At 69.8% G+C, this 55,020-nt stretch carries 52 protein-coding genes and 2 pseudogenes (1 of these 54 running past the window's edge); 31 read left to right on the top strand and 23 right to left on the bottom strand.

What is annotated here, in order from left to right; genetic code table 11:
• Positions 1-138 precede the first annotated feature (138 nt).
• Together M8R19_RS31910 and M8R19_RS31905 are read right to left on the bottom strand one after the other, a co-directional pair.
• On the bottom strand, positions 139-1,131 hold the full coding sequence (locus tag M8R19_RS31910) for an asparaginase (RefSeq protein WP_249920002.1): 993 nt from the start codon (positions 1,129-1,131) through the stop codon (positions 139-141).
• 60 nt (positions 1,132-1,191) lie between these two features.
• Positions 1,192-2,634: an alanine/glycine:cation symporter family protein gene (locus tag M8R19_RS31905; RefSeq protein WP_009620340.1), complete on the bottom strand. Its 1,443-nt coding sequence runs from the start codon at positions 2,632-2,634 to the stop codon at positions 1,192-1,194.
• A gap of 181 nt (positions 2,635-2,815) precedes the next feature.
• Here M8R19_RS31905 and M8R19_RS31900 point away from each other — a divergent pair, with 181 nt between their 5' ends.
• The 13 genes from M8R19_RS31900 to M8R19_RS31840 all read left to right on the top strand — a co-directional run bounded on the left by M8R19_RS31900 (position 2,816) and on the right by M8R19_RS31840 (position 15,211).
• Entirely contained in the window at positions 2,816-3,631 is an 816-nt protein-coding gene (locus M8R19_RS31900) for a helix-turn-helix domain-containing protein (RefSeq protein ID WP_069865235.1), read from the top strand.
• Positions 3,632-3,819: 188 nt separating this feature from the next.
• Positions 3,820-4,695: a MurR/RpiR family transcriptional regulator gene (locus tag M8R19_RS31895; RefSeq protein WP_249920001.1), complete on the top strand. Its 876-nt coding sequence runs from the start codon at positions 3,820-3,822 to the stop codon at positions 4,693-4,695.
• 76 nt (positions 4,696-4,771) lie between these two features.
• Entirely contained in the window at positions 4,772-5,035 is a 264-nt protein-coding gene (locus M8R19_RS31890) for a hypothetical protein (RefSeq protein ID WP_074982346.1), read from the top strand.
• Positions 5,028-6,554 carry a sodium:solute symporter family protein gene (locus tag M8R19_RS31885; RefSeq protein ID WP_116424407.1) on the top strand — a complete coding sequence of 509 codons (1,527 nt, stop codon included), beginning with the start codon at positions 5,028-5,030 and terminating at the stop codon, positions 6,552-6,554. The genes M8R19_RS31890 and M8R19_RS31885 overlap by 8 nt, the downstream gene beginning before the upstream one ends.
• A complete protein-coding gene (locus M8R19_RS31880; protein ID WP_249920000.1) occupies positions 6,536-7,240 on the top strand; it encodes a creatininase family protein in 705 nt (234 codons plus the stop codon). The genes M8R19_RS31885 and M8R19_RS31880 overlap by 19 nt, the downstream gene beginning before the upstream one ends.
• Positions 7,237-8,442, top strand: a complete 1,206-nt coding sequence (gene iadA / locus M8R19_RS31875; protein ID WP_116424406.1) for a beta-aspartyl-peptidase — start codon at positions 7,237-7,239, stop codon at positions 8,440-8,442. Before M8R19_RS31880 ends, iadA begins: the two co-directional genes overlap by 4 nt.
• Positions 8,443-8,919: 477 nt before the next feature.
• On the top strand, positions 8,920-9,597 hold the full coding sequence (locus M8R19_RS31870) for a thermostable hemolysin (protein ID WP_249919999.1): 678 nt from the start codon (positions 8,920-8,922) through the stop codon (positions 9,595-9,597).
• Positions 9,587-11,053, top strand: coding sequence for an AMP-binding protein (locus M8R19_RS31865; RefSeq protein ID WP_249919998.1), 1,467 nt, complete (start codon positions 9,587-9,589; stop codon positions 11,051-11,053). Before M8R19_RS31870 ends, M8R19_RS31865 begins: the two co-directional genes overlap by 11 nt.
• An 11-nt stretch (positions 11,054-11,064) precedes the next feature.
• Positions 11,065-11,751, top strand: a complete 687-nt coding sequence (locus M8R19_RS31860; protein ID WP_069866763.1) for an iron-containing redox enzyme family protein — start codon at positions 11,065-11,067, stop codon at positions 11,749-11,751.
• A complete protein-coding gene (locus tag M8R19_RS31855) occupies positions 11,738-12,544 on the top strand; it encodes an SDR family oxidoreductase (RefSeq protein WP_249919997.1) in 807 nt (268 codons plus the stop codon). Before M8R19_RS31860 ends, M8R19_RS31855 begins: the two co-directional genes overlap by 14 nt.
• Positions 12,541-13,182, top strand: coding sequence for a tetratricopeptide repeat protein (locus M8R19_RS31850; protein WP_116424402.1), 642 nt, complete (start codon positions 12,541-12,543; stop codon positions 13,180-13,182). Before M8R19_RS31855 ends, M8R19_RS31850 begins: the two co-directional genes overlap by 4 nt.
• Before the next feature lie 2 nt (positions 13,183-13,184).
• The gene (locus M8R19_RS31845; RefSeq protein ID WP_116424401.1) at positions 13,185-13,847 is read left to right on the top strand and encodes a response regulator; all 663 of its coding nucleotides are present in this window, start codon (positions 13,185-13,187) and stop codon (positions 13,845-13,847) included.
• A complete protein-coding gene (locus tag M8R19_RS31840; RefSeq protein WP_064583330.1) occupies positions 13,844-15,211 on the top strand; it encodes a sensor histidine kinase in 1,368 nt (455 codons plus the stop codon). The genes M8R19_RS31845 and M8R19_RS31840 overlap by 4 nt, the downstream gene beginning before the upstream one ends.
• Positions 15,212-15,226: 15 nt before the next feature.
• On the opposite strand, the gene M8R19_RS31835 is transcribed toward M8R19_RS31840, so the two are convergent.
• From M8R19_RS31835 to otsB, 3 genes are read right to left on the bottom strand one after another with little or no spacing between them, the layout of a single operon-like run.
• Positions 15,227-16,639 carry an alpha,alpha-trehalose-phosphate synthase (UDP-forming) gene (locus M8R19_RS31835; protein ID WP_074982369.1) on the bottom strand — a complete coding sequence of 471 codons (1,413 nt, stop codon included), beginning with the start codon at positions 16,637-16,639 and terminating at the stop codon, positions 15,227-15,229.
• Positions 16,624-18,417 (bottom strand): glycoside hydrolase family 15 protein, encoded by a 1,794-nt coding sequence (locus M8R19_RS31830; protein ID WP_249919996.1) that lies wholly within the window; start codon positions 18,415-18,417, stop codon positions 16,624-16,626. The genes M8R19_RS31835 and M8R19_RS31830 overlap by 16 nt, the downstream gene beginning before the upstream one ends.
• Positions 18,414-19,235, bottom strand: a complete 822-nt coding sequence (gene otsB, locus M8R19_RS31825; protein ID WP_249919995.1) for a trehalose-phosphatase — start codon at positions 19,233-19,235, stop codon at positions 18,414-18,416. Before otsB ends, M8R19_RS31830 begins: the two co-directional genes overlap by 4 nt.
• 340 nt (positions 19,236-19,575) lie before the next feature.
• Here otsB and M8R19_RS31820 point away from each other — a divergent pair.
• Positions 19,576-19,830 (top strand): annotated as a pseudogene (locus tag M8R19_RS31820) (helix-turn-helix domain-containing protein); the annotation flags it as partial.
• 35 nt (positions 19,831-19,865) lie between these two features.
• Here M8R19_RS31820 and M8R19_RS31815 read toward each other — a convergent pair.
• On the bottom strand, positions 19,866-21,392 hold the full coding sequence (locus tag M8R19_RS31815) for a DHA2 family efflux MFS transporter permease subunit (RefSeq protein WP_009620317.1): 1,527 nt from the start codon (positions 21,390-21,392) through the stop codon (positions 19,866-19,868).
• Between the two features lie 185 nt (positions 21,393-21,577).
• Between M8R19_RS31815 and M8R19_RS31810 the strand changes: the two genes are divergently transcribed.
• Positions 21,578-22,045 (top strand): MarR family winged helix-turn-helix transcriptional regulator, encoded by a 468-nt coding sequence (locus M8R19_RS31810; protein WP_064583332.1) that lies wholly within the window; start codon positions 21,578-21,580, stop codon positions 22,043-22,045.
• Here the strand turns inward: M8R19_RS31810 and M8R19_RS31805 are convergent, their stop codons facing one another.
• Both M8R19_RS31805 and M8R19_RS31800 read right to left on the bottom strand, forming a co-directional pair.
• Positions 22,046-23,797, bottom strand: coding sequence for a GGDEF domain-containing protein (locus M8R19_RS31805; RefSeq protein ID WP_074982379.1), 1,752 nt, complete (start codon positions 23,795-23,797; stop codon positions 22,046-22,048). It abuts the gene before it with no gap.
• The gene (locus M8R19_RS31800) at positions 23,797-24,834 is read right to left on the bottom strand and encodes an extracellular solute-binding protein (protein ID WP_249919994.1); all 1,038 of its coding nucleotides are present in this window, start codon (positions 24,832-24,834) and stop codon (positions 23,797-23,799) included. Before M8R19_RS31800 ends, M8R19_RS31805 begins: the two co-directional genes overlap by 1 nt.
• Positions 24,835-26,076: 1,242 nt before the next feature.
• Here M8R19_RS31800 and M8R19_RS31795 point away from each other — a divergent pair.
• From M8R19_RS31795 to M8R19_RS31785, 3 genes are all read left to right on the top strand, one after another.
• A complete protein-coding gene (locus M8R19_RS31795) occupies positions 26,077-26,481 on the top strand; it encodes a DUF2946 domain-containing protein (RefSeq protein WP_009620314.1) in 405 nt (134 codons plus the stop codon).
• Positions 26,482-26,578: 97 nt separating this feature from the next.
• Positions 26,579-28,891 (top strand): TonB-dependent receptor, encoded by a 2,313-nt coding sequence (locus M8R19_RS31790; RefSeq protein WP_249919993.1) that lies wholly within the window; start codon positions 26,579-26,581, stop codon positions 28,889-28,891.
• An 8-nt stretch (positions 28,892-28,899) separates the two neighbouring features.
• The gene (locus M8R19_RS31785) at positions 28,900-30,285 is read left to right on the top strand and encodes a PepSY-associated TM helix domain-containing protein (RefSeq protein ID WP_249919992.1); all 1,386 of its coding nucleotides are present in this window, start codon (positions 28,900-28,902) and stop codon (positions 30,283-30,285) included.
• On the opposite strand, the gene M8R19_RS31780 is transcribed toward M8R19_RS31785, so the two are convergent.
• A complete protein-coding gene (locus M8R19_RS31780) occupies positions 30,261-31,382 on the bottom strand; it encodes an ATP-NAD kinase family protein (protein ID WP_249919991.1) in 1,122 nt (373 codons plus the stop codon). The genes M8R19_RS31785 and M8R19_RS31780 overlap by 25 nt on opposite strands.
• Before the next feature lie 187 nt (positions 31,383-31,569).
• On the opposite strand from M8R19_RS31780, the gene M8R19_RS31775 reads away from it, so the two are divergent.
• The gene (locus M8R19_RS31775; protein ID WP_009620307.1) at positions 31,570-31,752 is read left to right on the top strand and encodes a PA1571 family protein; all 183 of its coding nucleotides are present in this window, start codon (positions 31,570-31,572) and stop codon (positions 31,750-31,752) included.
• Positions 31,753-31,791: 39 nt separating this feature from the next.
• Here M8R19_RS31775 and pdxB read toward each other — a convergent pair whose 3' ends face one another.
• Entirely contained in the window at positions 31,792-32,940 is a 1,149-nt protein-coding gene (pdxB, locus tag M8R19_RS31770; RefSeq protein WP_249919990.1) for a 4-phosphoerythronate dehydrogenase PdxB, read from the bottom strand.
• 158 nt (positions 32,941-33,098) lie between these two features.
• Between pdxB and M8R19_RS31765 the strand changes: the two genes are divergently transcribed.
• Positions 33,099-34,499 carry an MATE family efflux transporter gene (locus M8R19_RS31765; RefSeq protein WP_249919989.1) on the top strand — a complete coding sequence of 467 codons (1,401 nt, stop codon included), beginning with the start codon at positions 33,099-33,101 and terminating at the stop codon, positions 34,497-34,499.
• A 299-nt stretch (positions 34,500-34,798) separates the two neighbouring features.
• Positions 34,799-35,194, top strand: coding sequence for an OsmC family protein (locus M8R19_RS31760; RefSeq protein ID WP_249919988.1), 396 nt, complete (start codon positions 34,799-34,801; stop codon positions 35,192-35,194).
• A 24-nt stretch (positions 35,195-35,218) separates the two neighbouring features.
• On the opposite strand, the gene M8R19_RS31755 is transcribed toward M8R19_RS31760, so the two are convergent.
• Genes M8R19_RS31755 through M8R19_RS31745 form a run of 3 tightly spaced genes read right to left on the bottom strand, consistent with a single transcriptional unit; the run spans position 35,219 to position 37,097 of the window.
• Entirely contained in the window at positions 35,219-35,476 is a 258-nt protein-coding gene (locus M8R19_RS31755) for a DUF2790 domain-containing protein (protein ID WP_083426802.1), read from the bottom strand.
• A complete protein-coding gene (locus tag M8R19_RS31750) occupies positions 35,473-36,039 on the bottom strand; it encodes a cytochrome b (RefSeq protein ID WP_249919987.1) in 567 nt (188 codons plus the stop codon). The genes M8R19_RS31755 and M8R19_RS31750 overlap by 4 nt, the downstream gene beginning before the upstream one ends.
• A complete protein-coding gene (locus M8R19_RS31745) occupies positions 36,036-37,097 on the bottom strand; it encodes a catalase family peroxidase (RefSeq protein WP_249919986.1) in 1,062 nt (353 codons plus the stop codon). The genes M8R19_RS31750 and M8R19_RS31745 overlap by 4 nt, the downstream gene beginning before the upstream one ends.
• 170 nt (positions 37,098-37,267) lie before the next feature.
• Here M8R19_RS31745 and M8R19_RS31740 point away from each other — a divergent pair, with 170 nt between their 5' ends.
• From M8R19_RS31740 to M8R19_RS31710, 7 genes are all read left to right on the top strand, one after another.
• Positions 37,268-37,777 (top strand): sigma-70 family RNA polymerase sigma factor, encoded by a 510-nt coding sequence (locus tag M8R19_RS31740; RefSeq protein ID WP_058489505.1) that lies wholly within the window; start codon positions 37,268-37,270, stop codon positions 37,775-37,777.
• Positions 37,774-38,523, top strand: a complete 750-nt coding sequence (locus M8R19_RS31735; RefSeq protein ID WP_043317877.1) for an anti-sigma factor family protein — start codon at positions 37,774-37,776, stop codon at positions 38,521-38,523. Before M8R19_RS31740 ends, M8R19_RS31735 begins: the two co-directional genes overlap by 4 nt.
• 288 nt (positions 38,524-38,811) lie before the next feature.
• Positions 38,812-41,415, top strand: coding sequence for a TonB-dependent receptor (locus tag M8R19_RS31730; protein WP_249919985.1), 2,604 nt, complete (start codon positions 38,812-38,814; stop codon positions 41,413-41,415).
• Positions 41,416-41,668: 253 nt separating this feature from the next.
• Positions 41,669-42,268: a biliverdin-producing heme oxygenase gene (locus M8R19_RS31725; protein ID WP_249919984.1), complete on the top strand. Its 600-nt coding sequence runs from the start codon at positions 41,669-41,671 to the stop codon at positions 42,266-42,268.
• A 67-nt stretch (positions 42,269-42,335) separates the two neighbouring features.
• On the top strand, positions 42,336-42,746 hold the full coding sequence (locus M8R19_RS31720; protein ID WP_249919983.1) for a YbaN family protein: 411 nt from the start codon (positions 42,336-42,338) through the stop codon (positions 42,744-42,746).
• 371 nt (positions 42,747-43,117) lie between these two features.
• Positions 43,118-43,480: a YajD family HNH nuclease gene (locus M8R19_RS31715; RefSeq protein ID WP_249919982.1), complete on the top strand. Its 363-nt coding sequence runs from the start codon at positions 43,118-43,120 to the stop codon at positions 43,478-43,480.
• A gap of 89 nt (positions 43,481-43,569) precedes the next feature.
• Positions 43,570-43,911: an FKBP-type peptidyl-prolyl cis-trans isomerase gene (locus tag M8R19_RS31710; protein WP_116424387.1), complete on the top strand. Its 342-nt coding sequence runs from the start codon at positions 43,570-43,572 to the stop codon at positions 43,909-43,911.
• A gap of 12 nt (positions 43,912-43,923) precedes the next feature.
• Here M8R19_RS31710 and thiM read toward each other — a convergent pair whose 3' ends face one another.
• From thiM to M8R19_RS31685, 5 genes are all read right to left on the bottom strand, one after another.
• Positions 43,924-44,787 (bottom strand): hydroxyethylthiazole kinase, encoded by an 864-nt coding sequence (thiM, locus tag M8R19_RS31705; protein WP_249919981.1) that lies wholly within the window; start codon positions 44,785-44,787, stop codon positions 43,924-43,926.
• Positions 44,788-44,848: 61 nt separating this feature from the next.
• A complete protein-coding gene (locus M8R19_RS31700; protein ID WP_249919980.1) occupies positions 44,849-45,868 on the bottom strand; it encodes a hypothetical protein in 1,020 nt (339 codons plus the stop codon).
• A gap of 110 nt (positions 45,869-45,978) precedes the next feature.
• Positions 45,979-46,515, bottom strand: a complete 537-nt coding sequence (locus M8R19_RS31695; protein ID WP_249919979.1) for a cysteine hydrolase family protein — start codon at positions 46,513-46,515, stop codon at positions 45,979-45,981.
• 70 nt (positions 46,516-46,585) lie between these two features.
• The gene (locus tag M8R19_RS31690) at positions 46,586-47,203 is read right to left on the bottom strand and encodes an FMN-binding negative transcriptional regulator (RefSeq protein WP_249919978.1); all 618 of its coding nucleotides are present in this window, start codon (positions 47,201-47,203) and stop codon (positions 46,586-46,588) included.
• A gap of 103 nt (positions 47,204-47,306) precedes the next feature.
• Positions 47,307-47,537 carry a hypothetical protein gene (locus tag M8R19_RS31685; protein WP_249919977.1) on the bottom strand — a complete coding sequence of 77 codons (231 nt, stop codon included), beginning with the start codon at positions 47,535-47,537 and terminating at the stop codon, positions 47,307-47,309.
• 232 nt (positions 47,538-47,769) lie between these two features.
• On the opposite strand from M8R19_RS31685, the pseudogene M8R19_RS31680 reads away from it, so the two are divergent.
• Positions 47,770-47,919, top strand: a pseudogene (locus M8R19_RS31680) (con-10 family general stress protein); the annotation flags it as partial.
• 61 nt (positions 47,920-47,980) lie between these two features.
• Here the strand turns inward: M8R19_RS31680 and M8R19_RS31675 are convergent.
• The 4 genes from M8R19_RS31675 to M8R19_RS31660 all read right to left on the bottom strand — a co-directional run bounded on the left by M8R19_RS31675 (position 47,981) and on the right by M8R19_RS31660 (position 52,494).
• Complete coding sequence (locus tag M8R19_RS31675; RefSeq protein WP_249919976.1) at positions 47,981-48,640, bottom strand: hypothetical protein; 660 nt, start codon at positions 48,638-48,640, stop codon at positions 47,981-47,983.
• A 78-nt stretch (positions 48,641-48,718) separates the two neighbouring features.
• Positions 48,719-49,579, bottom strand: a complete 861-nt coding sequence (locus M8R19_RS31670; protein ID WP_249919975.1) for a LysR family transcriptional regulator — start codon at positions 49,577-49,579, stop codon at positions 48,719-48,721.
• Positions 49,580-49,919: 340 nt separating this feature from the next.
• Positions 49,920-51,077, bottom strand: coding sequence for a cyclopropane fatty acyl phospholipid synthase (gene cfa, locus M8R19_RS31665; protein ID WP_249919974.1), 1,158 nt, complete (start codon positions 51,075-51,077; stop codon positions 49,920-49,922).
• A gap of 37 nt (positions 51,078-51,114) precedes the next feature.
• Positions 51,115-52,494 carry a nitronate monooxygenase gene (locus M8R19_RS31660; RefSeq protein ID WP_249919973.1) on the bottom strand — a complete coding sequence of 460 codons (1,380 nt, stop codon included), beginning with the start codon at positions 52,492-52,494 and terminating at the stop codon, positions 51,115-51,117.
• A 400-nt stretch (positions 52,495-52,894) separates the two neighbouring features.
• Between M8R19_RS31660 and ccoN the strand changes: the two genes are divergently transcribed.
• Complete coding sequence (gene ccoN / locus M8R19_RS31655) at positions 52,895-54,331, top strand: cytochrome-c oxidase, cbb3-type subunit I (protein ID WP_249919972.1); 1,437 nt, start codon at positions 52,895-52,897, stop codon at positions 54,329-54,331.
• Positions 54,332-54,342: 11 nt separating this feature from the next.
• Entirely contained in the window at positions 54,343-54,552 is a 210-nt protein-coding gene (locus M8R19_RS31650) for a hypothetical protein (RefSeq protein WP_009620237.1), read from the top strand.
• A 463-nt stretch (positions 54,553-55,015) separates the two neighbouring features.
• Here M8R19_RS31650 and M8R19_RS31645 read toward each other — a convergent pair whose 3' ends face one another.
• Positions 55,016-55,020, bottom strand: partial view of a nitric-oxide reductase large subunit gene (locus M8R19_RS31645; protein ID WP_249919971.1) — the 3' portion only. It continues 2,269 nt past the right edge of the window; only the last 5 of its 2,274 coding nucleotides appear in the window; the start codon falls outside the window, past its right edge; it ends in the stop codon at positions 55,016-55,018.

Below are 55,020 nucleotides of genomic sequence, written 5' to 3'. Positions count from 1 at the left end.
CTCTGGGTTCCCGCGTTCGCGGGAATGACGGGGGTGAGGATCGGAGCGAGGGATCAGGATTCGCAAGCGAAACCATACATCCCATACGAAAATGCCGTTCCTCCCATGGAGAGAAACGGCATCAGGCCCAGGAAGCACCTATTCGGCCAGCTCCCCACACAGATCCAGGCCAAACCAACGCTCAGCCTCTTCCACGCCCAGCCCCGCACCCAACAGGGCGAACAACTTACCCAAAGCCGCCTCACGGGTCATGCCACCACCAGACACCAAGCCAGTGTCGCGCAGACGACTGCCTGCGGCGTAGGTATCGAACACCACACTACCCGCCGGACACTGGCTGATAGCAGCCAGCAACACACCACGCTTACGGGCCGCGCCCAGCGCAGCAAGCAAAGCTTCATTGTCAGAAGGACCGGTACCACTGCCATAGCACTCCAGCAGCAGCCCCTGCACGCCGCTATTCAGCACAGCCTCCAACTGTTCGGCCTGCAGACCGGGGAACAACGGCTGCACAGCCAGCCTCACCGGCTGACGCGGCTGGCGATAATCCAGGACTGGCGGCACCTGCCCTGCACGCTGGCCATCGCGATGACGCGGCAGCGTGGTAAAGGCGTCGAAGGCTTCGCTATGCAGCTTGGTGGCACGCGCGCCGTGCAGCAGCGCGCCGCCGAAGTAGAGTTGCACACCACTGGCCTGGCCACCTTCCAGCACGTCCAGGGCGCCGCCAAGGTTGGCCCAGGCATCACTGCCGGGCGCACCGGCGGGCAACATGGAGCCGGTCAGCAACACCGGCACATCCAGCCCCAGCAGCACAAACGACAGCGCCGCCGCGGTGTAGGCCAGCGTGTCAGTGCCATGCAGCACCAGCACGCCGTCATGGCCGCCCTGCTCCACCGCGTCGACTATGGCGTCGCGCATGGCCAGCCAGTTCGCCTGCTGCATGTTGGCGCTGTCCAGCAGCGGCTGCATTTCCCGGAAGGCCCAGGCGAAGGTCGGCTGCCGGCCACTGCCGGCCAGCCACTCGCGCATGCGCGCCTCGAAGCCGCTGGCCGGGGCCAGGCCCTCGGGGGTCTGCAGCATGCCGATGGTGCCGCCGGTGTAGAGGACGAAGAGGTTCTTGACTGCGCGCATGGGCTGATCCTGCGTTCTTGTAGTGGCGCGGGCCGACCGCCGGGACGGCCTGCGCGGCCGTCAGCCCTGCGCCTGCGGCAGGCCGGCGGGGATTTCGCGGGCGGCCTCGGCGCGCTGGCTGGCCGGCCAGGCTTCGCGGTCCAGGTCGAGGTCGGCGAACTGGGCGGAGTCGAACACCGGCTGCTGAACGCCGGCGCGACGCTGTGCATCGTAATCGCCCATCACCCGCAGGCCAACCTTGAACAGCAGGGCCAGGGCCAGCAGGTTGACGAAGGCCAGGCAGGTCATGGTGATGTCGGCGAAGGCGAACACAGTGGACAGGTTCTGCACCGAGCCCCAGACGATCAGCGCCAGCACCAGGGCGCGGTAGCCGATCAGCACCAGGCGGTTGCGGCTGAGGAACTGCAGGCTGTTCTCGCCCAGGTAGTAGTTGTAGAGGATGCAGGTGAAGACGAACAGCGACAGCGCGACGCTGACGAACAGCCGGCCCCAGTCACCGACCACCGCGGCCAGGGAGTTCTGCGTGAGGACGATGCCGTCGCCTTCGAAGCCCGGGGTGTAGAAGCCCGAGAGCAGGATCAGCAGCGCGGTGCAGGTGCAGATGACGAAGGTGTCGAGGAACACGCTGAAGGCCTGCACCACGCCCTGGGACGCCGGGTGGCGCACGGCGGCCACGGCGGCGACGTTGGGCGCGCTGCCCAGGCCCGCTTCGTTGGCGAACACGCCACGCTTCACGCCCATGACGATGGCGCTGCCGAGCAGGCCGCCGAACGCGGGATCGAGGCCGAAGGCGCTCTTGAAGATGGTTTCCAGCATGGCCGGGACGTGCTCGATCTGGCTGCCGATCACGTACAGGGTGACGCCGATGTAGGCCAGGGTCTTGACCGGCACCAGCAGGTCGGAGACCGCGGCGATGCGCTTGATGCCGCCGATGAAGACGATGGCCAGCAGCACGGCCAGGGCGATGCCGGTGTGCTGCGGGGCGAAGCCGAAGGCGTTCTGCAGCGAATGGGTCACGGTGTAGGACTGCAGGCCGTTGAAGGCGAAGCCGTAGGTCACCAGCAGCAGCACCGAGAACACCACGGCCATGCCCTTGAGCTTCAGGCCGTGCTGGATGTAGTACGCCGGGCCGCCGCGGTACAGGCCGTCGCCGTCGGCGCGCTTGTAGACCTGGGCCAGGGTGCACTCGAAGAAGCTGCTGGACATGCCCACCAGCGCGGTCACCCACATCCAGAACACCGCGCCCGGGCCGCCGAGGGTCACGGCGATGCCGACGCCGGCGATGTTGCCCGCGCCCACGCGCCCGGCGAGGCTCAGCATCAGCGCCTGGAACGAGCTCAGCTGGCCGGCCTGGCCGCGGATGGATTCCTTGAACACGCCGAACATGTGGCCGAAATGGCGGAACTGGACGAACCGGGAGCGCAGGGTGAAGTAGCTGCCGAGTCCGACGATGAGCACGATGAGAACCTTCCCGGAAAGGAAGTCGTTGAGCGCTTCGAGCATGGGGTGTGACCTCGATTCTTGTTCTTCGGTTGGAAGAGAGGCGCCAGGCGCGCGGGTTGGGCCTGGCGCTGGCGGGCAAGGTTGGCCAAGACGAGGGGACGTGACAATTTCGCATCTTGTTACGTTCTGGCGCGAGTTGATGCTAGGCTTGCGTCACTCGCATCACACCGGAATACCGTCGATGTCCGATCACCTGGGCGAAAACCTCAAGCTCGCCTGCAGCCACTACCGCTCTATCTCCGAGGTCTGCCGCCAATTGCAGATCAACCGCGCGCAGTTCAACAAGTACCTCAGCGGGCAGAGCCGCCCCACCCCGTTCAACCTCAAGCGCATCGGCGACTTCTTCGGCGTCGAGGACTACGAGCTGGGCCTGCCGCCGGAACAGTTCGCCCGCCTGATCGGCGCCCGCGCAAGCCAGGCCGGCGTGCAGGCGAACGACCCGCTGCTGCGCCTGCTGGAACCACTGCGCGAGCAGGGCGGCAACCTGTCGCGCTACTGCGGCTACTATTTCGAATACTCCAACTGCATGTCGGTGCCCGGCAGCATCCTGCTGTCGCTGGTGCACCTGTGGGAGGAGGACGGCAACTTCCTGTTCGAGCGCCAGGAGCGCCAGGAACGCTCCAGCAGCACCGACGTGCAGGCCGAGGACTGGGTGCGCTGTCGCTACCTGGGCGCGGCCTTCCAGCTGCAGGACCGGCTGTTCCTGATCGACTACGAGTCGCTCACCGTCAACGAGATGAGCCAGACCATCCTCATCCCCAGCTTCAAGAGCCGCATCACCCGCCTCAACGGCCTGAAGACCGGCGTCTCCAGCGGCGACCGGCGCACCCCGGCGTGCACCCGGGTGGTCTGGGAATACCTGGGCGCGGAGATCAACCGGATCAACGCCTACCGCCAGGTGAAGCTGTACCGCCCGGACGACCCGCGCATCGACGACGACGTGCGCGAGCGCCTGAGCGTGGGGCCGATCCGCAACGGCCTGTTCGAGATCGAATGACCGCCGCGATCAGGCTCCGGGCGCGGGCCTGATCCAGTCGCACAAGTTCTTCGGAATATTCCCTCCCAACTATTCAGCGAGGCCGATAAGTGCCTGCCTGTAAATTAATTTTCAGGCAACACGAAAAGTAAAAATCGATTTCCAGACAGCAGCGCTTTCCAGGCACAAGCGCAGCGGGGCCCGCCGCCATGTCCGATGAACCTTCCCATTTGCTGCTCGGCGCCATCGCCCGCGCCCGCCCGGGTTATTCCCCGGCCTTCCGCAAGCTGGCCGACTTCGTGCTGAACAACGCGCTGGCGGTCTCCACCATGAACATCGACGAGCTGGCCAGGGCCGCCGGCGTCTCGGTCGCCACCATCAACCGCTTCGCCCACCGTTGCGGCTGCGACGGCTACCCGCCCTTCCGCGCCACGCTGCGCAAGCTCTACGAAAGCGCCTACTCCCCGGTGGAGAAGCTGCGCCTGGGCCTTGCGCGGGACATCGGCGCCGCCGGCATCGTGCGCGAATCCCTCGACAGCGCCGCCGGCAACATCCGCCGCAGCCACGAGCTGCTGCAGGACGAGCAGGTGCGCCGCGCCGTCGAGCTGCTCGCCAACGCCAGCCAGGTGTACGTCGCCGGCCTCGGCGTCAGCGCCATCCACGCGGCCTTCGCCGCCAACTGCCTGGAGCCGTTCCGCGCCGGGGTCAAGGACCTCGCCGCCATGGGCGGCGTCGAGTCGGCCCTGCGGCGGATCAACGTGCTGCGCGAAGGCGACCTGGTGATCGGCATCGCCCTGCCCCGCTATTCCCGCGGCATCGTCGAGCTGCTCGGCCTCGCCCGCCAGCGCGGCTGCAAGGTGCTGGCCCTCACCGACGGCCCCGCCTCGCCCATCGCCACGCTGGCCGACACCGCGCTCTACGCGGTTGCGGAGCACCCGCTGCTGTACGCCTCCAACGCCGGCATGGTCGCGCTCATCGAGGCCCTCGGCGCGGCGCTGGCCCAGCACACTGGCGATTCGCTCGAAGCCATCAGCGCCCAGACCGAACGGCTGCTGCCCTACCTCTACCTGGACGAGCCTCCGTAGCCCGCCCTAACACGCACATGCGGGCCCCGCGTTCGCCGGGGCCCCTCACCACACTTCGCATTCAGGAGCAGTAACGATGGGCGTCTGGGAAAACCGATTCGAGCGGGGCTGGTTCCTCGTCTTCATGTTCATGTACGGGCTGATCATGCTGCCGCTGCCCTGGTACTACAGCGAAACCTACGTGGCCGGCCCCTGGGGCGTGCCGCTGTTTCTCTTCGGCTGGATCGTCCACGGCGGCGTGGTCATCGCACTCACCGCGCTGTTCGCCGTGCAATGCCTGAAGCGCCCGGAATACCGCGGCTTCCAGGCGGAACCGGAAGGAGCCGACACGCATGTCTGACATCGATCATCTGCTGACGCCCACGCCCGGCCCCTTCCTGCTGACCATGGGCGTCTACTTCCTGGTCATCGCCGCCATCGGCTACGTCGCCGCGCGCCAGACGCGCGACATGAAGGAGTTCCTGGTGATGGGCGGCAAGGCCGGCGCCATCGTCTCGGGCATCGCCTATTTCGCCACCCAGTACAGCATGAGCACCTTCATGGGCGTGCCGGCCATCGCCTACGGCAACGGCTTCGCCGGGATGAGCATCACCATCCCCGGGGTGGCCTTCTCCATGCTGATTCCCGCGCTGCTGGTCGGCCGCCGGCTGATGGAACTGGGCCGGCGCAACCACTACCTGACCATGAGCGACTACCTGGCCGACCGCTACCAGTCCTCGCCGATGCGCGCCATCCACGCCATCGCCATGGTGGTGTTCCTGGTCGCCATGACCGGCGCGCAACTGGTGGGCGCCGGCATCATCGTCAAGACCTTCACCGGCTACCCGGAGTGGGTCGGCGTGGTGGTGACCGGTGGCATCGTGATCCTCTACTGCATGTACGGCGGCATGCGCGGCGCCATGCTAACCGACGTGCTGCAGGGCAGCCTGATGGTGCTCACCGCGGTGGTCACCTTCGTCATCTCCGTCCGCGCCGGCGGCGGCCTGGAGGCCATCACCGCGCAGCTGGCGACGGACAGCCCCGGCCACCTCGCCCACCCCGGCAGCAAGGGCGAATACGGCTGGAGCGTCTACGTCACCATGATCCTGATGTGGAGCTTCTTCACCATCGGCCAGCCGACGCTGTTCACCAAGTTCTACGCCATGAAGAGCCACGCCGTGCTGTTCAAGAGCGTGCTGCTGGGCACCCTGGGCATGCTGGTCTCGGCCACCCTGATCGAGTGGGCCGGGGTCAACGCCTTCATCTCGCTGCCGGGCCTCGTCGGCCGCGACGCCGACTTCGTGGTGCCGATGCTGCTGCAGCGCTCGCTGGACCCGATCCTGGCCTCGGTCATGATCGCCGGCATCGTCTCGGCGGGCATGTCGACGGTGTCGGCGCTGATGGTGGTGGCCACCGGCGGCATCAGCCGCGACCTCTACCAGAAGCTGATCAACCCCGCGGCCAGCGACGCCAGGGTGCTCCGGCTGTCGCACTGGGTCACCCTGCTGATCGGCCTGGCCGGCATCGCCATCGGCGTGCTCAAGCCCGCCAGCATCTTCGAGATCGTGCGCTTCGCCTTCGGCGGCCTGGGCATCTGGGTCATCGCCGTGATCCTCGGCATGTACTGGAAGCGCGCCACCGCCGCCGGCGCGCTGGCCGGCGTGCTGCTCGGCGAGCTGTGCTTCGTCGTGCTGAAGGCCGGCTGGCTGGACGGCTGGCTGAGCTTGCGGACCGACCCACTGCTGCCGGCCTGGTTGCTCGGCATGGCCGTCGCCGTGGTCGTCAGCCTGGCCACCCCGGCCGTCGAACGCGAGGTGCTGGAACGGCACTTCACAACCGCCCGCAACGACAGGAGCAAGCCATGTTCATCGGCGACATGAACTGGATGCAGGTGGAGCGCCAGGTGCAGTTGGACGACCGCGTCCTGCTGCCCCTGGGCAGCACCGAGCAGCACGCCTACCTCAGCCTGATGACCGACGTGATCCTCGCCCAGCGGGTGGCCATCGAGGCCGCCGAGCCCCTGGGGCTGCCGGTGTTCCCGGCCCTGCCCTACGGCATGACGCCCTACTTCGGCGACTTCCCCGGCACCGTCTCGCTGCGCCCGGCGACCTACTTCGCGCTGCTGGTCGACGTGCTGGACAGCCTGCACCAGCAGGGTTTCCGCCGCATCCTGCTGGTCAACGGCCATGGCGGCAACTGCCCGGTGCAGGCGGAAATCCAGCAGTGGCTGTGCCGGCACCCGCAGGCGCGGGTCAAGCTGCACAACTGGTGGAGCACGCCGCGCACCCTGGCGAAGGTTCGCGAGATCGACGCGCTGGCCTCCCATGCCTCGTGGATGGAGAACTTCCCCTGGACGCGCATCCCCGGCCAGACCCCGCCCGAGGAACGCAAGCCCATGGTCGACCTGGCCCGCCTGCGCCAACTGGGCGCCCAGGCCGTGCGCGCCTACATCGGCGACGGCAACTACGGCGGCGCCTACCACAAGGACGACGCGCTGATGCAGGAACTCTGGCAGGTCGGCGTCGAGGAAACCCGCGAACAACTGCAAGGCGGCTGGGCCGAATGACGATGACCAACGCGGCTCCCGCGCCGCCGGCGTTCCTGTTGCTGCGCGGCGGCGAACTCTACGCCCCCGAGAAGCTCGGCCAACGCGACGTACTGATCGGCGGCGAACGCATCCTGGCGATCGCCGAGCATCTGCAGGCGCCCAACCTGCCGGGTTGCCAGGAAATCGATGCGCGGGGCCTGACGCTCTGCCCCGGCCTCATCGACCAGCACCTGCACCTGATCGGCGGCGGCGGCGAAGCCGGGCCCCACAGCCGCACGCCGGAGGTGCGCCTGTCCAGCCTGCTGGAAGGCGGCATCACCACCGTGGTCGGCCTGCTCGGCACCGACGCCATCACCCGCCACCCCGAATCGCTGCTGGCCAAGGCCCGCGCCCTGAACACCGAGGGCATCACAGCCTTCATGCTGACGGGCGCCTACGCCGTCCCGACGCCCACCATCACCGGCAGCATCCAGCGCGACATCGCTTTCATCGATCCCATCATCGGGGTGAAGACGGCCATCTCCGACCATCGCTCGTCCGCACCAAGCATCGGCGAACTGGCGCGCATCGCCGCCGAAGCCCGGCTCGGCGGCCTGCTGGGCGGCAAGGCGGGCATCAGCGTGTTCCACCTGGGCAACGGGCGCCGGGCGCTGGAGCCGTTGTACGGCATCCTCGAACACAGCGACGTCCCCATCGGCCAACTGCTGCCGACCCACGTCAACCGCACGGCCGCGCTCTACGAGGCGGCGATCCGCTTCGCCCTGGACGGCGGCAACATCGACCTCACCAGCGGCATCAACCCCGAACTGGGCGCCAAGCAGGCGCTGAAGTCCAGCCGCGCGGTGATCCAGGCGCTGAGCGCGGGCGTCGCGCTGCAGCGGCTGACCATCAGCTCGGACGCCAACGGCAGCCAGCCGGTGTTCGATAGCGACGGCCGGCTGACGGGGCTGGCCCTGGCGGGGTGCAAGAGCCTGATGAATGAGTTGCGTGATCTGGTCCTGCGCGAGCGGCTGCCGCTGGAGCAGGCGCTGCGGCCGTTCACCAGCAACGTGGCCGACCTGCTGCGCCTCCAGGGGCGCAAGGGGCGCCTGGCTGTGGGGTTGGAGGCGGACGTTCTGTTGCTGGATGAGCGGTTGGAGTTGGTGCAGGCCTTTGCGCGGGGGCGGCAGGTGGTGCTTGGTGGCAGGGCTTGTCTGTGGGGGACGTTTGAGGGGGAGTGAGTTTTTGGTGCCGGCCGGGAATGACGGTGTTTGGGCTTGGTCCCGTCCCCTCTCCCTAACCCTCGGCTGCGCGCCCCGCCCTGAAGGGAGAGGGGACTGTCCGGCGTGCGCTGATGTTTCCGCGTTAGCTGGCCTGCACCGCGTGGCCGGCTGACACCAAATCCGTTCGCGGCATTCACCCAACACACCGAAGCCTCCGGTAAACACCCGTTCGCGAGCAAGCTCGCTCCTACAACAGCAAAGCCGACGTAGGATGGGTTGAGCGAAGCGATACCCATCGCCAAGGCCACATGGGTTTCGCAAACTCAACCCATCCTACGAAAAGCCCCTCGACGCAGCCGGCAGGACCGTTGCACCTACCACGGCAAGTCCCCCTCCAGAACCCGCTCCACGCCTGAACACCCCCCGCTTCAGACTGCATTCAGATTCGCTGCCGATACTCCCCTCCAGCCGCCAGTCCCGCTTGGGGGGAACGACATGACACAGACACAATGGAACGCCCTTTTTCCATTGCGCTTCGGCACCCATGCCGAGCGCATGGCCAGCCTGGTCCTGCGCCGCGCGGGCGAACCCGGCCGTGAGGCGCTGGAGGCGTTCATCCACCAGCGCTTCGAGCGCATGCACCATGCCGACGTGCAGCACTTCCTGCCCGACCTGCTCGGCCTGTACGACAGCCAGGGCCGGCTCAGCGCCGCGGTGGGCATCCGCCTGGCGGCCGGCGGGCCGCTGTTTCTCGAAGGCTACCTGGACGAACCGCTGGAAGCGCCGGTGTCGCGCCTGGCCGGGCGCATCGTCGGGCGCGACGAGCTGGTGGAGGTGGGCAACCTGTCCGCGCTCAGCGCCGGCAGCGCGCGGCTGATCATCGTGGCGGTGACCTGGCTGCTGGCCGCCCGCGAGCTGAACTGGGTGGCCTTCACCGGCGCCGCCAGCCTGGTCAACAGCTTCCACCGCCTGGGGCTGGAACCGAGCGTGCTGGGCCGCGCCGACCCCGCCCGGCTGAACGGCGAAGGCGCCAGTTGGGGCAGCTACTACGAGCAGCATCCGCAGGTGTTCGCCGGCGACATCCGCTACGGCCATGCGCAGCTGGAGCGCAACCGGGTGTTCGAGCGCCTGGGCTTTCCCCTGCTGCTGACGGAGGCCGGCCATGCAGCCTGAACTGCAAGCCTTCCGCCAGCGCCTGGAGGAACACGCGCGGCTTCCGGGCGAGCCCATCGCCCTGCGCGGCGCCAACGAACGCTATAGCCATGCCCAACTGCTGGAGCAGGTGCAGGCCCGCGAGGAACTGCTGCGCCAACAGCCGCCGGGCGTCGTCGCCTTCGCCCTGGACAACGGCCCCGAAGCGCTGTTCTGGGACCTGGCGGCGCTGTTCGGCGAGCGCCCCTGCGTACTCCTGCCGCCGTTCTTCAGCCCGGCCCAGCGCGCCCATTGCCTGATGCAGAGCCAGGCCACGCTGGTGCTGGCCCCGGCCGAGCTGCACGACGAATTGCGCGAACTGGGCTTCAGCCCCGGCGAGCCGTTCTGGTGGCGCCCGTCGGTGGTGGATGCCGGCATGCCGCCGGGTACCGCCAAGCTCACCTATACCTCCGGCAGCACCGGCGCGCCCAAGGGCGTGTGCCTGTCCGCCGCGGCGCTGCTGCAGGTGGCCAACGAGCTGGAGCGGGCCAGCCGCCCGGCCGAGCCCGCCAGCTACCTGGCGGTACTGCCGCTGGCAGTGTTGCTGGAGAACCTCGGCCTGTATGCCGCGCTGCTGGCCGGCGCCAGCATCACCCTGCTGCCGCAGGTGCAGCTGGGCATCAGCGGCGCCAGCGGGGTCGACTGGCAACGCCTGCTCGGCTGCGTGGCGCTCAGCGGCGCGCAGAGCCTGATCCTGGTGCCGCAACTGCTGCTCGGCCTGGTCAGCGCCATCGAGCGCGGGCTGATGCGCGTCGGCCCGCTGCGCTTCGTCGCGGTGGGCGGCGCGCCGGTATCGGCCAGCCTGCTGCAGCGCGCCGCCGCCGTCGGCCTGCCGGTGTATGAGGGCTATGGGCTGTCCGAATGCGCCTCGGTGGTCTGCCTCAACCGCCCCGGCGAGCAGCGCCCGGGCAGCGTCGGCCGGCCGCTGCCGCACGTCGAGATACGCCTGGCCGAGGACGGCGAGGTGCTGGTGCGCGGCGCCACCCTGCTCGGCTACCTGGGCGAGCCGCCCTGCACCGGGCAGTGGTGGCCCACCGGCGATCTCGGCCGTTTCGACGCCGAGGGCTACCTGTACCTGGCCGGGCGCAAGAAGAACCAGTTCATCACCAGCTTCGGGCGCAACGTCAACCCGGAATGGATCGAGGCCGAGCTGAGCCAGGGCGGCGCCATCCTCCAGGCCTTCGTCCATGGCGAGGGTCTGCACCAGAACCTGGCGCTGCTCTGGCCGCTGGACCCGCAGGCCAGCGACGGCGACCTGGAGCAGGCGGTGCAGCGCTGCAACGCCGCCCTCCCCGACTACGCCCGGGTGCACGCCTGGCGCCGCCTGCCGCGGCCCTTCAGCGCCGCCGAGGGCACCCTCACCGCCAACGGCCGGCCACGTCGCGCGGCCATCCTCGAACGCTACCGCAACGAACTCTTTTCCCTCGTGACCGAATGAGGTTCAACACCATGGCATTCTTCGACACCCTGCAATCGGCCACCGCCCAGGAGCGCCAGGCGCTGTTCGGCGTACCGGTGATCCGCGACGCCCTGGACGGCGTCGTCAGCCTGGAGGGCTACGTCGCCTTCCTCACCCAGGCCTACCACCACGTGCGCCATACCGTGCCGCTGATGATGGCCTGCGGCGCCCGCCTGCCCCCGCGCCTGGAGTGGCTGCGCAAGGCGGTGTGCGACTACATCGAGGAAGAGTACGGCCACGAGCAGTGGATCCTCGACGACATCGCCGCCTGCGGCGGCGATCCCGAGCAGGTGCGCAACAGCCGCCCGGCGCTGCCCATCGAGCTGATGGTGGCCTTCCTCTACGACCTGATCGCCCGCGACAACCCGGTGGGCCTGTTCGGCATGGTCAACGTGCTGGAGGGCACCAGCATCGCCCTGGCCACCCAGGCCGCCGGCAGCATCCAGCAGGGCCTCGGCCTGCCGCCGGGCGCCTTCGGCTACCTGAGCTCCCACGGCGCCCTGGACCAGGACCACATGGCCACCTACCGCACGCTGATGAACCGCCTGGACGATGCCGCCGACCAGCAGGCGGTGGTCCACGCCGCCAGGGTGGTGTACCAGCTGTACGCCGACATGTTCCGCGGCCTGCCGCGGGCCCGGGCCGGCCTGGGCGAGGTGCAGCATGCGCCTGCCTGACTGCCGCGCGGTGCTCACCGGCGCCAGCGGCGGCATCGGCCTGCAACTGGCCGAACAGCTGTGCGTCGCCGGGGCCCGGGTGCTGGCGGTCAGCCGTCATCCGGGCCCGTTGGCCGAGCTGCGGCGGCGCTACCCGCAGCAGCTGCTCTGGGCGTGCGCCGACCTGCGCACGGCCGGCGGCCGCCAGGCGGTGGTCGAGGCGGCGTGGCAGATGGGCGGCGCCAACCTGCTGATCAACGCCGCCGGGGTGAACCGCTTCGCCCTGCTCGACCAACTGGACGAGCAGGCCCTGGACGACCTGTTGGCGCTGAACATCACCGCCACCCTGCAGCTGACGCGGGTGATGCTGCCGCTGCTGCGCGAGCAGCCCCACGCCCTGGTGGTGAACGTCGGCTCCACCTACGGCTCCATCGGCTACCCCGGCTATGCCGCCTACTGCGCCAGCAAGTTCGCCCTGCGCGGCTTCTCCGAAGCCCTGCGCCGGGAACTGGCCGACACCCCGGTGGACGTGCTCTACGTCGCTCCGCGGGCAACCCGCACCAACATGAACTCGGCCGCCGCCACGGCGCTGAACCTGGCCCTGAAGGTGGGCATGGACGACCCGCGCGACGTCGCCCGGGCGGTGCTCGACGCCGTGCAGAAGAACCGCAGCGAGCTGTACCTGGGCTGGCCGGAGAAGCTTTTCGTGCGCCTCAACGGCATGCTCCCCGGCCTGGTCGACCGCGCCCTGCGCAAGCAACTGCCACTGATCCGTCGCTACAGCGACGCCAACACCCGGGAGCCCCTGGAATGAAGCGCCTGATCCTCATCTTCCTGCTGGCCATCGCTCCCTTCGCCTGGGCCCTCGACCCCGCCGGCACGCAGCGCCTGGCCGCCCTCCAGCAACGCTGGGCGCAAATCCAGTACCAGTTGCCGGAGGCCCAGCGCGCCGCGGCCTTCGAGAAGCTCGCCGGCGACAGCGAAGCCTTCACCCGCGAGCAGCCCGGCGCCGCCGAAGCCTGGATCTGGAACGGCATCATCACCAGCAGCTGGGCCGGCGCGGTCGGCGGCCTCGGCGCCCTGGGCAAGGTGAAGAGCGCCCGCGCCAGCCTGGAGAAGGCCCTGCAGCTCGACCCCGGCGCGCTGCAAGGCTCGGCCTATACCAGCCTGGGCGCCCTCTACGACCGAGTGCCGGGCTGGCCGATCGGCTTCGGCGACGCCGACAAGGCCGAGGCCATGCTGCGCAAGGCGCTGCAGATCAACCCCACGGGCATCGACAGCCTGTACTTCTGGGGCGACCATCTGTACCGCGAGGGCCGCTACGAAGAGGCCCGCAGCGCCCTGCAGAAGGCCCTGCAGGCCCCGCCGCGGCCGGGGCGCGAGCTGGCCGACCAGGGCCGCCGCGGCGAAATCGATGCTTTACTCAAGGCGATCAAGGACAAGCAGGACTGAGCATGCGGCTATTGCTGGTAGAGGACGACAGCGCCCTGGGCGAAGGCGTGCGCACGGGGTTGCGCCAGGAGGGCTACACCATCGATTGGCTCAAGGACGGCGCCAGCGCACTGCACGCCTTGCAGCACGAGGCATTCGACCTGGCGGTGCTCGACCTCGGCCTGCCGCGCCTGGATGGCGTGGAAGTGCTCAAGCGCCTGCGCGCCGGCGGCGCCAACCTGCCGGTGCTGATCCTCACCGCGCGCGACGCCACCGAGGACCGCATCGCCGGGCTGGACGCCGGCGCCGACGACTACCTGGTCAAGCCCTTCGACCTGGACGAGCTCAAGGCCCGCCTGCGCGCCCTGCTGCGGCGCAGCGCCGGGCGCGCCCGGGTGCTGATCGAACATGCCGGGGTGAGCCTCGACCCGGCCACCCAGCAGGTCAGCTACCAGGGCCAGCCGGTGCTGCTGACGCCCAAGGAATACCTGCTGCTGCACGAGCTGCTGGCGCAGCCGGGCAAGGTCTTCACCCGCGAGCGCCTGACGCAGCTGCTCTACGGCTGGGACGAGGAAGCCGAGAGCAACACCCTGGAGGTGCACATCTACCACCTGCGCAAGAAGCTCTCCGGCGACCTCATCCGCACCGTGCGCGGCATCGGCTACCTGGTGGAAGGCCAGGCATGAGTTCGCTGCGCCGGCGCACCCTGCTGCGGGTGACGGCCCTGCTGCTGCTCGGCACCGGGCTGCTGGCGCTGTACAACTACCACGACAGCAGCCACGAGATCGCCGAGGTCTACGACGCCCACCTGGCGCAGAACGCCCGCCTGCTGCAGGGGGTGATGAGCATGCCGCTGGACGAGGCCGGGCGGCGCAACCTCTACGCCGCCTTCGACGAGGCGCTGAGCCAGGTCGGCCGGCACCGCGTCGGCCACCCCTACGAGAACAAGCTGGCCTTCCAGGTGTGGCGCGAGGATGGCCAGATCCTGGTGCACACGCCCAGCGCGCCCACCTTCAGCGCGCCGCTGCGCACGCCGGGGTTCGCCAACTACGAAGTGGAAGGCCGGCACTGGCGCGGCTTCCTGCTGCCGGTGCCGGCGCAGAAGCTGCTGATCTGGGTGGGCGAGCGCGACGACGTGCGCGAGGACCTGGTGGGGCGCATCGTCCGCCACACCCTGCTGCCCTTCATGCTCGGCAGCCTGGCCCTGGTGCTGCTGGTGTGGCTGGCCATCGGCTGGGGCCTGCAGCCGCTGCAGAACATGGCGAAGGTGATCCGCGCCCGCCACGCCGACTCCCTGGAGCCGCTGCAGCTGGTGCCGCTGCCCAGGGAACTGGAACCCATGCAGGCCGCGCTCAACCGCCTGCTCGGCCAGCTGGAGGCGCTGCTGCGCCGCGAACACCGCTTCATCGCCGACGCCGCCCACGAGATGCGCACGCCCCTGGCGGTGCTCCGCCTGCACGCGCAGAACGCCCTGCAGGCGCGCAACGAGACCGAACGCCGCGAGGCCCTGGACTTCCTCATCGGCGGCGTCGACCGCCTGAGCCGGGTGGTCAACCAGTTGCTCACCCTGGCCCGCGTCGAGCCGCAGCTGGCGCAGCGCCAGTTCGCCCCGCTGGACCTGGCCGCGGTGGTCACCGACACCCTCGCCGAACTCACCCCCTGGATACTGCGCCAGGGCCTGGAGCCGGTGCTGGAGATCGAACCCGGCGACTACCGCCTGGACAGCGACGCCGGCGCCATCGGCATCGCCCTGCAGAACCTGGTGACCAACGCGGTGAACTTCTCCCCGCCCGGCGGACTGGTCCGCATCGGCCTGCGCACCGATGGCGCGCATTTCGAGCTGGCCGTCGAGGACCAGGGCCCGGGCATCGCCGAAGCGCACCTGGAGCGCGCCTTCCAGCGCTTCTACAGCGAAGGCAACGAAGGCGGCGCGGGGCTGGGGCTGTCCATCGTCGCCATGATCATGCAGCGCCTGGGCGGCAGCGCAAGCCTGGCCAACCGCGCGCAAGGCGGCCTGCGGGCGTGCCTGCGCCTGCCGCGGGGGCGGTGAGCGGGCCCGGCCGGCTCAGCGGTTGGCCCCGCGGCTGGACAGCCAGTTCAGCGGCACGCCAGGGCGCGTCAGGGCCTCGATGAAGCCGTGTCCCCAGTAGCGGATGTGGTTGGCCTCCAGCACCGAGTACATCTCCTGGTGGCGCGCCTGGCGTTCTTCCAGCGGCATCTCCAGGGCGCGCTCGATGGTGTCGGCCAGGGCGTCGCGGTCATGGGGGTTGACGATGAGCGCGGCGCCCAGCTCGGCGGCGGCGCCGGCGAACTGCGAGAGGATCAGCACGCCGGGGTCGGCCGGGTCCTGCGCTGCGACGAACTCCTTGGCCACCAGGTTCATGCCGTCGCGCAGCGGCGTGACCAGGCCGATGCGCGCGCGGCGCATGACCAGGGCGATGTCCTCGCGGCCCAGGTTGCGGCTGACGAAGCGCAGCGGCACCCAGGAGACCGCGGCGAAACGGCCGTTGATGTGCCCCACGCGGGCGCTCACCGCGGCGTCGATCTCGGCGTACTCGGGAATCTCCTGGCGGCTGCCGGGGGCGATCTGCAGGCAGGTCACCTTGCCTTGCCGCTCGGGGTATTTCTCCAGGAAGCGCTCGTAGGCGTCCAGGCGGTTGGTGATGCCCTTGGAGTAGTCCAGGCGGTCCACCCCGACCATCAGCGCCCGGCCCACCAGGCTCTCCTCCAGCTTGGCGGCCAGCGGGCCGTGTTCGGCCTCCTCGGCCAGGTGGCGGAAGCCCTCGACGTCCACCCCCACCGGGAACACGCCGACGCGGAAGTGCTGGTGGCCCAGGCTGAAGCGCCGCGAATCGGGGGTGGCTGCGCCCACCACGCGGGTCAGGTAGCGGGCGAAGTTGTCGGCGTCGTTCTCGGTCTGGAAGCCGATCAGGTTGTATTCGGTGAGCGCGCGCACCAGCTCCTCGTGGTGCGGCAGCGCGGTGAGCAGGTCCGGCGGCGGCATGGGGATGTGCAGGAAGAAGCCGATGCGGTTGCGGTGGCCGCGTTCGCGCAGCGCCACGGCCAGGGGGATCAGGTGGTAGTCGTGGACCCACAGCACGTCGTCCGGCTGCAGCAGCGGGCTCAGGCGCTCGGCGAAGAATTCGTTGACGCGCAGGTAGCCGCCGAAGTCGGCCTCGGTGAACTCGGCCAGGTCCACCCGGTAGTGCAGGATCGGCCAGAGCACGCGGTTGGCGAAGCCGTTGTAGTACTCCTGGAAGTCCTGCGGCGGCAGGTCGGTGACCATGTAGGTGATGTTGTCGTTCTGCAGGGTGGTCGGCTCGGCCGGCACCTCCGCCACCTGGCCGCTCCAGCCGAACCACAGGCCCTCGCGCTCGCGCAGGGTGGCCGCCACCGCCACGGCCAGGCCGCCCGGCGCGGGCCGGCCCTCGGCATCGGGCATGCCCACCCGGTTGGAAATCACTACAAGCCGCGACATAGGCCCTCCTCCCAGCTCATGGACAGACGCATGGCGGTGTTGATCAAGCCGGCCATGGAGTAGGTCTGCGGAATGTTGCCCCACATCTCGCCGGTGTGCGGATGCAGGTCCTCGGACAGCAGGCCGAAGCTGTTGCGCGCGGCCAGCAGCTCGGCGTACAGCTCGCGGGCCTGGTCGCGGCGGCCGATGGCGGCCAGGGCGTCCAGGTACCAGAACTTGACCACCAGGAAGGCGGTCTCCGGCACCCCGAAGTCGTCGGCGGCGGCGTAGCGCAGCAGGTGGCCGTTGACGTTCAGTTCGCGGCCGATGCAGTCGACGGTAGCGACGAAGCGCGGGTCGTCGGCCTCGATCAGGCCCAGCTCGTGCATCAGCAGCACGCTGGCGTCGAGGTCGTCGACGCCGAAGCTGCCGGTGAAGGAATGCCGCCGCTCGCTCCAGGCCGCGCGCAGGATGCCCTCGCGGATACGCGTGGCCTCCTTGCGCCAGCGCGCCGCCGAGTCGCCGTGGCCCAGGCGCGCGGCGATGCGCGCCACGCGGTCGCAGGCGGCCCAGCAGAGCATCGCCGAGTGGGTGTGCACGCGTTGCCGGCCGCGGTATTCCCAGATGCCCGCGTCGGGCACGAAGGCGTAGCGCGCGGCGCGCTCGGCCAGGCTTTCCAGCATGCGCAGCATGCCTTCGTCGCCGGGGTGCGGCAGGCGCTGGTCGACGAAGCTCTGCAGCACCGCCAGCACCACCGAGCCGAACACGTCGTGCTGCACCTGCTCCACCGCCTGGTTGCCGACGCGCACCGGGGCGTGGCCGAGGAAACCGGCCAGGTCCGGCTCGATGCGCTCGCTCAGGTCCATGGCCGGGACCACGCCGTACAGCGGGCGCAGCTCGGCGCCCTCCACCGCCACCGTGGTGATGAAGTCGACGTAGCGTTCCATGGTCTTGGTGGCGCCCAGGCGGTTCAGCGCCAGCACCACGAAGTAGGCGTCGCGCAGCCAGCAGTAGCGGTAATCCCAGTTGCGCTGGGTGCCCGGCGCCTCGGGCACCGAGGTGGTCACCGCGGCGATGATCGCCCCGGTCTCCTCGAAGCTGCACAGCTTCAGGGTGATGGCCGCGCGGATCACCACGTCCTGCCATTCGAAGGGGATGGCCAGCGAGCGCACCCACTCGTACCAGCCGGCGCGGGTGCGTTCGAGGAAGCTGCGGACCACCTGCTCGGGGGATTCGTCCAGCGGTTCGTCGACGCCCATCACCAGGCTCACCGGGTGCTTGAGGGCGAAGGGCGTTTCCTGCATGACGTAGGACAGCGGCGCATCGGTGGTCAAGCGCAGCGCCTGGTCGCCGCCCAGGTAGCGGATGTGGCTGGAGCCGGCCACCGCCTCGCACGGCTTGCCGTAGTGGTGCGTCGGGCGCATGCGCAGGGTCACCCGCGGCAGCCCCTGCACCGGCTCCACCAGGCGGCACAGCTGCGCCGGGCGGAAGTAGCGGCCGTACTGCAGGAAGCGCGGGGCGAAGTCGGTGATGCGCACGGCGTTGCCCGCGGCGTCGGTGAGGGTGGTGCGGATGATCGCGGTGTTGGGCTGGTATTCCGAGTGGCTGCTGACCATGCCGTCGAGCAGCACGTCGCAGAAGCCCTTTTCCTCGTCGCCGGCCAACAGCCGGGAGAAGGCCGGGTCGCCGTCGAAGTTCGGGTAGCACCACCACACCAGGCGCGCCTGCCGGTTCACCAGGGCGGCGACGCGGCAGTTGCCGATCAGCCCCAGGTCCAGCGCGCCGTTGTGCTTGCTCATGCCTGTGTCCTCCTCGTGGCCTGAATGAGTGTCTCGCGCACCGCGCGCGGATGGTCGAAGGCGGCCCGCGCGCCGGGCGCCAGGCGCCCGACCGAAAGGCCCAGGCCGTGCAACTGCGGCATCAGCGCCAGGGCCGGCTCGTCGGTGTGGTCGTCGCCGATGAACAGCGGCCGGCGCCCGGCGAAGGGCGGCTCGCCGAGGAAGCGGCGGATGGCCTGGGCCTTGTCGCTGGTGTGGGCCAGCACCTCGAACACCATCTTCCCCGGCAGCAGCCGCAGCCCGGCGCCCTCGGGGCCGCGCAGCAGGCGCTCCAGGGCCGCCGCCAGGAACGGGCCGGCCTCGGGCGCGGCGCGGTAATGCAGGGCCAGGCTGCTGCCCTTGTCCTCGGCCAGCACGCCGGGATGGCGCCGGGCCAGGGCCAGCAGTTGCTCGCGTTGCGGCGCGCCAAGATGGGCCGCCGGCAACTGTTGCATGGGCTGCCCGCCAGCCAGGCGCCATTGCGCGCCGTGGCCACCGCTGGCCGGCAGGCGCAGGGGGGCGAACAGGTCGTCGAGCTGCGCCAGCGGGCGTCCGCTGACCAGCGCCAGGGCGCCGTCCAGTTGGCGGTGCAGGCTTTGCAGGGCGGCGCGCAGGTCGTCGGGAACGCGCACCGCGTCGGGGGTCTCGACGATATCCAGGAGGGTACCGTCGACATCGAGAAAGAGCGCGCAGGGTGCGTCGCGCTCGCTCAACCAGTCATCGAGCAGGGCCCTGGCCGAGGCATCACCGCAAGCAGCAATGGCCGCGTCGGCCAGACCTGAATCGATCGGGCGGGACATGGGCCGATCTCCACGTTTCGGGCCGCCCGCGAAGAGCCGCTGCGGACGACGAAGCGAATGAGAATCCAAAAGACTAACACGGGAAAATCCACCGGGCGGCCAGCGCGCCGGCTGCATCTTCCGCCCTGGGACGGACCTTCCAGGGGCCCGGCAAGTTCAGCAAGGTCCATGCCTTGGCGCCCTGCCCGGCTGCCGCCCGCGCCGCCACGACGCCCGGTCTGCCGGGGCTGGCGCCGTTCGTCGCGTACCGTTCGCGGGCAAGCCGCCGCTCCCCGGCCGCAGTGTGAATGCCCACAAGCGGTGCGCTGACTAGACTGGCGGGAACCCCGGGAGCCGACCGATGGATGCCCTGATCAACGCCGCCGCCCGCGCCCTGGCCCTGGGCGACCTGGCCCGCGCCCGCGAACTGCTGCGCGCCGCCGCCCGCGCCTTCGGCCCGCGGGAAGCCGTGGCCCGCGCGCGCTGCCAGGTGGCCGAGGCGGAAATCGCCTTCGCCGACCACGAACTGGGCTGGCCGGTGGCGCGCCTGGAAGCGGCGCTGGCCACCCTGGAGGCCCACGGCGACCGGTTGAGCGCCGCCCAAGTCCGGAGACTGAATGACCCGCCGTGCCCCGCGCGGGCACGGCGGCCCTAGTGGTCGGCCACCGCCACCCGCGCCTTGCCGCTGAACGGCGGGCGCGTCAGCCAGATCACGCTCATCAGTATCAGGAAGATCCAGCCCAGGGCGTGGAACAGCTCGTTGAAGCTGATCTGGTAGGCCTGCTGGGTGATCATCTGGTTCAGCAGGCTGGCGCCCAGCTGCGGGTCGCCCTGGCCAAGCAGCTCCAGGCTGTTGCGCGTGCCGCTGTCGAACGTGGTGATGCTCTCGCTGAGCTGGGCGTGGTGCAACACCGCGCGGCGGTCCCAGAGGAAGGTGGTGAGCGAGGCCGAGAAGCTGCCGGCGAGGGTCCGCAGGAAGGTCGACAGCCCGGAGCCGGCGGCGATCTCGTGGGCCTCCAGGTCCGACAGCAGGATCACCGTGGTGGGCATGAAGAACAGCGCCACGCCCACGCCCATCAGCGCCTGCATCAGAGCGACGTGGCGGAAGTCGATGTCCAGGGTGAAGTCCGAGCGCAGGAAGCAGGTGGCGCCCATGGCGACGAAGGCCACCGAGGCTACCAGGCGCAGGTCGAAGTTGGCCGCGTAGCGCCCCACCAGCAGGCTCAGCAGCAAGGGCGCGATGCCCAGCGGCGCCGCCGCCAGGCCCGCCCAGGTGGCGGTGTAGCCGAGGTTGCGCTGCAGCCACTGGGGCAGCAGCAGGTTGATGGCGAAGTAGGCCGAGAACGACAGCACCAGCGCCAGGGTGCCGTAGCGGAAGTTGTGGTGGCGGAACAGCCGCAGGTCCACCACCGGCTCGTCCTCGGTCAGTTCCCAGATGAGGAAGGCCGCCAGGGCGATGGCCGCCACCACCGCGCAGGCGATGATGAAGGGCGAGGAAAACCAGTCCTCGTCGTTGCCCTTGTCCAGCAGGATCTGCAACGCGCCGACGCCGACCACCAGGGTCGCCAGGCCGACGTAGTCGATGCGGGTGCGCTGCAGGCGCTCGGGGCGGCCGCGCATCTGCCGGCTGACCACGAACACGGCGAAGGCGCCGATGGGCAGGTTGATGAAGAAGATCCACGGCCAGGAATAGTTGTCGGTGATCCAGCCGCCGAGGATCGGCCCGGTGATGGGCGCCACCACCGCCACCATGGACAGCAGCGCCAGGGCGGTGCCGCGCTTGTGCGGCGGGTAGATGCTGATCATCAGGCTCTGGGTGATCGGGTACATGGGCCCGGCCACGGCGCCCTGCAGCGCGCGGAACAGGATGAGCATGCCCATGTCCTGGGACACGCCGCAGAGGAAGGAGGCGACCACGAACAGCAGCGAGCAGCCGATGAACAGCGGCACCTCGCCGAAGCGCCGGGAGAGGAAGCCGGTCAGCGGCAGGGAGATGGCCTGGCTGACGGCGAACGAGGTGATCACCCAGGTGCCCTGGTTGGCGCTCACGCCCAGGTTGCCGGCGATGGTCGGCAGCGCCACGTTGGCGATGGTGGTGTCGAGCACCTGCATGAAGATGGCCAGGGCCAGGCCGAGGGTGGTGAGGGCGAGGCTCGGCGGGCGGAATTCGGTGCTCATGGAAGGCGAACCTGGGGTGGGTCGTGAGGTGCCGGTGCTGCCGCCGGCCTGGGCGAATTCTGGAACCGGCGACGAATTGCTGTCAATGCAATTATTGACTTTGCACAGATAAGCCGAGGCGGGTTTGGTACTCGCCGCCCGGGTCCGTATCATCGGCGCGAAATCCACCCGCAACGGACCGCCCCATGCCCAGCCCGCCCCAGGATCACCTGTTCGCCCTCACCGGCTCGCTGCAACCGGCGCGCCGCGCCTGGCAGCAGGCCGCCAGCCTGGTGCTGGCCGAGAGCGGCCTGTCGCTGGCGGTGGCCACGCCGGTGCTGCTGGTCTCGCGCATGGGCGACGGGGTGCTGCAGAACGTGCTGGCCGACTGCATCGGCGTGCACCCGGCGGCGCTGGTGCGCACGCTCGACCAGGCAGAAGCCGCCGGCCTGCTGGAACGGCGCATGGTGCCGGGCAACCGGCGGTTGCGCGCCATCCATTTGCAGGATGCGGGACGGGAATTGGCCGAGCGCCTGGAGAAAGCCCTCAACGCCTTGCGCGCCGAAGTGCTCGGCAGCATTCCCCGGGAAGACGTCGAGACCGCCACCCGGGTGCTGCGGCTGATGGAAGAAAAGGCCCGCGCCTACGCCCAGCAGAAACCCGCGGACGCCTAGCTAGCCCTCCGGGCGCCGGTCGATCTCCAGGCCGCCGCCCTGCTGGCAGGCGAAGCTGCGCCGGCCCTCGATCTTGGCCCGGTACATGGCATCGTCGGCGCACAGCAGCAGCTCCTCGGCGCTGCTGCCATCCTCGGGGTACAGGGCGATGCCGATGCTCGCCCCCACCTGCACCACCGCGCCCTGCAGCAGCAGCTTCTCGCCGAGGGCGGCGAGGATCTTGCGCGCCACGGCCGAAGCGGTGCCGGCGATGCCCGGCCCGTGCAGCAACACCACGAATTCGTCGCCGCCCAGCCGCGCCACCTGATCCTGGTCGCGCACCGCGTGGCGCAGGCGGCGGGCGATGATGGTCAGCACCTCGTCGCCGGCGGCGTGGCCCATCTCGTCGTTGATGCGCTTGAAGTGGTCCAGGTCGATGAACAGCAGCGCCAGTTGCTCGTGGCTGGCGGCCACCCGGGCGATGGCCTGTTCCAGTTGCCCGAAGAACTGCATGCGGTTGGGCAGGCCGGTCAGCGAATCGTGGTTGGCCAGGTGCTGCAGCTCCTGCTGGCTGCGGCTCATCGCCTCGATGCGCGCCTTGAGCTCCTTGCGCAGCTGGTCGAAGCCGCGCGCCAGCAGGCCGATCTCGTCCTGGCGCTGCAACGGCAGCTCGGCCGCCAGGCTGTGCTCGGCCTGGAAGCGCACCGCGGCGTGGATCAGCATCTGCAGCGGGCGCGTCAGCGCGCGGGCGAAGAGCACCGCCAGGGCGATGGCCAGCAGGCTGAACACCAGCACCATCTGGATGATGCTCAGGCCCAGCGGCCGGCCGCTGGCCAGCACCTCGTCCAGCGGCCGGGCCAGGCCGAGCACCACGAAATGCCCCTGGCCGGGCAGGCCGAAGGGCTTGCGCACGAAGGCCATGATCCGCCCCTGCTCGCGCTGCGCGCCCTGCAGGTCGTTGACCAGCACGTTGCCGGCGCCCTCGAACAGCCCGCGGGTCTCGGCGAAGCTGTCCTGCACCAGGATGCGCCGGCCCTTGTCGAAGCCGAAGGTCATGGCCGGATCCGGGTGCACCAGGAAGTCGCCCCACTCGTTGGTCAGGTACAGCTCCAGGCCCTGCGGCAGGTCGGCCACCAGTTGGGCGAGGAATTTCTTCAGGTCGACGTTGATCACCACCACGCCTTCATTGGCGCCCCCGCCGCCGGGCACCGGGGTGGCCACGCGCAACGTCGGCGCGCCGTCGGCGGCATGGGCGCCCTGCTCGTGGTTGACCGTGATCGGCGAGACGAACAGTTGCCCCGGCGCCAGCGCCAGGCTTTCGAAGACGTAGGGGAAGTGCCCCTTTTCCTGCAACTGCTCGCCGTCCACGCGCAGCACCCGTGGGCCGTCGCGGTCGTAGCGCAGCACTTCCAGGCCGTACTCGCGGCGGCCGATCAGGCGCACCTGGGAATACTGCGGGTGCAGGCGCATGAAGGTGGCGAACACGCCGGCCAGGCGTTCCTGCGCCACCGCGTCCAGCACGCCGTCGGGCGGCGCGAGCACCTTGGGCGCCGAGGGCATGTTGGCCAGGGTCAGGGCGTCGGCGCCGATGTCGTCCAGCAGCGAGGTGAAGCGCTGGGCCAGCAACTGGGTGGAGGTCAGCAGGTTGCGCTCTGCCTCGTTGGCCAGCAACTGGCGGTTGGCGGTGTAGGCGTAGTAGCCGGTGACGCCGGAGGACAGGATGCCGATGCAGGCCAGGAGGATGCTGAGCTTGGCGGTGATTCCCAGGCGCATCAGAAGCGCTCCGCCCGGTCGCCGGAGACGATGCGGCTCCACAGCGCCTCGCGGCGGCCCACGTCCTCCACCGGCTGCAGCCAGTACAGGCGGGCCCCGGTGTCCGGCGCGGCCGAGGCGTTCAGGGTGTTGTCCAGGCCCTGGCGGCGGGTCAGCAGGTCGCTGACCGAGGGTTCCAGCATGTAGTCGATCCAGGCCTGGGCCAGGGCCCGGTCGCCGGCGGCGCGGGTCACCGCCCAGCAATCCAGCCAGGCCAGCGCGCCCTCCTCGGGGATGGCGTAGCCGACGTCGGCGCCAGCCTGGCGCAGCTGCGTCAACTGCTGGGCGCCGTAGTTGGCGAACATCAGCGCCGCGCGGTGGCGCACGAACAGCTCGGTGGCCTCCTCGGGCAGGCTGTAGTAGGCCAGCAGGTTGCGCCGCAGCGCCACCAGGCGCTGGGTCACGCGCTGCGTCTGCCGGGCGTCGAGGTGGAAGGGGTCGGGCATGCCCAGGCTCAGCGCGGTGAACGAAAAGTTGTGCTGGGCGCTGTTGAAGGCCAGCACCTTGCCCCGGTAGCGCGGGTTCCACAGCTCGGCCATGCTGCGCGGCGGCTGCGGCACCTGGCGGCGGTCGTAGATCAGCCCGATGGCGGCATAGGTATAGGGGATGGCATAGACCTGGCCGTCGGCGACCAGCCCGCCGATGCCGGCCAGGTCGCGGAAGCGCGGCTGCTGCCGGCGGGTGTTGGGAATGGCCGCCAGGTCCAGCGGCTGCAGCAGCCCGGCGCGCTGGTAGCGCTGGATTTCCGCGGTATTGGCGGCGACCACGTCGAACAGCCTCCCGCCCTGGGCGTGCAGGCGGTCCCACAGGGCCTCGTCGGAGTCCACGAAGGTCACCGTCACCTTTGCCCCTTCGCGCTGCTCGAAGGCCTTCACCACGTCGGCGTCGGCATAGCCGGGCCAGGCGAGCACGTGCAGGGTCCGCTCGTCCTGAGCCGGGGCCTGGGCCGTCAGCCCCGCCAGAATCACCGCCAACAGCCAACTGCCGATGCCACGCATAGCCCATCCTGGTAGGCGCCGCTGCCCGCCCGGCGACAAGGCGGGCGTGGCGCCGTCATTGTGTTCGCTTCCCCGAAAGGCCCGGCGGCCGGGGCCGCCGAAACCGGTGATGACAGCATGACAGTATCGCTGGACTGCGCAAGGGAGGCTGTGTGGATTCGGTTGGCTGTTCGTCGGCCTGAGGGGTTGTGGGGGCTTTGCTTGCAGCCGCTCAACCTCGTCATTCCCGCGAACGCGGGAACCCAGAGACTTTTGGGGTTGGGCTCGGTGTAGCGCGCCGCTCCGAGTGTTCGGATGTCTCTTGTTTCGCCCCCTCGGGCGAGTCCCTTTTGTCAAACGGTGGAAGGCCACCCCCGCAAAAAGGAACCAAAAAGGCTTGCCCCGACATACGGGCCCGATGGAGCCGGGCTACCCTCACGAACTCCCCCGCCACGGAGGCCCGCCCCGAGGGTACGTCCCTGTAGCCCGCGGGGCTCTCGCGACATCCATGTCGCATGACCTCCTGAGCGCGGGTTTCGCTCGGCCTTCTGAAGGGGCGTTTCGGAGTGCACGGATGTTTCTCTGGAAATCCCAAAAGCAAAAGCCAGAGCGGACGTGCTTTTGCTCTTCGTAGGAGCGAGCTTGCTCGCGAACCCAGCAGTCACTGGGTTCCCGCGTTCGCGGGAATGACGGGGTTGAAGGATGGTGCCCGACTCCAACACCACTCAGGACAGCCCCCTCTCCCTTCAGGGCGGGGCGCGCAGCCGAGGGTTGGGGAGAGGGCGCTCTCAACCCCAACGCCGCAGTCCCCGACAAACCCCGTTCGCGAGCAAGCTCGCTCCTACAGTTCCATGAAAGCATCAGCGCACCGGCCAACGGCGTATAACCGCGAACGGTTATACGCCCTACGAACCTGCCAGCTGACACTGCGTTATCCACCCACTCCAAACGGCCCCCTCTCCCTCCGGGAGAGGGCTGGGGTGAGGGCAACGAACTCCGCTCACACACCTCTGCCAACCCTGTACTCCGCCCCCCTCCCTAACCCTCCCCCGCAAGCGGGAGAGGGGACCGTTGGGCAGAACGAACAGCCACGCAGTCAGCCGGATACCTCGTGAGCGTGAAGCCGGAGCCCACGCGAACGGCAGAATGTCCAGCCACTGCGGACAGCCCCCTCACTCTCAGACACCGCCCACATTGAAGCCGCAACCCCCGGCATGGCAGCATAACGCCCCCAACCCCCGGCCCCACCGATCGGGACGACACTTGCGCCGTCACTCAGCACAGTACCGCCTCGCCACCTGGCTGGCCGTCATGGCCCTCGGGCTGTTGCTGTTCGCCCCGACTTTCTCGCGCACCCTCGAAGCCGTCGAGCACTCCCCGCCGCCGCAGGGCGCCTGGTGTTCCGCCCATGACATGGGGCAGATGCCCATGGACCACGGGGCCATGCAGCATGCCCCGGCCGGCGACCATGGCGGCATGGTCCACAACAGCCTCGATCCGGCTTGCGGCTACTGCACCCTGCTGCACGACAGCCCGGCGCTGCTCTGGGCCATCGCCATGGCCCCGGCGCTGGGGCCGGTCAATGCCCAGGCGCCGCCGCCGGCGCTGCCCCTCCCGCCCTTCCTGCACCTGCTGGACGTCCGTCCGCGCGGCCCGCCCCTGGCCTGATCCCGTTCCACGACACCCCGAACCCGCGCCCCTGGCGTGCGTGCCCCTGCGCGCATGCCTGGCCGCGCTCCCGTCGTCCTGAACAAGGATCATCCGGATGTCCACATCCCTGCGCCGGTGCGTTGCCTACGCACTGAAGCCCCCGGCCGCCCGCACCCTGCTCTGCGGCCTGGCCGGCAGCCTGCTGCTGCCGGCCCACGCCGAAACCGCCGCCGACGGCGACGCCCCTACCCGCCTGGCCGACGTGGTGGTCAGCGCCGAAGGCCAGCAGCCATTGCCCGCGGCCCTGGCCAGCGCCCCCGCCGTGGTCGAGAGCCGCACGGCCGAGCAACTGCGCGAGAGCACCAACCTGGTCACTTCCGCCCAGGCCCTGAAGTACCTGCCCAGCATCGAGGTGCGCGAGCGCTTCATCGGCGACCGCAACGGCATTCTCGCCACCCGCACCACCGGCACCATTTCCAGCGCGCAGTCGCTGGTCTACGCCGACGACCTGCTGCTCTCCAACCTGCTCGGCAACAGCTACGCCTTCCCGCCGCGCTGGGGCCTGGTGACGCCCGCCGAGATTTCCCGCGTCGACGTGCTCTACGGCCCGTTCAGCGCGCTCTACCCGGGCAACTCCCTGGGCGGCGTGGTGACTCTGGAAACGCGCATGCCCACGCGCCCGGAATTCCACGCCTCGGTCACCGGCTCGCGGCAGGACTTCGACCTCTACGGCAGCCACGACGACTACGCCACCGGCAATATCAGCCTGGCCGCCGGCGACCGCCGCGGGCCGCTGTCGGTGTGGGTGTCCTACGACCACCTGGACAGCCAGGGACAGCCGATGAGCTACGCCACCGCCGGCCTGTCGAGCAAGGCGCCGGTGGCCGGCGCGCCCACGGCCAGCGGAGCCCACGCGGACAACGACCAGAACGGCAAGCAGCGCCTGGTGTTCGGCGGCTACTCCATCGACCACAGCCTGCAGGACCAGGGCAAGCTCAAGCTGGGCTGGGACCTGAACGACGACATCACCGCGGTCTACACCCTGGGCCTGTGGTCCAACGACTCTCACACCGGCGTCGACAGCTACCTGAAGGACGCCAGCGGGCACACCCTGTACAACGGCACGGTCAACATCGACGGCCACTCCTACAAGGTCTCCGGCCTCAACCCCAGCCGCACCGACGAGCTGCACCTGCTCAACGGCCTGTCGTTCGCCAGCCACAGCGGCGGCCTCTTCGACTGGCAGGCCTCGGTCAGCGACTACCGCTACCTCGACTCCTCCACCCGCACCGCCTCCAACTACGGCCAGAGCCAGGCCGGCACCCGCCAGGTGCAGGACGGCACCGGCTGGCAGACCGGCGAGTTGCGCGGCATCTGGCGCCCCGACAGCCATGAGGTCACCTTCGGCTACCACATCGACGACTACCTGCTGAAGCAGCGCACCTACCAGCTGGACGACTGGAAGTCCGCCGGCAACGGCGCCAAGGTCGCGGCCTCCGGCGGCGAGACGCGCACCCAGGCGCTGTACCTGCAGGACGCCTGGCGGTTCGCCCCGCGCTGGACGCTGACCCTGGGCGCCCGCGCCGAACACTGGGAAGCCTTCGACGGCTTCAACCGCGATGCCACCACCACCCCGCAACTGGTCCACTACGACGACCAGCAGCGCAACGACATCTCGCCCAAGGCGGCGCTGACCTTCGACATCACCGACGCCCTGCAGACGCGCTTCTCCTACGGCCGCGCGGTGCGCTACCCGACCGTGGGCGAGCTGTTCCAGCAGATCAGCAGCGGCACCCAGCTGGTGCAGAACAACCCGGACCTCAAGCCCGAGGACGTGCGCTCCTTCGACTGGACCACCCAGTACGGCTGGGACCGCTACCTGCTGCGCGTCTCGCTGTTCCAGGAAGAACGCCACGACGCGCTGTTCTCGCAGACCGACACCAGCGTCAGCCCCAACCTCACCCGCATCGACAACATCGACCGCGCCCGCCTGCGCGGCATCGAGAGCGCGCTGGATGCGCAGGACGTCGGCCTGCCGGGGCTGGACCTGTCCGCCAGCCTGACCTGGACCCAGGCGCGAATCCTCGAAGACGCCCTGACCCCGGCCGCCGAAGGCAACGACTACCCGCGCATCCCGCGCTGGCGGGCGCGCCTGTCCGCGGTCTACCACCAGGATGCGCGCCTGACCTACGCCCTGGGCTACCGCTACGCCAGCGCCTCCTACGGCACCCTGCTGAACACCGACGACAACCACGACACCTACGGCGGCATCAGCCGCTACAGCGTGTTCGACGTCAAGGCCAGCTACCGCATCGACGAGCACCTGACCGCCTCGGCCGGGATCGACAACCTGGGCAACGAGAAGTACTACGTCAGCCACCCCTATCCGCAGCGCACGGCCTTCCTCGGCCTGAGCTACGACTACTGAGGCCCGCCATGACACCAGCCAACCGCGCCGCGCTGTACCGCCTGATCTGGCGCTGGCACTTCTACGCCGGGCTGTTCTGCATCCCGTTCATCCTCGCCCTGTCGCTCACCGGCTCGATCTACCTGTTCCGCCCGCAGATCGACGCCCTGCTCGACAGCCCCTACAACCAGGTGGACGCGACTGCCGCGCGGCTGCCGGTCAGCGAGCAGGTGCGCGCAGCTCTGGCCGCGGTGCCCGGCGCGCGCCTGAATGCCTACCAGTTGCCGGATGGCCCGCGCGACGCCGCACAGGTCCTGGTCGGCAACGGCGAGGACCTGCACCGCGTCTACGTCGACCCGACCGACGCCCGGGTGCTGCACCAGGTCGTCGAGGACCAGCGCTTCAGCCGCCAGCTGTTCCACCTGCACGGCGAGCTGCTGATGGGCAGCACCGGCTCCTACCTGGTGGAACTGGCGGCCTGCTGGACGGTGCTGTTGCTGGTAACCGGCCTGTACCTCTGGTGGCCGCGCGGCACGCGCCTGGGCGGAGTGCTCTACCCGCGCCTGGGCCAGCGCGGCCGGCTGTTCTGGCGCGACCTGCACGGAGTGACCGGATTCTGGGTGTCGCTGTTCGCCCTGCTGCTGATCCTCAGCGGCCTCCCCTGGGCGACCTTCTGGGGCGGCGCGCTCAAGGAGGTCCGCCAGTGGGCGGCGAAGCAGACGGTGCAACAGGACTGGACCACCGGCCGCGCCGAGGAGATGGCCCAGCGCCGCGCGCAGAACGCCGCCCCGGCGGACGAGCACGCCAACATGCCGGGCATGCACCACGCCATGCCCGACATGCCGCCGCCGACGCCGGACTACGCCGCGCTGGACCGAATGCTGCCGACCGTGCAGGCGCTGGACCTGCCCTCCCCCGTTCTGCTGGCTCCACCTTCGGCCATGGCCCCGCAGTGGACCGCGCGTTCGGACGCGGCCAACCGCCCGCAACGCGTCAACCTGGTGCTCGACGCGCAGACCGGCGCAGTGCTCAAGCGCGTGGACTTCGCCCAGCGGCCGCTGCTCGACCGCGTCATCGGCTATGGCGTGGCGGCCCACGAGGGCCAGCTGTTCGGCGTGGCCAACCAGGCGCTCGGGCTGTTCACCACCCTGGGCTTGATCTGCCTGGCGCTCAGCGCCCTGGTGCTGTGGTGGCGGCGCCGCCCGCAAGGCGTGCTGGGCGCGCCGGCGGCCCTGGCGGGTGCGCGCTACCCGGCGCTGGCCCTCGCCGTGCTGGTGCTGCTGGGGCTGTACCTGCCGCTGCTGGGCGCCTCGCTGCTGCTGGTCTGGCTGCTGGAGCGCTGCCTGCTGTCGCGCATCGCCCCGCTCGCCCGCTTCCTCGGCCTGGACGGCTACAGCGCCTCGGCCAGCGGGTAGAGCAGTTCTTCCTTGTAGCCGGCCCAGACCCGCAGCGCGTCGGGGAAACTCGCGTCCAGCTGCGGGTCGCCGCTGTCCACCAGCAGCGGCCGGCCTTCCAGGGTGCCGAGCTTGCGCTTGGTGGCCACCACCCGCAGGCGCTCCAGGCCGATGGCGCGCAGCACCCGCGGGCTGATCTGCTGGTTGCCGCGGCCGATCACGTGGCCCTGGCCGCCGATCACCGTCACCAGCAGCCAGCTGGGGTAGTCGTCCACCAGCTCGAACAGCTGCTGCTCGGTGACGTCGCGGGCGATCACCTCGCCGTTCTCGATCACGTCCACGCCCAGCAGCGTGGTCTCCAGGCCCAGTTCGCGGGCCAGGCCGTGCAGCGTCGAGCCGGGGCCGAAGACGTAGCGCACGCCGTCTTCCCAGGTGTCGCGCAGCCAGTCGGCGATGTCGGCCAGTACCAGCTCCTCGGTCTCCACCCCGGCCTGCTTCACGTGCTGCATGAAGCGGCCTTCCTCCGGCACCGTCAGCTCGGCGTACCAGCGCGCCGCCACCCGGCCCTCGCGCAGCGCCGCCTCGTCTAGGTCGCGCACTTCGCCCTGGGCCAGGCGCACCAGGCCGCCTTCCACCAGGCGCCGGGCCAGCTCGCCGGCCGCCCGCGGGCTGACCGCGTAGACCCCGGAATGGATCTTCACCCCGGCCGGGATGCCCAGCACCGGCTGGCCCTCGCGCGCCACTGCGGCGACGTCGCGAGCGGTGCCGTCGCCGCCTGCGAAGAGGATCAGCGCCACCCCGGCGTCCTGCAGCAGGGTCACGGCGCGGCGGGTGTCCTCGGCGCTGGTGCGCTCGCCTGCCAGTTCGCCGATCACCTCGAAACGGAAGCCCATCTCGGCCAGCAGGTCGCCGCCCATCGGCCCCGGGAAGGTGAGGAAGCGCAGGCGCTCACGCAACGGCAGCAGCGCCTCCAGCGCCTGCCGGGTGCGCTCGGCCGCGCGCGGCGCGGCCCCCAGCGCCAGGGCCTGCTCAGCGACGCCGTCGCTGCCCTTGAGCGCGGCAGTGCCACCGATACCGGCCAGCGGATTGACGATCAGGCCCAGGTGAAATCCGTCCATACTCAACCTCAAAGGACTTTCCCACGGATACCAGGTCCGGGAGGGACCGGCTCATAACAAGCATTCACCGCCCCGCCGCCCGGCTCGCGCCCGCGGCCATGGCGGTCGTTTCGCCCGGCGCGCGCTGTCACCGGGACTTCATGTGATTCTGCCTAGACTGCAGCAGCTTTCGATGAGGAGTTTGGCCATGAGCTCGCACCCCACCCATGACAACGCCCCGCGCCGCGAACCCCCGCGTCCCGCCCCGGACCAGCCGGTGGGCGGCTCGATCATCGACGCCCAGGGCCGCGAGATACCCATTACCGAAGACATGATCCAGCGCGCCTGCCGCGAACTGGAAGGCAGCTGCGTGCAGAAGCGCGCGCGCTGACCCCTCCGGCCCGCCGCCCTGGCGGGCCCTTTCCCCCGTCTACTCGCCGACGCGGTTGGCGCCCAGCGCCTGGACCAGGCGTTCCAGCACCGGCGCCTCACCCTGGATGTCCACCCACAGGCCGGTGATCTCGCGGCGCGGCGGGTAGTGCTTGCGCAGCGCGTCGAAGGCTTCGCGGCGCGCCTCGGCGCCGCCCACCAGGCTACGGCGGAAGGCCGCGTCGTCGCCGCGCGGGTCGTACACCGCGCGGCACAGCAGGCCCAGCGCCCAGTCCGGCGCGCAGTCCTCGCCCAGGCTCAGCTCCATCAGCCACTGCGCCGGCAGCAGGTCGTCCAGCTGCACGCTGGGCTCGATGCCGCTCCAGGCGCAGAAGGCCTCGTAGATCTGCGCCGTGCCGCGCAGCTTGCCGTCCAGGCTGTAGCCGGCGATGTGCGGGGTGGCGATGCGGCACAGCTGGGCCAGCTCGGGGTCGGCCTGGGGCTCGCCTTCCCACACGTCCAGCGCCACGTCCAGGTCGGCGCCGCTTTCCAGGCGCTGGCGCAGCGCCAGGTTGTCCACCACCGCGCCGCGGCTGGCGTTGAGCAGCCAGGCGCCGGGGCGCAGGTGGGCCAGGCGCTCGGCGTCGATCAGGTGGCGGGTCATGTGCGCGCCCATGCTGGTCAGCGGCGTGTGCAGGCTGATCACGTCGCACTCGTGGACGATCTCCTCCAGGCTGACGAAGTCGCCGCCCTCGGCGGCCTGCCGCGGCGGGTCGCACACCCGCACGTCCCAGCCCAGGCCGCGCAGCACGTCCACCAGGCGCCCGCCGACCTGGCCGGCGCCGACCACGCCGTAGCGGCGCTTGCCCAGGTCCGCGCCGTGGGCCTCGGCCAGCGCCAGCAGGCTGCCCAGCACCCAGTCCACCACGCCGCGGGCGTTGCAGCCCGGCGCGCTGGACCAGGCGATGCCAGCCTCGGCGAAGTAGCCCAGGTCCAGGTGGTCGGTGCCGATGGTGCAGGTGCCGACGAAGCGCACCGCGCTGCCCTGCAGCAGTTCGCGGTCGACCTGGGTCACCGAGCGCACCAGCAGCACCTCGGCGTCGCCCAGGGTGGCGCGGTCGATGGCGCGCCCGGGGACGCGGCGGATCTCGCCCTGGGCGCCGAAGAAGGCCTCGGCCAGGGGAATGTTCTCGTCGGCAAGGATGCGCATGCGGAAAGCTCCTATTGGGAAAGCTCCTACGGATGATTCCCGCCACTTTACCAGCGCCACGGCCGGGGGTCGCGGCCCGCGTGCGCGGTGCTTTCCTGACCCTACCGTCAGGCGATAGACTGGCCGGCTTCCCCACGTAAGCTCAGCCAAGGACAGCCGTGACTGCCATTGCCCAGCCCGTCTCGCGCGGACGGCGCCTCGCCACCGAACTCAGGGAGCTGCTCACCCTCGCCGCGCCCATCATGATCGCCCAGCTGGCCACCACCGCCATGGGCTTCGTCGATGCCGTCATGGCCGGCCGCGTCGGCCCCCGCGACCTGGCCGCGGTGGCCCTGGGCAACTCCATCTGGATCCCGGTGTTCCTGCTGATGACCGGCACCCTGCTGGCCACCACAGCCAAGGTCGCCCAGCGCTTCGGCGCCGGCGACCAGCCCGGCACCGGCCCGCTGGTGCGCCAGGCGCTATGGCTGGCGCTGCTGGTGGGGCCGCTGGCGGCGGCCGCGCTGTGGTTCCTTTCCGAGCCCATCCTGCGGGCGATGAAGGTCGAGGAGGCGCTGATCGAGCCCAGCCGCTTCTACCTGCGCGGCATCGCCTGCGGCCTGCCGGCGGTGGCCCTGTACCACGTGCTGCGCTGCTTCAGCGATGGCCTGGGGCGCACCCGGCCGAGCATGGTGCTGGGCGTCTGCGGATTGCTGCTGAACATCCCCCTCAACTACGTGCTGATCTACGGCCACCTGGGCGTCCCGGCCCTGGGCGGCGCCGGCTGCGGCTGGGCCACCGGCACGGTGATGTGGTTCATGCTGCTGGGCATGCTGGTGTGGGTGAAAAGCGCCCGGGTGTACCGGCCCAGCGCCCTGTTCGCCCGCTGGGAGCGGCCCGACCGCAAGGTGATCGGCGGCCTGCTCAGCGTCGGCCTGCCCATCGGCATCGCCATCTTCGCCGAGTCGAGCATCTTCTCGGTGATCGCCCTGCTGATCGGTGAGCTGGGCGAGAAGGTCGTGGCCGGGCACCAGATCGCCCTGAACATCAGCGCCCTGGCCTTCATGATCCCCTACGCCCTGGCCATGGCGGTGACCGTGCGCGTCGGCCAGGCCCTGGGCGCCAGCCGCCCGCGCGACGCACGCTTCTCCGCCGGCACCGGGATGGCCACGGCGCTGGCCTGGGCGGCCATCTCGGCCAGCGCCATGCTGGTGTTCCGCGAGCACATCGCCGCGCTCTACACCCGCGACCCCGAGGTGCTGACGCTGGCCGCCGCGCTGCTGGTGTACTCGGCGCTGTTCCAGTTCTCCGACGGCCTGCAGGTCACCGCCGCCGGCGCCCTGCGTGGCTACCAGGACACCCGCGCGGTCATGCTCATCACCCTGTTCGCCTACTGGGGCATCGGCCTGCCGGTGGGCTACAGCCTCGGCCTCGCCGACTGGCTGCAACAGCCCACCGGCCCGCGCGGGCTGTGGGAAGGCCTGATCGTCGGCCTGACCTGCGCGGCGATCCTGCTCGGCATCCGCCTGGCGCGCAGCGCGCGGCGGCATATCAGGTTGCAGCAGATGCGCGGGGCCTGACGGTACGGCTCGTCACCGCACAGATAGAATGCGAAGTTTTCCTGGCCTACCTGGAAATGAGCGATGAACGCAAAGACGAAGAAGGAATCGATCGCCGTCGCTGCCCCCCGCAGTTGAACAGACACGACTCGACGAATACGACGACTACCTGCAGCGAAAGGTTGATGCGGCACGCGCCTCGCTGCAGGCAAGCCGCGGTCGTTCCCATGACGAAGTAGAGTCGACTTTCAGCGCACTGCGCGCCGAGGTGCTGGGCGGTTAGACTCCCAGGCCTCCCCTCCAGGCCAAGGAGCCTTGCCATGAGCGACGCCACCGTCACCGCCAGCCACGCCGGCATTCCCTACCAGGTCAGCCTGTCCGACGGCCTGCACCAGTGGCTGGCCGACGAACCCGCCGAGCTGGGCGGCGGCAACCAGGGCCCGGGCCCCTTCCAGCTGTTGCTGTCGTCCCTGGGCGCCTGCACCGCCATCACCCTGGCCATGTACGCGCGGCGCAAGCAATGGCCGCTGGACGGCATCCAGGTGCAACTCAGGCTCAGCCAGGAGAAACCCGGCAACAGCCGCATCGCCCGTGACATCGGCCTGAACGGCGCGCTGGACGACACCCAGCGCCAGCGCCTGCTGGAAATCGCCAACGCCTGCCCGGTGCACAAGCTGCTCAGCGGCGAAATCCATATCGACAGCCAGTTGGTGTGACACCGCGCTGAAGGCAGCGCTGGCCTAATTCTGGCTCGGGCAGCTGCCCCACACCGGGTAGCGCAACCGGTGCTTCTGCCCCTGGTGGTCGAGGTAAAGCATCTCCACCTCGCGGATGCCACAGAAGTCCAGGTCGGCCGGGCGCAGCACCTCGGCAATGTCCGGGCGGCTGCCGAAGTGGTAGTCCTCGGCCGGCGGGTCGCCGGGCTCGGCGGCGAAGGCGGCCGGAGTGGCGGCCAAGGCCAGGGCCAGCAGGACGGGCTGGAGGGCGCGGATGTTCATGGACGTTCTCCCGGGGTGAGGGTCGGCAGGCGGCCGCCGGTCATGCTGGGCAGCACATCGTCTCGGCGAATCAGGCCGTGGAACAGCGCGGCCGCCAGGTGCAGCAGGATGGTCGCCATCAGCAGGTAGGCGATCACGCTGTGGGCGCTGCGCAGCAGGCTGTGCAGCCACACCGAGGGGTCGACCAGGGCCGGCAGCTCGTGGCCCTCGAACAGCACCACCGGGTAGCCGCCGGCCGACTGCATGGTCCAGCCCACCAGCGGCTGCAGGATCAGCAGCGCGTACAGCAGGTAGTGCGAGGCATGGGCCAGGCGCTGCTGCCACGCCGGCATCGCCCGCGGCAGCGCCGGCACCCGCCGGCTCAGGCGGATGGCCAGGCGCAGCAGCACCAGCACCAGAAGCGCCGCGCCCAGGGGCTTGTGGATCGCCACCAGGGTGGCATGGGCGGGCGAAGCGCTGGCGACCATGGCCAGGCCGATCAGCAGCATGGCGATCACCAGCGGCGCCATCAGCCAGTGCAACACGCGCAGCGGCAAGGGGAAGTAGCGGGGTTCGGCTTTCACGGCTGCGGCTCCTTGGCCGGCATGGCGGCCTGCTCGCGGGTACGTCGGTTGAAGGATTCCGAATAGGCCGCCGAGCGAGCGCTCAGCAGCGGATCGTCCGAGGCGCGGATGCCGTCGGGCAGGATCAGCGGGTCGTAGTTGACGTCCTGGCAGGGCCCGCCCTGCTCGGGCAGCGCGCGCTCGATGACCAGTTCGCCGGCATCGATGCTGCGGCGCTGCGCCGGCCAGGCCTGGGTGGCGTCGGCGGTGGAGTCGCCGGGTTCGCCGAGGGTCAGCAGCAGGCGCCATTTCAGCGGCCCCTGGGCCAGGCGCTGCTGCAGCTCGGCGGCGAGGAAGTCGGCCTCGCCGCGCTGCTCGGCGCTGATCGGCTGGTAAGGCGCTTCCGGCTGCACCGACCAGCGCACCGGGTGCTCGCGGCCCTGCCCGTCCACCAGGAAGAAGGCGTTGAGGCCATAGTAGGCGCTGTTGGCGTAGCTGGACGAAGGCGTGGAACTCTTCACCCAGGCGCGGAAGGCGGCGGTTTCCGGGTGCGCCTGGAAGAACGCGGCCAGCTTCGCCGGGTCGGGCTTGCCGCTGCCCGGCTGCGGCTGCGAGGCCTGCTGCAGCGCGTAGAAGCCCTGCACGCTGTTCACCACGAACACCGGCATGGCGTTCATCCCGGTGCGCCATTCCCCGCCGTGCCCGGGCAGGAAGCGCAGGGCCAGGCTGCGGATGGGCGCGGCGCCGTCGCTGGCGGCCGGGTTGCCGCCGGGAATCGCCAGGCGCCCCACCACCGGCACGCTGCCCTTGGCGAATACCGCGGCGCGGGAGACTTCGCCGCCGGCGCCGTTGCTGTCGAAATGGCCGACCACGCAAAGGCCCTTGGCATGGTTGCGGCGGTAGGCCGGGTAGACGCCGGCGTTCTGCTCCAGGCTGTCCACCAGGCGCGCCGGGGTCAGGCGCTGCGGGCCTATCCAGCCGGCGGCGTAGGCGAAGGCGGCAGCCAGGCCGCCTACGGCCAGGGCGATGGTCGCCAGGCGCAGGGGCAGGTTCGGCGGCGCCGAGTCGGGTTGGGTCATGGGTAGGTCCTCATTGGGCCAGGTTCGATGAGCCCGTACGACGCACCAGACGCCGGGTTATTCCCGGCAGCGGAAATTCGCCTGAAAGCCGACCGGCGGTGGAATAAACTGCGCGGGGATTCGTCCCACCGGCTCGACGAACCACGGAGACGGCCGACGGCCGCGGCGCGATGAACGAACTGGATGACCAGCAACTGCGCGAACTGCTGCCGCGCCTGCGGCGCTTCGCGCTGTCCCTGACGCGCGAGGCGGCCAGCGCCGACGACCTGGTCCAGGCCACCCTGGAAAAGGCCCTGTCGGCCTGGGGCGGCAAGCGCGGCGACGGCGACCTGCGCGCCTGGCTGTTCGCCATCCTCTACCGCCTGTTCGTCGACGGCCAGCGCCGCGCCCGCCGCTACGCGCGCATCCTCGCGCTGTTCGGCGGCGCGGAAGAACGCAGCCCCTCCGCCGAGGACATCGTCAGCGCGCGCTCCACCCTGGAGGCCTTCGAACGCCTGCCGGCCGAACAGCGCGCCCTGCTCACCCTGGTCAGCGTCGAGGGGCTGAGCTACCGCGAGGTCGGCGAGGCCCTGCAGATCCCCATCGGCACCGTGATGTCGCGCCTGTCGCGCGCACGCCAGGCCCTGCGCGCGCTCAGCGAAGGCAGCAGCGGCGCCCCTTCCCTACGGGTACTCAAATGAGCGAACTGACGCCTACCGAAAGCGACCTGCACGCCTACCTCGACGGCCAGCTGGACGCCGAGCGCCGGCAATGGATCGAAGCCTGGCTGGCCAGCCACCCGCAGGAGGCCCGCCGCGTCGAGCAATGGCGGCAGGACGCCCAGCACCTGCGCGCCGCCCTGGCCAGCCGCGCCCTGCCGCCGGCCGGCCCGGCGCTGGACCCGGCGCGCATCCGCCGCCAGCTGCGCGAACGCCGCCGCGCCCGCCTGGCCACCGCCGCCGCCCTGCTGCTGGCCCTGGGCGTGGGCAGCCTGGGCGGCTGGCAGGCCCGCGAAATGAGCCTGGTCAGGCACGGCAAGCCGATGGAAGACGCGGTGCAGGCCTACCGCCTGTTCGCCGCCAACGGCAGCAGCGCGCCGCTGGACACCCGCGCCGGCGAGAACGTACGCAACTGGCTGGGCCGCTACCTGGAGAACGCCAACCTGCCCGCCGACCTCGACCGCCTGGGCCTGCGCAGCGTCGGCGCGCGACTGCTGGCCACCGAGCAGGGCGCGGCGGCGCTGGTGATCTACGAGGATGCCCAGGGCCATCGCCTGAGCTTCTTCATCCGCCCGCCGGGCCCCGGCCACCTCATGCTGCCCCACGGCCAGCGGCAGGATGGCGAGCTGCTGACGCGCTACTGGAGCCAGGGCGACTACAACTACGCGCTGGTGAGCCGCAGCGACAACCCGCAAGGGGACCAGGTAGGGCAGTTGCTGGGGTTCTGAGCCACGAACCGTTATCCGCCGAATCGCGGACGGAGTCCGCTCCTACACCCTCCGACCCCGTAGGATGGGTTGAGCGAAGCGATACCCATCCTACGAAAAGCGCCTCGCAGCTGCTCCTACGGTTCCAGGAAGCACGGCCGTAGGAGCGGACTCCGTCCGCGATTGCCACCCCCGGCCGCCCCCCCAAAAACTATTTTTACGCGATCCCGAAGCCTCATCCGTTTCGTCAGATGCCAATGCAACTGATTCGCATTTTGAATGCGACGAAACTTCAGAAGAGAGCCTTCGATGACCACCCACGCCCGACGCTCCCCCCTGCAACGCCTGTGTGCACCCGCCAACCTGTCGCTGCTGGCGCTGTCCGTCGCCCTGGCCGCCGTGCCCGCCGCCGGCGTCCAGGCCGCCGAGCCCAGCAGCCAGGCCCAGGCCGGCTACCGCTTCGCCATCGAGCGCCAGCCCCTGGCCGGCGCGCTGAATGCCTTCAGTTCGGTCACCGGCTGGCAGGTGGCCCTGCCGGCGGAGCTGGCCAGCGGCGTCACCTCCCCCGGCGTCAGCGGCCGGCTGGGCGCCGAGCAGGCGCTCAAGCGCCTGCTGGCCGGCAGCGGCCTGGACTACCGCCAGGTCTCCGAACGCAACGTCGTGCTGTTCCGCGCCCCGGGCGCCCGCGCCATCGAGCTGCAGCCGCAGACCGTCACCGCCACCCGCCAGGCGCAGAACGTCAACGAGGTGCCGAACACCGTCAGCGTGCGCAGCCGCGCCGACCTGGACCGCAACAACGTCAACAGCATCAAGGAGCTGGTGCGCGACGAACCCGGCGTCAGCGTCGGCGGCACCGGCCAGCGCTCGGGCATCACCGGCTACAACATCCGCGGCATCGACGGCGACCGCGTGCTGACGCAGATCGACGGCGTCGAGATTCCCGGCTCCTTCTTCAACGGCCCCTACGCCCAGACCGAGCGCAACTACGTCGACCCGGAGATCGTCAAGCGCGTGGAAATCCTCCGCGGCCCGGCCTCGGCGCTGTACGGCAGCAACGCCATCGGCGGCGCGGTGAGCTACTTCACTCTCGACCCGGACGACATCATCAAGGACGGCAAGGACGTCGGCGCGCGCCTGAAGGCCGGCTACAGCTCCGCCGACGACAGCTGGCTGACCTCCGCCACCGTCGCCGGACGCCACGAGGACTTCGACGCCCTGCTCCACGTCAGCCAGCGCAACGGCCACGAGACCGAGTCCTACGGCAGCCACGGCGGTACCGGCCTCTCCCGCACCGAAGCCAACCCCGAGGACGTGCGCACCACCAACGTGCTGGCCAAGCTGGGCTGGAACTACGCCGAAGGCTCGCGCTTCGGCCTGACCTACGAGCACTACAAGGACGACGTCGACACCGACCAGAAGAGCGCCTATGGCGGCCCCTACTCCAACGGCGCGCCGGCCATCCCCGCGAGCATCCTGCCCGGCGGCATGTACCAGTGGCGCAAGGGCAACGACACCATCACCCGCGAGCGCTTCGGCCTGGACCACCAGTTCCTCGTCGACAGCGCCCTGGCCGACCACGCCAAGTGGACCTTCAACTACCAGGTGGCGAAGACCGACCAGGGCACCGAGGAGTTCTACTACCCCATCACCCGCCAGGTCCTGCGCACCCGCGACACCCTCTACAAGGAACGCCAGTGGGTGTTCGACCTGCAGCTGGACAAGAGCTTCGAGCTGGGCGAGACCGACCACCTGCTGACCTACGGCACCAACCTCAAGCGGCAGAAGGTCACCGGCTACCGCGAAGGCAGCGGCACCTGCCTGGCCGTGGGTCGCGGCTGCACCGCCGTGGGCGCCAGCAGCGCCAGCGACGCCCTGGCGCGCAGCAGCGACTTCCCGGACCCGACCATCGACACCTACGGCCTGTTCGCCCAGGACGAGATCCGCTGGAACGCCTGGACCTTCCTGCCCGGCCTGCGCTACGACTACACCCGGCTGAAGCCGCACATCACCGAGGAATTCCTCAACACCGCCGACCAGAGCGGCGACGGCGAGGTCAGCAGCGAGGACAAGACCTGGCACCAGCTCTCGCCCAAGCTCGGCGTGACCTACGCCTTCGACGACAACTACCTGTGGTACGGCCAGTACGCCCAGGGCTTCCGCACCCCGACCGCCAAGGCGCTGTACGGCCGCTTCGACAACCCCACCAGCGGCTACCGCGTCGAGCCCAACCCGGACCTGGACCCGGAACGCAGCCAGAGCTACGAGACCGGCCTGCGCGGCACCTTCGACGTCGGCTCGTTCGATGTTTCGGTGTTCTACAACAAGTACCGCGACTTCATTAACGAAGACGCCATCACCGCCGGCTACAACGAGGTCACCTTCCAGAGCAACAACATCAAGCACGCCATCATCAAGGGCGTGGAGCTCAAGGGCCGCCTGGAGCTGGCCCCGTTCGGCGCGCCAGAGGGCCTCTACAGCAAGGGCTCGGTGGCCTACGCCTACGGCCGCAACAAGGACACCGGCGAGCCGCTCAACAGCGTCAACCCGCTGACCGGCGTGTTCGGCCTGGGCTACGACGCGCCCAGCCAAGTCTACGGCGGCCTGCTGAACTGGACCCTGGTCAAGCGCAAGGACCGCGTCGACGACACCACCTTCAACGCCCCGGACGGCACCAGCAGCCAGTTCAAGACCCCCGGCTTCGGCATCCTCGACCTGACCGCCTACTACAAGCTGACCGACGACCTGACGCTGAACGCCGGCGTGTACAACCTCACCGACAAGAAGTACTGGCTGTGGGACGACGTGCGCGGCTACGACAGCGTCGGCGAAGCCTCGGTGCTGGCCCCGGCCAACCTCGACCGCCTGACCCAGCCGGGGCGCAACTTCTCGGTCAACCTGGTGTGGGATATCTGAGGTAAGCGCTCTTCGTAGGATGGGTCGAGCTTGCGAAAGCCATGCGGTCATGGCGATGGGTATCGCTTCGCTCAACACCATCCTACGGGGTGTTGCGGGTGCCTACATCCGGATTCACCTGTAGGAGCGCGCCCTGCGCGCGAAATCGCGGGCAGGGCCCGCTCCTACAGGGAAACCCCTCACCGTTCTTTACGTTTTTCCCGCTCTCGTTCGTCTCGTCTTCTGTGAATCCATCGCTCAAGGAACCTGCTGCATGACCACCCTGGAAGCCCCCGCCCTGCGTTCCCAGCGCCTGAACCTGGCGACCAACGCCCCGCACCAGCGCCTGGACGCCGCGGTGAAGGCCCATGATCCCTTCGCCAGCCGCGAGAACTTCACCCCCTTCGTCGTCGCCCAGTACCTGTTCCAGTCGGAGCTGCAGGCGCTGTACCAGGATGCCGAGCTGGGCGCGATCTTCCCCGACCTGCCCGAGCGCTGCCGCGCCCAGCAGGCGAAGGCCGACCTCGCCGACCTCGGCGCCCAGGTCCCGGCGCCGGTGGCCGGCGCGCTGGCCAACCCGTCCCGTGCGCAGGCCCTGGGTTGGCTGTTCGTCTCCGAGGGCTCCAAGCTCGGCGCCGCCTTCCTGATCAAGCGCGTGGCCGCCCTGGGCCTGGACGAGAACTTCGGCGCCCGCCACCTGGGCGAGCCGGCTGGCGGCCGCGCCGAAGGCTGGAAGCGTTTCACCCGCACCCTCGACGGCCTGGACCTGAGCGCCGAGGAAGAACGCACAGCCGAAGCCGGGGCCCTGGCCGCCTTCGAGCGTTTCGGCGCCCTGCTGCAGCACGCCTACGAGCATGCCGCCGCCCACGCCTGACGCGGTGATTGACGCGCATCCCGGCAGCCGCCAGGATGCGCCCTTCACCCCCGTCGCTGCCGTCCCGATGTCCCAGCCCGCCCGTTCGCGCACCGTCCGCCTGCTCTATGCCCTGCTCGCCTACACCAGCCTGGGCGTGGGCATGGTCGGCCTGGTGGTGCCCGGCCTGCCGACTACCGAGTTCGTCCTGCTGGCGGCCTGGGCCGCGGCCAAGAGCTCGCCCAGGCTCAGCGCCTGGCTGGAGAACCACCGGCTGTTCGGCCCCATCCTCGCCAACTGGCGCAACGGCCGCGCCATCGCCCGCCGGGCCAAGGTCGCCGCCAGCCTGGCGATGCTCGCGGCGCTGGCGATCATGCTGCTCACCCTGCCCCATGGTTACTGGCTGTATGCGGTGGTGCTGGGCATGGCGATCGGCAACCTGTGGATCTGGTCGCGGCCGGACGATCGGCCGGCGACGGGGTCAGAGCGGAATTCGTAGGGCAGGCCGGCTCCAGGCTCTTGTAGGAGCGAGCTTGCTCGCGAACCGTGCTCGCCGGGGCCATGGTGTTGCCGGTTGCTCCGTTCCCTCTCCCTAACCCTCTCCCTGAAGGGAGAGGGGACCGTTGGGCAGATGCTGATATTTCGGCGTTAGCCGGCTTGCACCGAGTAACCGGCTGACACCAAATCCTTCTCGGCACGGACAAGCCCCCTCTCCCTTCAGGGAGAGGGCTGGGGAGAGGGCGCTCTCATACCCAACACCAGCGCAACCGGGAAACTCCATCCGCAAGTCCCCTCGCCCCCCACAAAAAGCAAATCCCCCCCAACGGAGGTATGCTGAAAACCTACCCCCACCCACCCCGAGCCACCACCATGTCCACCCCCGCCAAACCCACCAGCAAGGTCGACCAGCTCCTGGCCGAAGCCCAGCAGCGCCGCGAAAGCAGCTACCGGGAAAAGGCCCTGAAGATGTACCCCTGGATCTGCGGGCGCTGCGGCCGCGAGTTCTCCGGCAAGCGCCTGAGCGAACTCACCGTGCACCACCGCGACCACAACCACGACAACAACCCCGAGGACGGCTCCAACTGGGAACTGCTGTGCCTCTACTGTCACGACAACGAGCACCAGCGCCAGGTCGACGCCCACTACCAGGGCAACGACGCCGGCGCCGGCGGGCCGAAGGTCACGCACAAGGCCCTGGCCGGGTTGGCCGCGTTGCTGAACAAGGATTCCTGAGCGCGCCTGTTGCCTTGCGCGGCGTTTCCTGCGAAAACGGCGCCCCGAAACGGCCCCGCCGGGCCGCCACCTGCGACAGAGGCACAGACATGAGCGACGAACTGCGTATCGAGGACATCCGCCCGGGCGACGGCAAGGCGGCGGTAAAGGGCGCGCTGATCACCACCCACTACCGGGGCACCCTGGAAGACGGCACCGTCTTCGACTCCTCCTACGACAAGGGCCGCCCCTTCCAGTGCGTGATCGGCACCGGACGCGTCATCAAGGGCTGGGATATCGGCCTCATGAACATGCGCGTCGGCGGCAAGCGCAAGCTCTTCGTGCCGGCGCACCTGGCCTATGGCGAGCGGCAGATCGGCGCGCACATCAAGCCGAACTCCAACCTCATCTTCGAAATCGAGCTGCTGGAAGTGCTGACCCGCGACGACTGAGCGTACCTCGCCTCAGGCCGTGGACTGCACCGACATGAGCCTGGCGCGCTGGCGCAGCAGGTTGGCGTCCACCGCATCCAGGGCATCGATGAAGGCCACGGCGAAGGAGCCCGGCCCGCGGCTGGCCGCCTCGGCGATTTCCGCGGCCACGGCGAAATGCACGTGGGCCGCCGCCAGGGCGGTGAAGGCGTCCACCGCCACCGCCGTGTAGGCCGCCACCAGCGCGCCCAGCGCGCAACCGGAGGCGGTCACCCGCGGCAACAGCGCGCTGCCGCCGCCGATGCGCAGCAGGCGCGGCACGGCGCTCTCGCTGCTGTCGCCGACCCAGCCCAGCAGGTGGTCCACCGCGCCCGAGGCCGACACCGCCTGGCAGTTGCGTAGCAGTTCCACCGCCGCCGGCACCGCGCGGGCCGGGTCGTCGGAGCTGTCGAAGCCCGGCGCGCCCTGCCCCAGTCCAGCCAGGCCGATGATTTCCGAGGCGTTGCCGCGCACCACCGCCGGGCGCTGCTGCAGCAGCTCGGCGGCCACTCCGCCGCGCCAGGGCAGGCCGCCGGCGCCGATGGGGTCCAGCACCCAGGGCGTGCCGTGGACCACCGCCGAACGCACCGCCTGGCGCATGCCCTCCACCTGGGCGCTGGTCGGGGTGCCCAGGTTGACCAGCACGGCGCCGGCCACGCGGGCGAAGCCGGCCGCCTCCTCGGGGTTGTCGACCATCGCCGGCGAGGCCCCGGCGGCCAGCAGCACGTTGGCCATGAAGTTGGCCGACACCACATTGGTCAGGCACTGCACCAGCGGCCGCGCGGCGCGCAGTTCGGCATGGGCGGCGATGATCGAATCCAGGCTGGGCATGAACCTGGCGGGCGCGGCGGTGGGCATGGGGCGGCTCCGGGAGGGCGGCGGAAAGTGCGCCTAATCTACCCGTTCCGCGCCGCGCCCTCTATGGCTGCGCCGCCCAGGGCGTGGCCGCGCCCGCCTCCACCTGCAGCGACAGGTAGTGCACGCCGGCCAGCACGCCGCTCTGGCTGTTGCCCATCAGCGCCAGCCACTGCTGGTCGAAGGCATCGTTGAGGTCCTTGCGCAGCTGCGCCTCCAGTTGCGGGCGCTCGCGGTCGCGGGACAACGCGGTGAAGCCGGCGCTGCCCAGCGACAGCACCGTCCCCGCCGCCTTGCCCACTGCCGCAGCGATGGCGCCGACGGCGCCGCTGACGGTCACCTCGCCCAGCAGTTTCTCGCTGGTGCGCCGGGCCACGGCGGAAACGCCCTGGTCCGGCGATTCTACGTCCACCCCGGTGCGCGTCGAGGCGTCGTGCACCCCGGCGATCAACGCCTGGTAGGCCGGCAGCTGGTCCAGGCGCTTCGCCTGCAGCAACTGGTACAGCGAGGCATCCCGTGTGGCGGGCGGGCCCAGGGCGATGGCGGGGATGGCCTGCAGGCGCTGGTCCAGCTGCGCGCGGGGCACGCCCAGGCGTTCGGGGATGGCGTCCAGTTGCCCGGCGAGGGCCTGCACGTAGAAGCGGGTGGCGGCCTCCATCACCGCGGCCGGGTCGACCTGCCGCGCCACCGGCTCGAGCACGCGGCGCTGGTACTGGCCCTGCAGGTAGACGGACAGGCGGCTGACCGCCGGGCTCTTCTCGCTGTCGCCGAGCTTGTACCAGGCCACCCGCAGGCCCAGCCATTGCTGCGTCCAGTAGCCGGAGAACCAGGGGATGAAGTCGCTGTCGGTACGCTGGTAGACCAGGTCCATCCAGTTTTCCATGGCGCCGCGGGCGTAGTCCTCGGCCTTGTCGGCGGCGGCCATGGAGGCGGAAGCAATGTCGCGGTCCACCTGTGCCCAGGTCGCTGCCGTCACCGGCGCCACCGGCTCGGCGGCCTTGTGCCCGGCGCAGGCCGCAAGCGCCAGCAACGCCGCCAGCAACAGGCAGCGCAGCGGTCGCCAGGCTGTCGCTCGGCTGGCCATCGACTATCCCTCCGCCACGGGCGCTGCCGGCGCGGGAAAGTCGCCGGCGCCCTACTCCACCTTATCCGCAGCGCCGCCGGCGGGGCTGGCGGCCGGACGCACGGCAGGCGTCAGTCGAAGGCCACCGCGGCGCTGGGCAGCACGTCCAGGCGCGGGGCGAAGCTGCTCATGCGGCTGAACACCTCGTTGTGGTGGGCGATGATCTGCTCGGCGCGCAGCACGCGGTTGTCCAGGGTGCTGTGGGCGTCGCCGGCCAGCACCACGTCGTAGCCCTCGGCCAGGGCGCGGCGCACAGTGGTGTCGACGCAGAAGTCGGTCTGCATGCCGCAGATCACCAGGCCGGTCACGCCCAGCGTGCGCAACAGGGCATCCAGTTCGGTGCCGTTGAAGGAGTCGGGCGTGGTCTTGCGCACCCGCGGGTCGCCGTCGGCCACCTGCAACGCCTGGGCCAGTTGCCAGCCCTCGCTGCCATGGCGGAAGTCGCCCTCGGGCTCCTCGTGCTGGACGAAGATGACCGGCAGGCCGAGGTCGCGGGCGCGGCGGCTCAGGCCGTTGATGCGCTCGACCACGCCCGGGTGGTCGAAGCAGGCGTCGGCGCCGCCGCACAGGGCGTGCTGGACGTCGATGATGAGCAGGGCGACGGACATGGTGAAACTCCCCGGTAGCGATGAAAAGGGCCAACGATAGCCGGCGGCGGCGGGGCCGGCCAGCGCCGCGTCAGGACGGCAGTTGCTCGCGCATGGCCCCGGCCAGTTCGGCGGCGCCCTCCTCGTCCAGGCGCCCGGCCGCGCCGCGTACGTCGTCGGCCACCTTGTTCTGGCTGAGCTTGGACTTGCCGACCAGCTCGTGGATCTGCACCTCGATGCCGACCACCTTGGCCAGCATGCCGGCGATGAATTCGGGGGTGGAGTCGGTCATGCGCCAGGGCCGCGCCTCGCCGGCCTCGTGGGTACGCGTGAGGCGGCCCACCAGGCCGCGGACGAAGCGCTCGTCGTCCACTACCCGCAAGGTGCCGCGCACGTGCACCACCTGGTAGTTCCAGGTGGGCACCTGCTCGTGGGTCAGGTGCTTGCTGGGGTACCAGTTGGGCGAGATGTAGTGCTCCGCGCCGCGGAACACCACCAGCACCTCGCTGCCGTCGGCGTGTTGCCACAAGGGGTTGGCCCGGGCGACGTGGGCGCGCAGGCAGCCCTCTTCGGGGAGCAGTTCGAAGGGGATGTGATCGGCGTCCAGCCCCCCGCCGCTGCTGTGCACCAGCATACCCAGCGGGTGGGCCTGGATCAGGCGGTGCAGCTCGTCGACGCGGGTCTCGCGGAAATGCTCGGGCAGGTACATGCCGTTCTCCGGGTACAGGGAAGGCTCCCATGATGCGCGGGGATTGGCCCACTACAAAGAGCCATTTCCCCCTCAGAACAGGGAGCCATTCCCCGGCGGCCCGTCATTCGCGGGTGATGCCCGTGAGGGTGATGCCATACAGGCGCAGCAACGCATCGGTCACGTCGCCTTCGGAGGTCTCGTGGGCGGCGCCGTACTCGCCCTTCTCCAGGTTGCGGCGCGCCCATTCCAGCAGGTAGCGCTCCGCCTCCTGCATGCTCGGCTTGTGCGCGGACGGCATGGACAGGACGCTCGTGTTGTTGTCCTTGTGGTAACTGATCTTCCAGCGTGCCATGGGCCTCTCCCTCTCGAAGCATGGGTATCAGGGTAAGAAGCGCATGCGCCGCCAGGGTTCAAACCGATCGATCGCCTGCCGCCCGGCAGGCCCCGAGCAACCGCTGGCGAAACTTCTTCGAACCATTCGGCCACGTGGCCTTCCCACTACATGTGCGGGCCGATGACGGTTCGCCCATTCAGTGGAAACCAACCCTGAGGAGTTCATCATGACTTCGAAGAGCAGCAACCCCGGCAACTTCGCCAACGACCGCGAGAAAGCCTCGGAAGCCGGCAAGAAAGGCGGCTCCCGCAGTGGCGGCAACTTCGCCAATGACCGTGAAAGAGCCGCGGAGGCCGGCCGCAAAGGTGGCCAGCACAGCCACGGCGGCGGCAGGAGCTAGGCCGCGACCCTGAGCTGGCCCGGCGGAGCTCCAGGTTCCGCCGGGCTTCTTCATGAAGCGCCTAGCCGTGGTGGTCCCGCTCGCCGTCCAGCGGCAGCGCCACGCCCGCTCCCCCGCCGCCACCGAGGCCGCCGCCCAGGCCGCCCTTGCCCTGCCCGCCGCCCTTGCCTTCCCCATCGCCCTTGGCCTTGACGCCGGAGGGACGCGTCGGCCCCTGCCGCGGGATGGCCAGCCCGGCCGGCACCGCCTCCAGGTCCAGCACCCGGCGAATGAAGTCACGCAGCGAGATCACCAGTTCCGCCGTATGGATCGGCCGTCCTTCCGCCAGCTCCGTGGCGGCGCGCGCGGCCAGGCGCACCTGTTCCTCGGTGCCCAGCAGCAGGATGTCGGACAGCGCCGCCTCGACCGCATCGCGGATGCGCCGGGAGCGGTCGGTGCTGGCCCGTTCGTCTTCCGTCGCGACCGCTTCGTCCTGCCGGCGCAGAGAGCCCAGGTGCGTGGGGTCCACGGCCAGGTTGCCGGTGAAGGAGCCGCCGAGGGTCTTGTAGGCCGCGATCAGCGTGCGCAGGCGTTCGTTGATCTGGCGGTTCTCGCGCTCGCGGCGCTGCTGGATGGTTTGCATCGCCAGCAGGCGGATGCCGACGCCGACGAGGGTGATCAGGGCCAGCCCGAACAGGGTGGAAAGCAGGCCCTCCCAGGAACTGAAATCGAGGTTGCGCATGCCTGGCCTCCCAAGGCGGTGAAAGTTGGCGCCCGATGGAAGCAGGCTAGCCGTTGGGCAGTGTAGCCCCGTGCCCCGTCAGAGCGTCGGGTCCCAGCGTTGCGACCAGTCCGGGTCCTCGCGCACCAGCTCGCGCAGCAGCGCGAAGGCCTGCTGCAACTGCGCCGAATCGCGCTCGCGGGAATACACCAGGTAGGTCGGGTAGCTGAACTCCGGGGCCCGCGGCACGCGGCGCAGCACGCCCTTGTCGAGGTAGCTCTGCACCACCCGCGTGCGGAAGTAGCCCGAGCCGCCGTTCTCCAGGATGTATTGCAGCGCCAGCGGCCCGAGGTTGAAGGCCACCGGCGCGCGGGCCTTGTCCGGCAGCGCGCTGTCGTGCTGCTGGCGGAAGCCCTCGCCCCAGTCGATGTACACGTAGGGCTCGGGGTTCTTGGCGCGCACCAGGATGAGTTTCTCTTCCAGCAACTGCTCCACCTGCATGCCCGGCCAGTAGTGCGGCTGGTACACCAGGGCGGCATCCAGCACGCCCAGCTCCAGCTGGCGCAGCAGGGCCTCGCCGCTGCCGATCTCGGCGCGCACCGCGTAGCTGTCGATGGTCTCCCGGATGCGGCTGACCCAGCGCAGCATCAGCGGGTTGCACAGGCTCACCTCGCCGCCGATGTGCAGCACGTTGTCCACGCCTTCGGGCAGCGGCAGGTCGCGCTGCGCGGCCTCCCAGGTCTGCAGCATCTGGTTGGCGTAGATGATGAACGCCTCGCCGTCGGCGGTCAGGCGCGCGCCGGCGCGGTTGCGCACGAACAGCTTGCAGTTGAGGTGGCTTTCCAGCTTCTGGACGCGCGCGGTGATGGCCGTCTGGGTGACGTGCATGCGCTCGGCGGCGGCGACGAAGCTGCCGTGGCGGGCGATTTCCAGGAAGGTGCGGGTGAGGTCGATATCCATGCTGTGGGCGGGGCTGTGGGGCGGGTGGCGGCATTCTAAACCAGGGTGGGGGGGGACTGCTGGGGGAATGACGGTGGTTTTTTCCGGTGGGGAGTGGTGTTGGGTGAAGGTCCGCAACCCTCTCCCCCCGCCCTCTCCCTGAAGGGAGAGGGAGCTTGTCCGTGCCTGCGGGAAGAATGGCCTACGCCGGTAAGTTCCGGCTGACGCGGGAACGCCAGCGCACGCCGAACGGTCCCCTCTCCCTTCAGGGAGAGGGTTAGGGAGAGGGCGCTCTCAGTCTTGGCACCGAATTCCCGGGAGACCCCGTTCGCGAGCAAGCTCGCTCCTACAGGACTGAAGCTCAGCTCACCCGCCGATACCCACCCAGCACCCCACGTCGCGACAGCACCCACTGCCACAACTGGATGTCCCTCGCCCGGAAGGCCCCCGCGCAGGACAGCAGGTAGTAGCGCCACATGCGGTAGAAGCGCTCGCCCAGCTCCTCGGCGAAGCGCGGCCAGCTGGCCTCGAAGTTGCGCGCCCAGGCCATCAGCGTGCGGTCGTAGTCGGCGCCGAAGTTGTGCAGGTCTTCCACCACCAGCAGGCCGTCGGCGGCGTCGCCGATCTGGCCGATGGAGGGCAGGTCGCCGTTGGGGAAGATGTACTTGTCGATCCAGCGGTCCGGCACGCTGCGGCGCTGGTTCTTGCCGATGGTGTGCAGCAGGAACAGGCCGTCGTCGTCCAGGCAGCGCGAGGCGACTTCCATGAAGGTGCGGTGGTTCTTGCGCCCGACGTGCTCGAACATGCCGATGCTGACGATGCGCTCGAAGCGCTCGTCGAGGTCGCGGTAGTCCAGCAGGCGGAACTCCAGCGGCAGCCCGGCGTAGCGCTTGCGCGCCCATTCGCACTGCTCGCGGGAGATGGTCACGCCCACGCACTCCACGCCGTAGCGCTCGGCGGCGAAGGCCATGAAGCTGCCCCAGCCGCAGCCGATGTCCAGCACGCGCATGCCCGGGCGCAGGTCGAGCTTGCGGCACACCAGGTCGAGCTTGGCCTCCTGGGCCTGGGCCAGGTCCTCGGCGTCCTTCCAGTAGCCGCAGGTGTAGGTCATGCGCGGGTCGAGCATGGCGGCGTAGAAGTCGTTGCCCAGGTCGTAGTGGCGCTCGCCCACCGCCCAGGCGCGGTTCGCCGTCTGCAGGTTGCACAGGCGCGCCTGCAGGGCGTGGAAGATCAGCGAGGCCGGGCTGACCTGGTCGACCACGCCGCTGCGCAGCAGGCGGGCGAAGAACTCGTCGAGTTGGTCGCAGTCCCAGTCGCCGTCCATGTAGGCCTCGCCGAGGCCCAGGTTGCCCTGGGCCAGGGCGCGTTGCGGCACGCCGGGGTGGTTCAGGCGCATGTCCCAGGGCTGGTGGCCGTCCAGGTCCAGGCCGGCCTGCTCGAGTAGCGAGCGGGCGAAACGCTGGGCACGGCTGTCGGCAGCCGCCGGGGTCGGGCGGGAGGTGGAGAGCTCGGAAGGCATGGTGTTTCCCTTGTGTTTTCTAGATATCCGTTGGCGCTCAGGCGTCGTCGCGGTGCAGGCGCAGGACCGCGCGCAGTTCCTCGCGCAGCCAGGCCTGGCGGATGCGCGGCAGGCGCTGGGCGAGGCGCCGCGCCACCCAGCGCTGGCCGTGGGCGACGAAGCGCAGGCGCTCGGCCATCGTCTCGATGGCCATGGCCTTGGCATGGAAGGCGCCCAGTTCGCGTCCGGGCTCGGCGCCCAGGCGCTGCAGGCTGCGGCGCAGGCGGCGGCAGCTTTCCGCCTCGCCCTGGTGCAGCGCGTGCAGACGCTCCAGAAGTTGTGGGTCCTCGGTCTGCCGGGCGCTGTCGAGCATCACCCGGGCGCCGGCGCGCTCGGCGCTCAGCAGTTCCTGCAGCCAGTCGACGAGGTCGGAGTCTTCGTCGCCGCCCTGCAGGCGCGCCAGGCTGGCATCGGCCTCCGCCACCAACTGCGCCAGGCGCTCGGCGGCCGGGCGGATGTCGTGCAGCTGGGCGCAGGACTGGCCGGCGTAGATGGGCATGTCCTCCAGGCGGCCATAGGCGCCGCGCAACGGCGAGTCGGTGGAGAACAGGTAGATGGGGCCGCCGTCCTGCTCGCCGATCACCGGCGTCTCGCGGCGGGCGTGCAGGTTCGCGTAGTCGCCGCGGGTCACCGCGTTGGGCAGCACGCGCACCGGCGCCGGCATCGGCCAGTTGCGGAAGAAGGCCTCGGTCAGCAGCGTCTGCTCCGCCTCGGCCTCGACCAGGCAGCGCTTGTGGTAGTCGTGGGCGTAGGACTCGTCGGTGGCGAGGAAGGCCGAGCCGCAGGCCACGCCCTGGGCGCCCAGGGCCAGCGCGGCGGCGATGGCGGCGCCGCTGGCGATGCCGCCGCAGGCCACCACCGGCACCTCGCCCAGGGCCACCAGCTCCGGCACCAGGGCGAAGGTGGAAACCTGGCCGCGCACGTGCCCGCCGGCTTCCACGCCCTGGGCGATCAGCACGTCCACACCGGCGCGCAGCGCGGCCTCGGCATCGGCGCGGTTACCCACCTGGTGCAGCACCAGCATGCCGGCGTCCTTGAAGCGGCGGACCACGTCGGCCTGCACGTCCCAGAACAGCGCCACCGCCGGCACCCGCAGCTCCAGGCAGACGGCCACCTGCGCCTCCAGCAGCTCGGCGGGGGTGGCCGCGGGGATCAGGTTGACGGCGAAGGGTTCGTGGCTGAGCTCGCGGTAGGCCGCCACCTCGCGGCGGATCAGCGCCACCGGCTCGCGCACCATCCCCAGGCAGCCGAAGCCGCCGGCGTTGCTCACCGCGGCGACCAGTTCGTGGCGCGCCACGCCGCCCATGCCGGCGCAGAGGATGGGGACCCGACAACCCAGGAGTTCGACCAGGGGGGTATTCAGCGCGGGATGAGGCATGGCGGTACTCCTGAAGCCGCAAGGCAGAGCGGCGACAGGACAATGGTAGGCCCTAGGCTTAACTGAATTTAAATGAAATTTAATGGCCGATTAGTGCATTTAAATGAATACGTCGACGCTGCGCCGTCGAGCGGACCCGCCCCCTGCAAGCCACGCTTTCCTTGCCCATGCCCGCCTGCGGCAAAGGGTCGCGCGGGCGACGGTCGCAGCGTTCATATCAAAATAAGTTGATTCAGCCTTCATTATTATTAATTTGTTGCATGCCTTGACGTTCCGCAGACTGTATCGGCTCCCTGCAAAGGTTCTGGCCCTCACTCCGACCAGCATCTTGCACCCGCTGCCACGTTCCCCGTGCAGTGGGGGGAGCAGCCAGTCACCGCGCATTTCGACGGAACCCAAGATGGCCAGCGTGCAAGCCCTCGACAAGAACGACACCTATAACTACGAGATCGTCCGCCGTTTCACTCTCACCACCCTGTTCTGGGGCGTGCTGGGCATGAGCATGGGCGTGGTGATCGCCGCCCAGCTGGTGTGGCCGGAGCTCAACCTCGGCCTGCCCTGGACCAGCTTCGGGCGCATCCGCCCGATCCACACCAACCTGGTGATCTTCGCCTTCGGCGGCAGCGCGCTGTTCGCCACCTCCTTCTATGTAGTGCAGCGCACCTGCCGGGTGCGCCTGGTCTCCGACAGCCTGGCCAACTTCGTGTTCTGGGGCTGGCAGGCGAGCATCCTGGCGATGCTGGCGAGCTACCCGCTGGGCATCACCACCTCCAAGGAATACGCGGAGATGGAGTGGCCCATCGCGCTCTGGGTCACCGTGGTGTGGGTCGCCTACGCCTACCTGTTCTTCGGCACCATCGCCCGCCGCAAGGTGCAGCACATCTACGTGGGCAACTGGTTCTACGGCGCCTTCATCGTGGTCACCGGCATGGTCCACGTGGTCAACCACCTGGCGCGCCCGGTCAGCCTGCTGAAGTCCTACCCGATCTACTCCGGCGCCACCGACGCCATGATCCAGTGGTGGTACGGCCACAGCGTGGTCGGCTTCATCCTCTCGGTGGGCTTCCTCGGCATGATGTATTACTACGTGCCGCGCCAGGCCGAGCGGCCGGTGTACTCCTACCGCCTGTCCATCGTGCACTTCTGGGCGATCATCACCCTGTACATCTGGGCCGGCCCGCACCACCTGCACTACACCGCCCTGCCCGACTGGGCGCAGTCCCTGGGCATGGTGATGTCGCTGATCCTCCTGGCCCCGAGCTGGGGCGGCATGATCAACGGCATGATGACCCTCTCCGGCGCCTGGCATAAGCTGCGCACCGACCCGATCCTGCGCTTCCTGGTGGTCTCCCTGGCGTTCTACGGCATGTCCACCTTCGAAGGCCCGATGATGGCCATCAAGACGGTGAACTCGCTGTCCCACTACACCGACTGGACCATCGGCCACGTACACGCCGGCGCCCTCGGCTGGGTGGCGATGATCTCCATCGGCTCGCTGTACCACATGATCCCGAAGCTCTACGGCCGCGAGCGGATGTACAGCGTCGGGCTGATCAACGCGCACTTCTGGCTCGCCACCATCGGCACCGTGCTCTACATCGCCTCGATGTGGGTCAACGGCATCACCCAGGGCCTGATGTGGCGCGCGGTGAACACCGACGGCACCCTCACCTACTCCTTCGTGGAAGCGCTGCAGGCCAGCCACCCCGGCTACATGGTGCGGCTGTTCGGCGGCGCCCTGTTCGCCAGCGGCATGTTCCTGATGGCCGGCAACACCTGGCTGACCGTGCGCGCCGGCCAGCGCATCGACCGCATGCCCATCTCCAGCGCCGCCTGAGGAACCCCGCCATGCAACTGCTGCTCGCCCTGGCCACGCTGCTGGTCGTGGCCGTCGCCCCCTGTCTGCACCTGCGCCGCGCCAGCCGCCACGACCTGCAACAGGCGGCGCTGCTGCCCTTCGCCGACGACCCCGAGGCCGCCGAACGGATGAGCGCCGCCACCGGCCAGCACTGCGACCGCCTGTTCGACCCGCGCCGCGAGTGCCGCCTGCGGGCCTGATTTACCCCGATCCAAGGACGGATCCCTCCCTTGTGCCTGCCTGGCACTTTTCGGGGCCCACCTCGTTGTTCCGTGAGGTGGGCCCTTTTTTTCGTGGTGCATGACGTGTTTGCGTTTTCCAGTTCATCTCCGAGGGGGATTCGGCCAAGGTCAGGCGGCGGATAACCGCGAACGGTTATCCGCCCTACGATCCTGCCATCCGGCGACCTGTAGGAGCGAGCTTGCTCGCGAACAAGAGCCCCTCTCCCCAACCCTCTCCCTTCAGGGAGAGGGTTGGGGAGAGGGGCTCTCAGACCCAGCACGCCATAACCACCGGCAAGCACCGGTGGCCAACATCAACTCCCGCCTGGCACAAGGAGAGATGTCGCAGAGTTTCTGAGGCCGACGGACACATGCAAAAACGCACGCCCCCCACCTCCCTGGCAGGCCGCGTGCGTTACCAACGCTTGTTCCTATCGAATCGTCAAA

It is taken from the genome of Pseudomonas sp. R3.Fl (assembly GCF_023516765.1).
GTDB classification, from domain to species: Bacteria; Pseudomonadota; Gammaproteobacteria; order Pseudomonadales; family Pseudomonadaceae; genus Pseudomonas; species Pseudomonas citronellolis.
This window is presented reverse-complemented; position numbering and strand designations above follow the sequence as displayed.

Excerpts from the sequence above, each read along its gene's own strand:
- M8R19_RS31910 (WP_249920002.1), bottom strand. The coding sequence starts at position 1,131 with ATGCGCGCAGTCAAGAACCTCTTCGTCCTCTACACCGGCGGCACCATC.
- M8R19_RS31905 (WP_009620340.1), bottom strand. The coding sequence starts at position 2,634 with ATGCTCGAAGCGCTCAACGACTTCCTTTCCGGGAAGGTTCTCATCGTG.
- M8R19_RS31900 (WP_069865235.1), top strand. The coding sequence starts at position 2,816 with ATGTCCGATCACCTGGGCGAAAACCTCAAGCTCGCCTGCAGCCACTAC.
- M8R19_RS31895 (WP_249920001.1), top strand. The coding sequence starts at position 3,820 with ATGTCCGATGAACCTTCCCATTTGCTGCTCGGCGCCATCGCCCGCGCC.
- M8R19_RS31890 (WP_074982346.1), top strand. The coding sequence starts at position 4,772 with ATGGGCGTCTGGGAAAACCGATTCGAGCGGGGCTGGTTCCTCGTCTTC.
- M8R19_RS31885 (WP_116424407.1), top strand. The coding sequence starts at position 5,028 with ATGTCTGACATCGATCATCTGCTGACGCCCACGCCCGGCCCCTTCCTG.
- M8R19_RS31880 (WP_249920000.1), top strand. The coding sequence starts at position 6,536 with ATGTTCATCGGCGACATGAACTGGATGCAGGTGGAGCGCCAGGTGCAG.
- iadA (WP_116424406.1), top strand. The coding sequence starts at position 7,237 with ATGACGATGACCAACGCGGCTCCCGCGCCGCCGGCGTTCCTGTTGCTG.
- M8R19_RS31870 (WP_249919999.1), top strand. The coding sequence starts at position 8,920 with ATGACACAGACACAATGGAACGCCCTTTTTCCATTGCGCTTCGGCACC.
- M8R19_RS31865 (WP_249919998.1), top strand. The coding sequence starts at position 9,587 with ATGCAGCCTGAACTGCAAGCCTTCCGCCAGCGCCTGGAGGAACACGCG.
- M8R19_RS31860 (WP_069866763.1), top strand. The coding sequence starts at position 11,065 with ATGGCATTCTTCGACACCCTGCAATCGGCCACCGCCCAGGAGCGCCAG.
- M8R19_RS31855 (WP_249919997.1), top strand. The coding sequence starts at position 11,738 with ATGCGCCTGCCTGACTGCCGCGCGGTGCTCACCGGCGCCAGCGGCGGC.
- M8R19_RS31850 (WP_116424402.1), top strand. The coding sequence starts at position 12,541 with ATGAAGCGCCTGATCCTCATCTTCCTGCTGGCCATCGCTCCCTTCGCC.
- M8R19_RS31845 (WP_116424401.1), top strand. The coding sequence starts at position 13,185 with ATGCGGCTATTGCTGGTAGAGGACGACAGCGCCCTGGGCGAAGGCGTG.
- M8R19_RS31840 (WP_064583330.1), top strand. The coding sequence starts at position 13,844 with ATGAGTTCGCTGCGCCGGCGCACCCTGCTGCGGGTGACGGCCCTGCTG.
- M8R19_RS31835 (WP_074982369.1), bottom strand. The coding sequence starts at position 16,639 with ATGTCGCGGCTTGTAGTGATTTCCAACCGGGTGGGCATGCCCGATGCC.
- M8R19_RS31830 (WP_249919996.1), bottom strand. The coding sequence starts at position 18,417 with ATGAGCAAGCACAACGGCGCGCTGGACCTGGGGCTGATCGGCAACTGC.
- otsB (WP_249919995.1), bottom strand. The coding sequence starts at position 19,235 with ATGTCCCGCCCGATCGATTCAGGTCTGGCCGACGCGGCCATTGCTGCT.
- M8R19_RS31815 (WP_009620317.1), bottom strand. The coding sequence starts at position 21,392 with ATGAGCACCGAATTCCGCCCGCCGAGCCTCGCCCTCACCACCCTCGGC.
- M8R19_RS31810 (WP_064583332.1), top strand. The coding sequence starts at position 21,578 with ATGCCCAGCCCGCCCCAGGATCACCTGTTCGCCCTCACCGGCTCGCTG.
- M8R19_RS31805 (WP_074982379.1), bottom strand. The coding sequence starts at position 23,797 with ATGCGCCTGGGAATCACCGCCAAGCTCAGCATCCTCCTGGCCTGCATC.
- M8R19_RS31800 (WP_249919994.1), bottom strand. The coding sequence starts at position 24,834 with ATGCGTGGCATCGGCAGTTGGCTGTTGGCGGTGATTCTGGCGGGGCTG.
- M8R19_RS31790 (WP_249919993.1), top strand. The coding sequence starts at position 26,579 with ATGTCCACATCCCTGCGCCGGTGCGTTGCCTACGCACTGAAGCCCCCG.
- M8R19_RS31785 (WP_249919992.1), top strand. The coding sequence starts at position 28,900 with ATGACACCAGCCAACCGCGCCGCGCTGTACCGCCTGATCTGGCGCTGG.
- M8R19_RS31780 (WP_249919991.1), bottom strand. The coding sequence starts at position 31,382 with ATGGACGGATTTCACCTGGGCCTGATCGTCAATCCGCTGGCCGGTATC.
- M8R19_RS31775 (WP_009620307.1), top strand. The coding sequence starts at position 31,570 with ATGAGCTCGCACCCCACCCATGACAACGCCCCGCGCCGCGAACCCCCG.
- pdxB (WP_249919990.1), bottom strand. The coding sequence starts at position 32,940 with ATGCGCATCCTTGCCGACGAGAACATTCCCCTGGCCGAGGCCTTCTTC.
- M8R19_RS31760 (WP_249919988.1), top strand. The coding sequence starts at position 34,799 with ATGAGCGACGCCACCGTCACCGCCAGCCACGCCGGCATTCCCTACCAG.
- M8R19_RS31755 (WP_083426802.1), bottom strand. The coding sequence starts at position 35,476 with ATGAACATCCGCGCCCTCCAGCCCGTCCTGCTGGCCCTGGCCTTGGCC.
- M8R19_RS31745 (WP_249919986.1), bottom strand. The coding sequence starts at position 37,097 with ATGACCCAACCCGACTCGGCGCCGCCGAACCTGCCCCTGCGCCTGGCG.
- M8R19_RS31740 (WP_058489505.1), top strand. The coding sequence starts at position 37,268 with ATGAACGAACTGGATGACCAGCAACTGCGCGAACTGCTGCCGCGCCTG.
- M8R19_RS31735 (WP_043317877.1), top strand. The coding sequence starts at position 37,774 with ATGAGCGAACTGACGCCTACCGAAAGCGACCTGCACGCCTACCTCGAC.
- M8R19_RS31730 (WP_249919985.1), top strand. The coding sequence starts at position 38,812 with ATGACCACCCACGCCCGACGCTCCCCCCTGCAACGCCTGTGTGCACCC.
- M8R19_RS31725 (WP_249919984.1), top strand. The coding sequence starts at position 41,669 with ATGACCACCCTGGAAGCCCCCGCCCTGCGTTCCCAGCGCCTGAACCTG.
- M8R19_RS31720 (WP_249919983.1), top strand. The coding sequence starts at position 42,336 with ATGTCCCAGCCCGCCCGTTCGCGCACCGTCCGCCTGCTCTATGCCCTG.
- M8R19_RS31715 (WP_249919982.1), top strand. The coding sequence starts at position 43,118 with ATGTCCACCCCCGCCAAACCCACCAGCAAGGTCGACCAGCTCCTGGCC.
- M8R19_RS31710 (WP_116424387.1), top strand. The coding sequence starts at position 43,570 with ATGAGCGACGAACTGCGTATCGAGGACATCCGCCCGGGCGACGGCAAG.
- thiM (WP_249919981.1), bottom strand. The coding sequence starts at position 44,787 with ATGCCCACCGCCGCGCCCGCCAGGTTCATGCCCAGCCTGGATTCGATC.
- M8R19_RS31700 (WP_249919980.1), bottom strand. The coding sequence starts at position 45,868 with ATGGCCAGCCGAGCGACAGCCTGGCGACCGCTGCGCTGCCTGTTGCTG.
- M8R19_RS31695 (WP_249919979.1), bottom strand. The coding sequence starts at position 46,515 with ATGTCCGTCGCCCTGCTCATCATCGACGTCCAGCACGCCCTGTGCGGC.
- M8R19_RS31690 (WP_249919978.1), bottom strand. The coding sequence starts at position 47,203 with ATGTACCTGCCCGAGCATTTCCGCGAGACCCGCGTCGACGAGCTGCAC.
- M8R19_RS31685 (WP_249919977.1), bottom strand. The coding sequence starts at position 47,537 with ATGGCACGCTGGAAGATCAGTTACCACAAGGACAACAACACGAGCGTC.
- M8R19_RS31675 (WP_249919976.1), bottom strand. The coding sequence starts at position 48,640 with ATGCGCAACCTCGATTTCAGTTCCTGGGAGGGCCTGCTTTCCACCCTG.
- M8R19_RS31670 (WP_249919975.1), bottom strand. The coding sequence starts at position 49,579 with ATGGATATCGACCTCACCCGCACCTTCCTGGAAATCGCCCGCCACGGC.
- cfa (WP_249919974.1), bottom strand. The coding sequence starts at position 51,077 with ATGCCTTCCGAGCTCTCCACCTCCCGCCCGACCCCGGCGGCTGCCGAC.
- M8R19_RS31660 (WP_249919973.1), bottom strand. The coding sequence starts at position 52,494 with ATGCCTCATCCCGCGCTGAATACCCCCCTGGTCGAACTCCTGGGTTGT.
- ccoN (WP_249919972.1), top strand. The coding sequence starts at position 52,895 with ATGGCCAGCGTGCAAGCCCTCGACAAGAACGACACCTATAACTACGAG.
- M8R19_RS31650 (WP_009620237.1), top strand. The coding sequence starts at position 54,343 with ATGCAACTGCTGCTCGCCCTGGCCACGCTGCTGGTCGTGGCCGTCGCC.